36 protein-coding genes, 5 tRNA genes, 4 pseudogenes and 3 riboswitches (2 of these 48 only partly in view) are annotated in these 57,671 nt (G+C 58.8%); of the genes and pseudogenes, 31 read left to right on the top strand and 14 right to left on the bottom strand.

Features of this window, described 5'->3' with window-relative positions; genetic code table 11:
• Positions 1-116, bottom strand: a pseudogene (locus tag ACTG2O_RS20710) (DMT family transporter); it reaches 768 nt to the left of the window's first position.
• 407 nt (positions 117-523) lie between these two features.
• On the opposite strand from ACTG2O_RS20710, the gene hcp1 reads away from it, so the two are divergent.
• The 5 genes and pseudogenes from hcp1 to ACTG2O_RS20685 all read left to right on the top strand — a co-directional run bounded on the left by hcp1 (position 524) and on the right by ACTG2O_RS20685 (position 8,531).
• Positions 524-1,042 (top strand): type VI secretion system effector Hcp1, encoded by a 519-nt coding sequence (gene hcp1, locus ACTG2O_RS20705; protein ID WP_005332563.1) that lies wholly within the window; start codon positions 524-526, stop codon positions 1,040-1,042.
• 363 nt (positions 1,043-1,405) lie between these two features.
• Positions 1,406-3,486 (top strand): annotated as a pseudogene (tssI, locus tag ACTG2O_RS20700) (type VI secretion system tip protein TssI/VgrG).
• A gap of 216 nt (positions 3,487-3,702) precedes the next feature.
• Positions 3,703-6,174: a glycoside hydrolase family 19 protein gene (locus tag ACTG2O_RS20695; RefSeq protein WP_439976576.1), complete on the top strand. Its 2,472-nt coding sequence runs from the start codon at positions 3,703-3,705 to the stop codon at positions 6,172-6,174.
• Positions 6,174-6,890, top strand: a complete 717-nt coding sequence (locus tag ACTG2O_RS20690) for a hypothetical protein (RefSeq protein WP_019446328.1) — start codon at positions 6,174-6,176, stop codon at positions 6,888-6,890. Before ACTG2O_RS20695 ends, ACTG2O_RS20690 begins: the two co-directional genes overlap by 1 nt.
• 486 nt (positions 6,891-7,376) lie before the next feature.
• Positions 7,377-8,531: a 3-phenylpropionate MFS transporter gene (locus ACTG2O_RS20685; protein ID WP_439976575.1), complete on the top strand. Its 1,155-nt coding sequence runs from the start codon at positions 7,377-7,379 to the stop codon at positions 8,529-8,531.
• Between the two features lie 77 nt (positions 8,532-8,608).
• On the opposite strand, the gene ACTG2O_RS20680 is transcribed toward ACTG2O_RS20685, so the two are convergent.
• The 3 genes from ACTG2O_RS20680 to ACTG2O_RS20670 are packed head-to-tail and all read right to left on the bottom strand — an operon-like array spanning position 8,609 to position 10,599.
• Positions 8,609-9,826, bottom strand: a complete 1,218-nt coding sequence (locus tag ACTG2O_RS20680) for a hypothetical protein (RefSeq protein WP_439976574.1) — start codon at positions 9,824-9,826, stop codon at positions 8,609-8,611.
• A gap of 7 nt (positions 9,827-9,833) precedes the next feature.
• Entirely contained in the window at positions 9,834-10,043 is a 210-nt protein-coding gene (locus ACTG2O_RS20675; protein WP_005335250.1) for a helix-turn-helix domain-containing protein, read from the bottom strand.
• A gap of 7 nt (positions 10,044-10,050) precedes the next feature.
• Positions 10,051-10,599 (bottom strand): DUF2975 domain-containing protein, encoded by a 549-nt coding sequence (locus ACTG2O_RS20670; RefSeq protein WP_042056429.1) that lies wholly within the window; start codon positions 10,597-10,599, stop codon positions 10,051-10,053.
• A gap of 215 nt (positions 10,600-10,814) precedes the next feature.
• Between ACTG2O_RS20670 and ACTG2O_RS20665 the strand changes: the two genes are divergently transcribed.
• Positions 10,815-14,270, top strand: coding sequence for a hybrid sensor histidine kinase/response regulator (locus tag ACTG2O_RS20665; RefSeq protein WP_439976573.1), 3,456 nt, complete (start codon positions 10,815-10,817; stop codon positions 14,268-14,270).
• Between the two features lie 234 nt (positions 14,271-14,504).
• Positions 14,505-14,592, top strand: a riboswitch (cyclic di-GMP riboswitch).
• A gap of 102 nt (positions 14,593-14,694) precedes the next feature.
• Positions 14,695-17,289, top strand: coding sequence for a glycosyl hydrolase family 18 protein (locus ACTG2O_RS20660; protein WP_439976572.1), 2,595 nt, complete (start codon positions 14,695-14,697; stop codon positions 17,287-17,289).
• Between the two features lie 130 nt (positions 17,290-17,419).
• Here the strand turns inward: ACTG2O_RS20660 and ACTG2O_RS20655 are convergent, their stop codons facing one another.
• Entirely contained in the window at positions 17,420-18,655 is a 1,236-nt protein-coding gene (locus tag ACTG2O_RS20655; RefSeq protein ID WP_019446324.1) for a sensor domain-containing diguanylate cyclase, read from the bottom strand.
• A 315-nt stretch (positions 18,656-18,970) separates the two neighbouring features.
• Positions 18,971-19,058, top strand: a riboswitch (cyclic di-GMP riboswitch).
• Between the two features lie 99 nt (positions 19,059-19,157).
• On the opposite strand from ACTG2O_RS20655, the gene ACTG2O_RS20650 reads away from it, so the two are divergent.
• The 8 genes and pseudogenes from ACTG2O_RS20650 to ACTG2O_RS20615 all read left to right on the top strand — a co-directional run bounded on the left by ACTG2O_RS20650 (position 19,158) and on the right by ACTG2O_RS20615 (position 28,162).
• The gene (locus tag ACTG2O_RS20650) at positions 19,158-21,770 is read left to right on the top strand and encodes a glycosyl hydrolase family 18 protein (RefSeq protein WP_236285491.1); all 2,613 of its coding nucleotides are present in this window, start codon (positions 19,158-19,160) and stop codon (positions 21,768-21,770) included.
• 73 nt (positions 21,771-21,843) lie between these two features.
• Positions 21,844-24,825: a M66 family metalloprotease gene (locus ACTG2O_RS20645; protein WP_439976571.1), complete on the top strand. Its 2,982-nt coding sequence runs from the start codon at positions 21,844-21,846 to the stop codon at positions 24,823-24,825.
• A 79-nt stretch (positions 24,826-24,904) separates the two neighbouring features.
• Positions 24,905-26,819, top strand: a pseudogene (locus tag ACTG2O_RS20640) (glycoside hydrolase family 19 protein).
• Between the two features lie 788 nt (positions 26,820-27,607).
• A tRNA-Ala gene (locus ACTG2O_RS20635) sits at positions 27,608-27,683 on the top strand.
• Positions 27,684-27,711: 28 nt separating this feature from the next.
• Positions 27,712-27,787 (top strand) — tRNA-Ala (locus ACTG2O_RS20630).
• A 65-nt stretch (positions 27,788-27,852) separates the two neighbouring features.
• Positions 27,853-27,928 (top strand) — tRNA-Ala (locus ACTG2O_RS20625).
• Positions 27,929-27,976: 48 nt separating this feature from the next.
• Positions 27,977-28,052, top strand: a tRNA-Ala gene (locus ACTG2O_RS20620).
• A gap of 34 nt (positions 28,053-28,086) precedes the next feature.
• Positions 28,087-28,162, top strand: a tRNA-Ala gene (locus tag ACTG2O_RS20615).
• 169 nt (positions 28,163-28,331) lie between these two features.
• Here the strand turns inward: ACTG2O_RS20615 and ACTG2O_RS20610 are convergent.
• Positions 28,332-30,518 (bottom strand): ExeM/NucH family extracellular endonuclease, encoded by a 2,187-nt coding sequence (locus ACTG2O_RS20610; RefSeq protein ID WP_439976570.1) that lies wholly within the window; start codon positions 30,516-30,518, stop codon positions 28,332-28,334.
• A 293-nt stretch (positions 30,519-30,811) separates the two neighbouring features.
• Positions 30,812-30,894: riboswitch (cyclic di-GMP riboswitch) on the top strand.
• A gap of 116 nt (positions 30,895-31,010) precedes the next feature.
• Here ACTG2O_RS20610 and ACTG2O_RS20605 point away from each other — a divergent pair.
• Together ACTG2O_RS20605 and ACTG2O_RS20600 are read left to right on the top strand one after the other, a co-directional pair.
• Entirely contained in the window at positions 31,011-34,040 is a 3,030-nt protein-coding gene (locus ACTG2O_RS20605; RefSeq protein WP_439976569.1) for a glycosyl hydrolase family 18 protein, read from the top strand.
• A gap of 139 nt (positions 34,041-34,179) precedes the next feature.
• Positions 34,180-35,124: a chemotaxis protein CheV gene (locus ACTG2O_RS20600; protein ID WP_005362471.1), complete on the top strand. Its 945-nt coding sequence runs from the start codon at positions 34,180-34,182 to the stop codon at positions 35,122-35,124.
• Between the two features lie 182 nt (positions 35,125-35,306).
• Here ACTG2O_RS20600 and ACTG2O_RS20595 read toward each other — a convergent pair whose 3' ends face one another.
• The gene (locus ACTG2O_RS20595) at positions 35,307-35,918 is read right to left on the bottom strand and encodes an arylesterase (protein ID WP_439976568.1); all 612 of its coding nucleotides are present in this window, start codon (positions 35,916-35,918) and stop codon (positions 35,307-35,309) included.
• Between the two features lie 56 nt (positions 35,919-35,974).
• Between ACTG2O_RS20595 and ACTG2O_RS20590 the strand changes: the two genes are divergently transcribed.
• Entirely contained in the window at positions 35,975-36,670 is a 696-nt protein-coding gene (locus ACTG2O_RS20590) for an ABC transporter ATP-binding protein (protein ID WP_439976567.1), read from the top strand.
• 36 nt (positions 36,671-36,706) lie between these two features.
• Entirely contained in the window at positions 36,707-39,154 is a 2,448-nt protein-coding gene (locus ACTG2O_RS20585) for an ABC transporter permease (protein ID WP_019446440.1), read from the top strand.
• 127 nt (positions 39,155-39,281) lie between these two features.
• Here the strand turns inward: ACTG2O_RS20585 and ACTG2O_RS20580 are convergent, their stop codons facing one another.
• Positions 39,282-40,187, bottom strand: coding sequence for a TIGR01777 family oxidoreductase (locus tag ACTG2O_RS20580; protein WP_439976566.1), 906 nt, complete (start codon positions 40,185-40,187; stop codon positions 39,282-39,284).
• A 253-nt stretch (positions 40,188-40,440) separates the two neighbouring features.
• On the opposite strand from ACTG2O_RS20580, the gene ACTG2O_RS20575 reads away from it, so the two are divergent.
• Positions 40,441-41,970: an EAL domain-containing protein gene (locus ACTG2O_RS20575; RefSeq protein ID WP_376899816.1), complete on the top strand. Its 1,530-nt coding sequence runs from the start codon at positions 40,441-40,443 to the stop codon at positions 41,968-41,970.
• A 74-nt stretch (positions 41,971-42,044) separates the two neighbouring features.
• Here ACTG2O_RS20575 and ACTG2O_RS20570 read toward each other — a convergent pair.
• A pseudogene (locus tag ACTG2O_RS20570) lies at positions 42,045-43,225 on the bottom strand (PLP-dependent aminotransferase family protein).
• Between the two features lie 349 nt (positions 43,226-43,574).
• Here ACTG2O_RS20570 and trmB point away from each other — a divergent pair.
• The 6 genes from trmB (at position 43,575) to ACTG2O_RS20540 (ending at position 48,019) form a co-directional block, all read left to right on the top strand.
• Positions 43,575-44,288 carry a tRNA (guanosine(46)-N7)-methyltransferase TrmB gene (gene trmB / locus ACTG2O_RS20565; RefSeq protein ID WP_439976565.1) on the top strand — a complete coding sequence of 238 codons (714 nt, stop codon included), beginning with the start codon at positions 43,575-43,577 and terminating at the stop codon, positions 44,286-44,288.
• 48 nt (positions 44,289-44,336) lie between these two features.
• A complete protein-coding gene (locus ACTG2O_RS20560; RefSeq protein ID WP_005348158.1) occupies positions 44,337-44,669 on the top strand; it encodes a YggL family protein in 333 nt (110 codons plus the stop codon).
• Between the two features lie 122 nt (positions 44,670-44,791).
• The gene (gene glsB / locus ACTG2O_RS20555; RefSeq protein ID WP_005348151.1) at positions 44,792-45,712 is read left to right on the top strand and encodes a glutaminase B; all 921 of its coding nucleotides are present in this window, start codon (positions 44,792-44,794) and stop codon (positions 45,710-45,712) included.
• Positions 45,713-45,741: 29 nt separating this feature from the next.
• Entirely contained in the window at positions 45,742-47,037 is a 1,296-nt protein-coding gene (locus ACTG2O_RS20550) for a sulfurtransferase (RefSeq protein WP_064335634.1), read from the top strand.
• A 203-nt stretch (positions 47,038-47,240) separates the two neighbouring features.
• Complete coding sequence (locus tag ACTG2O_RS20545; protein ID WP_005335219.1) at positions 47,241-47,450, top strand: YgdI/YgdR family lipoprotein; 210 nt, start codon at positions 47,241-47,243, stop codon at positions 47,448-47,450.
• A 167-nt stretch (positions 47,451-47,617) separates the two neighbouring features.
• Entirely contained in the window at positions 47,618-48,019 is a 402-nt protein-coding gene (locus ACTG2O_RS20540) for a DUF2541 family protein (protein ID WP_005335217.1), read from the top strand.
• Positions 48,020-48,102: 83 nt separating this feature from the next.
• On the opposite strand, the gene mog is transcribed toward ACTG2O_RS20540, so the two are convergent.
• The gene (gene mog, locus ACTG2O_RS20535) at positions 48,103-48,633 is read right to left on the bottom strand and encodes a molybdopterin adenylyltransferase (RefSeq protein WP_201992037.1); all 531 of its coding nucleotides are present in this window, start codon (positions 48,631-48,633) and stop codon (positions 48,103-48,105) included.
• Between the two features lie 393 nt (positions 48,634-49,026).
• Here mog and ACTG2O_RS20530 point away from each other — a divergent pair, with 393 nt between their 5' ends.
• The 4 genes from ACTG2O_RS20530 to folA all read left to right on the top strand — a co-directional run bounded on the left by ACTG2O_RS20530 (position 49,027) and on the right by folA (position 51,369).
• Positions 49,027-49,362, top strand: a complete 336-nt coding sequence (locus ACTG2O_RS20530; RefSeq protein ID WP_110302626.1) for a DUF3135 domain-containing protein — start codon at positions 49,027-49,029, stop codon at positions 49,360-49,362.
• Between the two features lie 235 nt (positions 49,363-49,597).
• The gene (locus ACTG2O_RS20525) at positions 49,598-50,395 is read left to right on the top strand and encodes a threonine/serine exporter family protein (protein WP_005348133.1); all 798 of its coding nucleotides are present in this window, start codon (positions 49,598-49,600) and stop codon (positions 50,393-50,395) included.
• Positions 50,392-50,859 carry a threonine/serine exporter family protein gene (locus tag ACTG2O_RS20520; RefSeq protein WP_026035076.1) on the top strand — a complete coding sequence of 156 codons (468 nt, stop codon included), beginning with the start codon at positions 50,392-50,394 and terminating at the stop codon, positions 50,857-50,859. The genes ACTG2O_RS20525 and ACTG2O_RS20520 overlap by 4 nt, the downstream gene beginning before the upstream one ends.
• 18 nt (positions 50,860-50,877) lie before the next feature.
• A complete protein-coding gene (folA, locus tag ACTG2O_RS20515) occupies positions 50,878-51,369 on the top strand; it encodes a type 3 dihydrofolate reductase (RefSeq protein ID WP_139463552.1) in 492 nt (163 codons plus the stop codon).
• Between the two features lie 79 nt (positions 51,370-51,448).
• Here folA and ACTG2O_RS20510 read toward each other — a convergent pair whose 3' ends face one another.
• From ACTG2O_RS20510 to ACTG2O_RS20500, 3 genes are read right to left on the bottom strand one after another with little or no spacing between them, the layout of a single operon-like run.
• Positions 51,449-52,243 (bottom strand): phosphoadenylyl-sulfate reductase, encoded by a 795-nt coding sequence (locus tag ACTG2O_RS20510; protein ID WP_439976564.1) that lies wholly within the window; start codon positions 52,241-52,243, stop codon positions 51,449-51,451.
• The gene (cysI, locus tag ACTG2O_RS20505; RefSeq protein WP_439976563.1) at positions 52,233-53,957 is read right to left on the bottom strand and encodes an assimilatory sulfite reductase (NADPH) hemoprotein subunit; all 1,725 of its coding nucleotides are present in this window, start codon (positions 53,955-53,957) and stop codon (positions 52,233-52,235) included. Before cysI ends, ACTG2O_RS20510 begins: the two co-directional genes overlap by 11 nt.
• Positions 53,957-55,747: an assimilatory sulfite reductase (NADPH) flavoprotein subunit gene (locus ACTG2O_RS20500; protein WP_439976680.1), complete on the bottom strand. Its 1,791-nt coding sequence runs from the start codon at positions 55,745-55,747 to the stop codon at positions 53,957-53,959. The genes cysI and ACTG2O_RS20500 overlap by 1 nt, the downstream gene beginning before the upstream one ends.
• 189 nt (positions 55,748-55,936) lie before the next feature.
• Here ACTG2O_RS20500 and ACTG2O_RS20495 point away from each other — a divergent pair, with 189 nt between their 5' ends.
• Positions 55,937-56,743 carry a PhzF family phenazine biosynthesis protein gene (locus ACTG2O_RS20495; RefSeq protein WP_043822173.1) on the top strand — a complete coding sequence of 269 codons (807 nt, stop codon included), beginning with the start codon at positions 55,937-55,939 and terminating at the stop codon, positions 56,741-56,743.
• A gap of 120 nt (positions 56,744-56,863) precedes the next feature.
• On the opposite strand, the gene lysS is transcribed toward ACTG2O_RS20495, so the two are convergent.
• Positions 56,864-57,671 carry the 3' portion of a lysine--tRNA ligase gene (gene lysS / locus ACTG2O_RS20490; RefSeq protein WP_005335201.1) on the bottom strand. The gene runs 728 nt beyond the window's last position, so 808 of the gene's 1,536 nt are visible here — the last part of the coding sequence; its start codon lies off the right edge, out of view; its stop codon occupies positions 56,864-56,866.

The following is a 57,671-nucleotide window of genomic DNA, read 5'->3' as shown; positions in this document are numbered from 1 at the left end:
CAGCACCAGTGGTGACACGCTGGTGACCCGTGACGTCAGCGCCGCCAGCGAGGCCCACAGCACAATGGTCAGCAGTGCAAAACCGGTGGATCTATCCACCAAGTACATCCGGACATCCAACACTCCTTTGCAAGATGAATGAGCAACAGAAAATTGTGCAGTCTAACAGAGTGACAACCGACAAACAGTTTCGAGGCGAGCGATGACTTGCAAGTTAGTTGTTCTGTCCGAGAATGCTTAGCCAGTGGAAAATTAGCACCGGCAAGGAATTGAAAGCTTGCCCTGCAAAGAGGAAATGATTATTTGGAGCAACTTCTTGCTCGTTGACTGGTTATTTATACTGATTGGGCAAGCAATCACGATTAAATGCACTGCTCTAGGCAATTTATTGCGTGCTTGTGCATTGAATAAGAACTGGTGAAAGGTAATTGTTTGATAAATAAGGAATAAAAAAATGGCATGGACGCTGCTAAAGGTTGGTCGAGTGCTATCTCGTTTAACCAACCTATTTAGGAGCATACACATGCCAACTCCATGTTATATCAGCATCGAAGGTAAAACCCAGGGCAATATCACCGCCGGTGCCTTCACCTCCGATTCCGTCGGCAACATCTTCGTACAAGGTCACGAAGACGAGATGCTGGTACAAGAGTTCCAGCACGTTGTCACCGTCCCGACCGACCCGCAATCCGGTCAGCCTGCCGGTCAGCGTGTCCACAAGCCGTTCAAGTTCACCGTTGCGCTGAACAAAGCCGTGCCGCTGATGTACAACTCTCTGGCTTCCGGCGAGATGCTGCCGAAAGTGACCCTGAAGTGGTACCGCACCTCCGTTGAGGGCAAGCAGGAGCACTTCTTCTCTACCGTGCTGACCGATGCCACCATCGTTGACATCGACTGCCAGATGCCGCACTGCCAGGACCCGGCGAAGTCTGACTTCACCCAGCTTATCCAGGTCTCCATGGCTTACCGCAAGATTGACTGGGAGCACACCGTTGCCGGTACTTCCGGTGCGGACGACTGGCGCGCGCCCATCGAGGCGTAAGCCTTGCTTCGGTACTTTGGTATTCCTTGTAAGTAGTAATGTGTCTTTGAGCCGGTTGTTCAACCGGCTTCTTGTACTGTGCATTTTCTCCAGCCTGGCCAACGGGTTGGCTGGAGCTTTTCTGTTTTGCCATCCCCCTGCCGGGGTTTGATGCCCTGCCGGTGAGTGCGGAGGGATGGCAAAGCACTAAAGGGTGTCCTGTGATGCAGACCCGAACCGCTCGTAACCTGTTAACCCCTTTATCTTTGGTGGCCCTTGCGGCACCGGAGAGGGCGGTAGCGTGGCTGCGCGGTGAGGGATTGTATGGGCGCGAGAGTTGGCAATGGCTCAGGCACTGCTTGGCCGTGACAAGAGGGGAAAGCCATGGCTAATCAAACCGGATTGCAATTTACCGTCAAGGTGGGGGCGTTGCCCGAGAGCACCTTCGTGGTGGCCAGTTTCCAGCTGGATGAGGGGCTGAATCGGCCGTTCAACCTGCAGCTGGAGGTGGCAAGTAGCCAGCCTGATGTTGACTTTGGCGCCGTGCTGGACCAGCCATGCGAGCTGATAGTGTGGTACAACGGTGAGCTGCAACGCCGCGTCTGCGGGGTAGTGAGCGAGTTTGCGCAAGGGGATAGCGGTTTTCGTCGTACCCGCTATCAGTTGCAAGTCAAACCTGCCCTGTGGCGGTTGGGTCTTCGCCAGAACTCCCGCATCTTTCAGGCGCAAAAGCCCGACGAAATCCTCAGTATCCTGCTGCAAGAGCACGGCATCACCGATTACGCCTTTGCGCTCAAGAATGAGCACGCCCAGCGGGAATATTGCGTTCAGTATCGCGAGACCGACCTCGATTTCGTGAATCGCCTCGCTGCCGAAGAGGGCTTGTTCTACTTCCACGAGTTTGAAGCAGGCAAGCACCGCATCGTCTTTGCTGACGATGCGGCAGCCCTGACCGCGGGCCCCGAGCTATTTTTCAACCTCGGCAACCGCTCGCTGGAACAAGGTCCCTACGTGCGCCAGTTCCACTACCGCGAGGCGGTGCGCCCCTCGGATGTAGAGCTGAAAGATTACAGCTTCAAGACGCCAGCTTATGGCCTCTCCCACAAAAAGCAGGGTGCAGAGCTCGAGCACCAACGGGATACCTACCAGCACTTCGACTATCCGGGTCGCTACAAGCAGGACCCGAGCGGCAAGGCGTTTGTCCAGCATCGGCTCGATGCCCTGCGCAATGACGCGGTGGCGGGCAGTGGCAAGTCCAGCAGTGCCGCCTTGTTGCCGGGCCAGCACTTTTCATTGACCGAACATCCCAATGGTAGCCTCAACACTGACTGGCAAATCGTTCATATCCGCCACACCGGTGAGCAGCCACAAGCCTTGGAAGAAGAAGGCGGCAGCGGCCCGACCGTCTACCACAACGAATTTGGCGTAGTGAAGGCGAGTACCACCTGGCGCGCCCGTATCGGCAGCCCCGAAGCACCTCACAAGCCGATGGTGGACGGCCCGCAAATCGCGATAGTGGTCGGCCCCGAGGGGGAGGAGATTTACTGCGACGAACATGGCAGGGTGAAGCTGCATTCCCGTGGAACAGATATGGCAGCTCCAACGACCAGAGCTCCTGCTGGGTGCGGGTGAGTCAGGGCTGGGCCGGTGGCCAGTACGGCATGATGGCGATTCCGCGCATTGGCCATGAGGTTATCGTCTCATTCCTCGAAGGTGACCCCGACCAGCCCATCGTCACCGGTCGCACCTACCACGCCACCAACCGGCCGCCGTATGAGCTGCCAGCCAACAAGACTCGCACCGTGCTGCGCACCGAAACTCACCAGGGCGAGGGTTTCAACGAGCTGCGTTTTGAAGACCAGGCGGGGCAGGAAGAGATTTATATCCACGGTCAGAAAGACCTGAATGTGCTGATTGAAAACGATGCAGCGTGGCATATCAAGCACGACCAGCACACCGATATCGACAATGAGCGGGTCACTCGCATCAGAAAGGTGCCGGGCAAGGATGGCGCTCCGCCCAGCCTCGGTAATGACCACCTGACAGTTGAGGGTGAAAAACGCGACCACATCAAGGCGGACTATTCGCTGACAGTTGATACCTCCCTGCATCAGAAGCTAGGCCAATCTCTCTTGGTGGAAGCGGGTGAAGAGGTGCATATCAAGGTGGGTGACAAGCTGGTGCTGGAGGCGGGCTCCGAGATCACTCTCAAGGGCGGCGGTAGTTTTGTGAAAGTTGACCCGAGTGGCATCAAGCTGGTCGGCCCCGCCATCAAGCTCAATGCCGGCGGCAGCCCGGGATCAGGCTCTGGCTGGGCTGGTCAGGCTCCCGTTACTCCCAAAGGGGTTGAGGTGGTCAAAGCCCCAGAACTGGTTGAACTGGTCAAGGCGATTGCCACCGAGAAGGCGATGGAGGCGTTGCTCAAGGTGCTGGAGCCCGATAGCGATTATCAGCCCTCCGCTTGATGTTCGACGAACAACTTAGGATTGAATGACAAAGATGAAAATCGTCTATCCCATGCAACTGGCGGGTGAGAACGGCTCCAGCGAGATTGCATCTCTCGATGAGTTTATAAGAAGATCAACGGCCTCAAGAGCGGTACCTTCCCGATAGGCCGCAACCGTATCTGGCACGGTGGTATCCACTTCAGTAAAAGCGGAGGCTGGCACCCGAGCGGCGCAGTGCGCGCGATTGCTGACGGGGAGATTGTGGCCTACCGACTGGCGACTAAACCAGCCAAGGCGACCCGTAGCTCCGAAAAGGGCAAACCAGAGGGAAAGATTGACTTGTATACCTCCCCTTCGTTTTGTCTGGTACGTCATCGCTACGAAGCCGGTGAGCAGAGCAAGAATCAGCTGACCTTCTACAGCCTCTACATGCACATCGCCTGTGAGAACAGCTACAACAGTCCCGAGGCTGCGCGAGTAACGGTCAAGGGGACAGGTGTGTCCACCTATAAACCTGTGGTAGAGGGAACACCTCCCAAGCTGATACGTCGGCTGTCTGGCGATAAACCTGTCTATGCGAAAAGGGGGGCTGAAGTGAAGTTGGTCGACCAGGAAGTGAAGAGCCTGCTTAACCACAAAGATGAGTACCACGATTACTATCTGGTGCACTACGTTGATGACCCTGACAGCCTGTTCCATATTGCGGCAAGCCAATTGCATCAGGAATTTCCACAAAAGCCGACGTGGATGACGCCACCGGAAGGCAAGCCAGCTCGCTGTAAGATCCCTGGTAATACATGGCTACGTAAAAGCGCTGACACCACAGCTGAGTGCTTGGGGTTGCCTGCAGGTAGTGAGGTCGTGATATCTGGTGAGCCGGCACAAATGATAAGCATCAATGGCGGCACGACTGAGTTTCGTAAAGTACAGGTTTTCAAGGTGGGCAGCGGCACTGTCAAAGACAGTGCCAATCAGGTGATGACCAATGCTGGCAAAGGTGCCGTTGGTTGGCTGGCAAAAGGCAAGATGGGTGCCAGACTGGCCGCCGAACCGACTATCCCCGTCGAATTCAAAGACGATGCGCCGGTTGTTAACCGCAGTGCAAATCCGATACCGGTGCAGGCCGGAGAGATCATCGGTCATTGGGGTGAGCATGAGCTAGCCACTGCCGGTGCCAGCGGTTTCGAGAAAGACGCAGACAGCAAAGCCGTGCACTTTGAGGTGTTTGTGGCAGAGAGCGACAAACAGGTGCTTGAAGATTGCATCAATAACAAGGCGCGAGTAACCGGTGGCCAAGGCTACCTGCTGGTAAAGAAAAAGGTCACTACCTATCGTCTCACCAGCGATAGCAAGCATGGTTTTCACGAGGTTGCCAATTTTGGGCCGCTGGTCTTACCGTTGGCGGTGAAAGAGTCTGATATTGTCACTCACGGTGCCAACAACTTTGTGAAGGTACGTGAGCGGACTGCTGCGGACGGGGAGTTGGCTGGCGAGTTCGTATTGCAGGGTGGTGATGTCGAAGTCATCAGTCAGCACGACTGGCACAAGCTGGGCGTCAAGCTGGTCGATGGCAGCAGCGATGACGATGGATTTTTGGACAAGGCTGATACCGAGAGTGAAGAGCCGCAGCAGAAAGAGGCGAGCAAATTTTTTAGTACCCTCTATGACAAGCTGGTGATAGACGGAGACAACGATGGCACCCTGAGCGGCAATGACATCAAGGCCGCGTTGGCCGATGAGGAGTTGGCGGGCAAGTTGCGGATGTTGTTTATCAAGCACAAAAGTGAATGGGTAAAGCCAGGCAAGGAGTGGCCCCGCTTAAAACAGGAGTTGGCTGAGCAGCCGAAGCTCTATGAATATGCGATGCAGGTACACAACAATATGGCGTGGATGGAAGATGCCAGCGCGATATTGGTTGATACCCAACCTTGGTTTATTCATCCTGCGGGGATGATAGGGTTATTAGCACCTGCGACTTTAACAGCCATAAAATGCCATAAATGCCAAAAAGATATATCACTGTCTTTTGAATTTATGCGAACTTTCACGCCATCATCAGTTTCTGATTCTCGCCTTCATGATTTTATTGCTAGATGGAATGAGCACGCAATTGACTATGGCATTAGTTCTTGTGAACAAGCCATTAATCTACTGGGGCAGGGGAAACATGAAACAAAAAGATTTACTGCGTTCAGGGAATCTTTAGTTTATAGAAGTTACACAGCAGAGTCTTTATACTCTATGGCCCCAACTGCCATCAATAATGGCTTCGCACGAAAAGGGTTGAATTTATCCAGAGAGGAAAAGATGGATTATATAAAACGCCATCTTTTGAATAATGATGCTGGATATGGCGAGCATGCTTTTGGGAGTAATGAATTTCCAGGAAAAGATTATCGAGGACGTGGCCTGTTGCATTTAACTCATGCGGAAAACTATAGACTATGTGCTCTAGCGACGGGGTTGAATATATACTCTAACCCAGAACTGGTTGAAAGTGACATGCCATCCATAGTATTGTCTGGGTTTTGGTTCTGGAAATCGAACAGATTAGGTACTATAGCGGATAGTAGTGTAAGTAACTTAGATAAAGTAAAAAAGATTACAAAGATCATAAACCCTGGTCTAAAGGGCCTTGAGGAACGGGTTGAATTTACAGCAGAGGCAAGAGAGCTTCATGTTAGATTGTTTGGGGAGTGTAATTAATGCCAGCTTTATTTTTTCTATTTTTGTTGTCGTTTTCTTGTGCTGCACAATCAGAGGCAGAGGCTTCCATTCAGGGTCATGAGGGGAAACTATTTTTCGTAGACAGGATTGATGATACCATCGGCGACGATGTTATTGCGGCATTTTTTGATGACAATAATGGGGGGAGGTATTTTGTTGATTACCTTCCTTATTTGTCTTCTAAGGGTAAAATACAGGATTCCTTCTACTTAAACACTGATAACTTAACGAGTAAATATTTTGTTGTTCAGGAGTCACAAATAGACTCAGACACAGGAATGAATTGGTCTAATTATTTTAATGTCATTGTTTTTTCTTATCTCAATGGTAAGTTGATTAAAGATGAAAAGTTAACGTCATATTTTGGCTCTGGTGGAGACATTGTAAACCCTAATGGCGCTAATAGCATAACCTATTCCTTTCCATATTATAAAAAGGAAAGGATTTTACAAGCAGTGTCTAAGCCTGAATTTGATGCATGGATGAAAGGGCAAGATGTAAAATTAAAAATAAAAGGGAAGAGTTATTTTTTTCCTGAACCACTGCCAATTAACAGAGCTAAGTCTTATCTTGTCGAAGGTGATGTTGTCCTGAGGAAAAAACATGAGTCAGGTTGGGATTATGTTGTCTATAAATCAACTAAAGGACGAGAATATTCTGGCTGGATGCCTTGTTCTTTAACTGGAAGCTGTTAGATGATATGAGAAGTAAGTTTGATTAATTGCAACTAATTAGGCTTGTGTATAACTTTCCAAGTGGAAATTATTTTTGACAAGGGAAGATAGGGGCATTTATTTTTTGGAATGTACAGGCATAGTTATCACCTGACGCCGGCTTAACGCCGGTGTTTTTTATCGCTACAAATAGTTTTGGTGCAGGATAGCTCGAAGATTTGTTGTATCCAGATGATTTTTCGTTGTGAGGATGGATTTAAATTTGAATCCGAGATGCAGATCCAGGTGATGAGAAAAAGTGATTAGGGGACAAAAAAGAAACCCGCCGTGGGCGGGTGGAAGGATTGCAACACTAACCAGGAGGAGGTGTTACCAGGTAGACCCCACCTCTTCGGTAATAGTTCAATTTTATTGAAGTTTTTTCATTTTCTGCGCAGGGTTTCCATCGGGATCTGCGGTGGCGGATGGGTTATCATTCTGCTCCCGTCATCCGGTTGCAGAGGATCTATGCCCGCGTTTTCCTGGTTAGCGCTCTTTTTCGGCGCCTTCTATTTTGTCTACGGTGCTTACTTGCCGTTCTGGTCGCTCTGGCTGGAGGGGGTGGGCGTCAGCGCCGAGATGATTGGTCTGTTGCTGGGGGCGGGGATGGCGATCCGCTTTGCCGGCAACCTGATGGTGATGGGGCAGATCAAGGGGGCGGGCCATCTGTTGCCGGTTACCCGGTTGCTCTCCCTGCTCAGTTTGCTGGCGTTTCTCGGTTTCTATCTCAGTCATAACCTCTGGTGGCTGGTGGGCTTGACCCTGCTGGCGAACTTTATTTATCCGACCCTGATGCCGGTGGGGGAGGCGCTGGCGACCCGCATGGTGGTGCAGGCGCACCTCGATTACGGCAAGGTGCGACTGTGCGGCTCCTTTGCCTTTATCGTTGCCTCTACCCTGGTGGGGGCGTTGGTGGGGAATTTTGGTAGCGACTGGATTTTGCACACCATGGTAGCGGGGTTGGCGCTGATGCTGCTGCTCAGCTGGCTGCCGCTCTATCCGGCGCCACAGGATAGTCAGGGCGAGCGGGCCAAAGCATCCTTGCTGGCAACTCTGCGCAGCGCACCGGTGCGCCGTTTCCTGCTGCTGACAGCTCTGCTGCAGGGGAGCCACGCCGCCTATTACGGTTTCAGCGCCATCTACTGGAAGGCGCAAGGATATAGCGGCACCATCATCGGCTATCTCTGGGCGCTCGGGGTGGTGGCGGAGATCTGTATGTTTGCCGCCGACAAGCGTTTCTTGCAGCGCTTTGGCGCCCAGAGTCTCTTTATCGCCGGTGCCATCGGTTGTGTGGTGCGCTGGGTATTGCTGGGTGCCTCGAGCGAGTTGTGGGTGCTGGTGCTGGGGCAATTGCTCCACTCGGTGACGTTCGGCATGAGTCATCTCGGGGCTGTGCGTTTTATGACTCGCCAGCTGCCCGCCGAGCAGTTGATCCCGACCCAGGCGCTCTATGCGGCCCTTGGCCTCGGCATGACGGTGGCGGCTCTGATGGCACTCTGCGGCGTGCTGTTCGAGCCTCTCGGCGGCGGCATCTTCTTCCTGATGGTGCTGGTGGTCTTGCCGGTGTTCTTCCTGCGGCTGCGCCCCTTTGCGCCGTCTGCGCAGGAGAGGGCTCCAGCCTGATATTTGTCTATTTGAATCATCACCTAACAAAAGGGAGAGCCACGGCTCTCCCTTTTTCGTTGCTGCGGTTTGCGGCGTTACTGCTGCTCGCCCAGATAGAGGCGGCTGAGGCGGCGCCAGGTGTCCGAGCCGATGGTGCCGGCAAGCAGCTCATTGGAGGCGGCATCAAAGCGGCCATCCGGCTGCCAGCCCAGTTGGGGCAGCAGTTGCGCCAGCGTCACGTCATTGTGCTGCAGCTCCCGCTCCAGCGCTTCCCAGAAGGCGCTCCCCTTGACGTAAAAGAGCGGGTAGTAGGAGTGATCGCCCGCCAGCACCTCGCGAGCTGCCCGATAGAGGCCGCTCTCGCTATGAGGTAGCAGTTTGCCCCGCTCGGCCAGCTCGTTGACCGCCGTGACCTGATGCAGCCGAAAGCGGCGCAGCGCCTTGATGGCGAGGTACTCGGCGAGGCTTTCGTTGACCCAGGTGGGCTGTGGAGCTGCGCGGTGAGCGCTGAGGATATGCACCGCCTCGTGGGCCGAGGTGCGCAGCAGGCGCAAGGGGGCCTGTGGCGTCGGTTTGCCAGCCTGGGTGGGGTAGTTGGCGACAAACACCTGATCTCCGGCGGCACCGCCGAGGGAGCGGGTTGCCACATCCCGCCCCAGCCACACCAGTTGCCATGGATGAGTGGGCGGATCCACATCAAGCTGGAAGGCCAGATAGTCGATGATCTCATTCAGTTGCTGCTGCAAGGTCGGCAGATCGAGCTGATTGGCGGTCTCGTCATGGCTCAGCACCAGCCGCGGATCCGGCTTGGTGACGGGCACTGTGTCCAGACCAAACGACAGGATCAACGGCGGCTGGTTGACATCCGGCAGTGGTTGGCAGCTGCCATCCGGCAGACAGACCTCCCCTCGGTGGTTCCCCATCTGGCGCACAAAGTTACCCCATTCGGTCAATAGCCACTGGTTGGGAGCGAACAGAAGCGACTGTTGGGCCGAGGCATCAGCACCCACTGTCGGAGCCGGTGTGAGCGTGATCTGCCAGCCGATCTCTTTGCAAGAGAAGGGCTGGTTGAGGGCAACCGGCTGGTTGTCTGCAAGGCAGATCAGCGCGGGGGAAACCGGCGCGACACTGCCCGGCAACTGGCGGGCGGGGAGCAGGATAAAAGGGGGCTTGCCCTGCATGGTGAGGCGCACTTGCAGCACATTAGCGCTGGCGCCCTGCTCGATAAGGTAGCGGGGGCCGTTCGCGTCATTGCCAGCGCAGGCCCACAGCGGCAGCAGCCACAGGGCAAACAGGGTGATATGACGACTCATAAGGGGGTTAGCGCTCCTGCTCGTAGCCCAGCAGATCGCCGGGCTGGCATTTGAGTTCACGGCAGATGGCCTCCAGGGTGGAGAAGCGCACCGCCTTGGCGTGGCCATTCTTGAGGATCGAGAGGTTGGCCTCGGTGATGTCGATGCGCTGGGCCAGCTCGCGGGCGGTCATTTTGCGCTCTGCCAGCAGGGCATCGAGGCGGATGATAATGGGCATACGTTCCTCACACCGTCAGTTGCTGTTCATCAGCCAGCAGTTTTGCCTCGCGCATGACCAGTGCCAGCGCCAGTACGATCAGTCCCGCCAGCAGTACCCGGAAATCGGAGGTACTCAGCGCTATGGTACCGAGTACTTCCGGGCCTCTCATGGTGAGCACCGTATCCAGCAAGGGGGTCAGGATCAACTCGACCAGGAAGGTTGCACAGAGGAGCAGTCCGATCTGGCGGTAGCGGCGGATCTGCTCGAAGGTGAAGAGCAGACCGGCGCGGTAGCCGCGAAACAGCTGACGCAGTTGCCAGAGCATCATCATAAAGACCAGATCCGGCAACAGCTGTACCAGGGTGCCTAGCAGCCGGGTGGAGAAGTGAAGGGGATAGTCGGCAGGATTGATGCCGGGGCGGCTCAAGATGGTGTTGAGTTTATCCTGCAGAAAATCGGCGCCACCGAAGGGAGTCCACACCTCCAGCAAAGTGATCAAAGGGGTAGCCAGCAGTGCCAACAGTAGCAGCCATTCGATCAGCATGCTCGAGCGTTCGAGTTTGTTGGAGATCATCTCATTCCTCACTGTGATGGTTTTATCTGAAAGGTAAAGTTTATCGTTTATCAATATTTACATCGGCAATGTTTATTGTTTTACGATATACAGTCAAGATAAAACTTATTGAAAAACGATAATTTCAATCTGTCCGAAGGGGATGACTTTTGGCTGCAGCCTCTCTAGACTGGCGAGGTTGTATACAAAAACTCAACATGGACAAGGAGTTATCGATGCACCAGGGATGGCTGCTGATCGGATTGTCGCTCACCTATCTGGGGCTGCTGTTTCTGATCGCCTTCGTGGCAGACAAGCACAAACGGCACCGTCTCAAGGGGCAACCGCTGCTCTACAGCCTGTCGCTGGCGGTCTACTGCACCTCCTGGACCTTCTTCGGCACCGTGGGGCAGGCGAGTGAATCCCCCTGGTCACCAGTACCCATCTACCTTGGCCCCATGCTGGTCTTTCTGTTTGGCTGGCGGCTGCTGGCCCGCCTTATTCTGGTGGCCAAGCGCGAGCACATCACCTCCATCGCAGACTTTATCGCCGCCCGTTACGGCAAATCCCAGCGGCTCGCCATGGTGATCGCCCTCATCGCCATCATGGGGATCCTCCCCTATCTGGTGTTGCAGCTTAAAGCCATCGTCACCGGGCTGGATCTGCTGATGGTCAACAGCGGCGGCATCAGCCCGACCAGCAATACCAGCGAGTTGGCGCTCGGGGTTACTCTGCTGCTGGCGCTGTTCAGCATCCTGTTCGGTACCCGCCATCTCGATGCCACCGAGCACCACAGGGGGATGGTGGTGGCCATCGCTTTCGAGTCGGTGGTCAAATTGCTGGCCTTTATCGCGGTGGGGGGCTTTGCCCTCTGGCTGATCCTGAGCAAACCGGGCGAGGCTCACGAACAGGTGACCCGTGACTTTTTTGCGCAGGTGGTGGCGGTGAGCCCCGGCAACCTGCTGGAGCTTGCCATCTATACGGTGCTGGCGATGTGCGCCGTCATCTGCCTGCCGCGCCAGTTTCATGTGACTGTGGTGGAGAACAATCAGGGGCAGGACCTGCACTGGGCGCGCTGGATCTTCCCGCTCTACCTGTTCGTGATGGGGCTCTTTATCTGGCCGCTGGCGCTGGCGGGCAAGCAGTGGGTGGGGGCCGACATGGCCTCCGACACCTATGTGATCAGTTTGCCGATGGCCCTCGGGTTCGATGGCATGGCGATGCTGGCGTTTCTCGGCGGCACCTCGGCGGCCACCGGCATGGTGATCGTCTGCACCATCGCACTGGCGATAATGGTGAGCAACGATCTGGTGCTGCCGGTGCTGCTGCGCCGCTTCTGGCGGCAGGGGCGTGACGAGCGGCTGGTACGGCTGCTGTTGCAGGTGCGCCGTGGCGCCATCCTGCTGATCTTGCTGGCGGCCTGGGGGCTCTACCTTTGGCTCGGCGATCTCACCAGCTTGTCGCGCATCGGTTACCTCTCCTTTGGCGCGGTGGCCCAGTTTGCGCCGGCCCTGCTGCTCGGTCTCTACTGGCGTCACGGCAATCGCAAGGGGGTCTATCTCGGTCTCTTCCTTGGGGTGAGTCTCTGGTTCGTCACCCTGCTGGTGGAGAGCGGGCTGTTGGCCGGTTCACCGCTGGCTGAGCTGCTGGCGCCGCCGGACTGGCCTGCGTTTCGCGAGCTGAGTCTCGGGGCCTGGTGCATCTTCCTGAGCCTGCTCTTCAACCTGCTCGGCTATGTGGCCGGTTCCTTGTTGTCGCGCCCTGCGGTGAGCGAGCGGCTGCAGGCGGCCAACTTCGTCGGCAAGCCGAGCCGCGATACCGCCGCCCTCTATCAGGCGCGGGTCTCGGTCAAGGAGCTGGAGATGCTGGCGGCCCGCTTTGTCGGTTCAAGCCGGGTCAAACGCGCCTTTGGTCGTTTCGCCGGTGAGCGGGGCGGCACCCTGGCGCCCCAGATGCAGGCCTCGGCCGAACTGATTGCCCACACCGAGCGGCTGCTGGCGGGGGTGTTTGGCACCTCGTCGGCGCGGTTGGTGCTTGCCTCTGCCCTGCAGGGGCGCAACATGCAGCTCGAGGAGATCGCCACCATAGTCGATGAGGCCTCCGACGTGTTTCGCTTCAACCGCGGCCTGCTGCAGGGGGCGATCGAGCATATCGGGCAGGGGATTTCGGTGGTGGACAGGGAGCTTAGGCTGGTGGCCTGGAACCGCCGCTACATCGAGCTGTTCCACTATCCGCCGGGGCTTATTCAGGCAGGGCGTCCCATCGAGGAGATCATCCGCTACAACGCCCAGCAGGGGCTCTGTGGCACCGGCGATATCGAGGATCATGTGGCGCGGCGGGTCGCCTTTATGAAGCGGGGCAGCGCCCATATCTCGGCGCGGGAGCGCCCGGACGGGCGGGTGATCGAGATGCAGGGCAACCCCATGCCCGCCGGCGGTTTCGTTATGACCTTTACCGACATCACGCCGTTTCGCGATGCGGAGCGGGTGCTGCGCGAAGCGAACGAACATCTGGAGGCACGGGTGGCCGAGCGTACCCGTGAGCTCTCCGAACTCAACCGCCAACTGCTGCTGGTGAACCAGCAGGTGGAGCGGGCCAATCAATCCAAGAGCCGTTTTCTGGCGGCGGTTAGCCACGATCTGACCCAACCCCTTAATGCCGCCAAGCTGTTTACCTCCTCACTGCTGGAGATGTTGCCCGATGCTGGCGAGCAGGCCCGCATCGCCCGCCATATCGATGATGCGCTGGGGGCGACCGAGGATCTCATCACCGATTTGCTCGATATCTCGCGGCTCGAAGCGGGCAAGTTCAAGGCCAAGAAGCTCGACTTTGCCCTGCGCGATCTGCTCGACAACCTCAAGGCGGAGTTTGGCGTGCTGGCCCAGGCGGGGGGGATCCACTTCTCGGTGGTGGAGAGCAAGCACGCGGTGCACAGCGATGTGCGGCTGCTGCGCCGGGTGCTGCAGAACTTCCTCACCAATGCGTTTCGCTACAACCCGGGGGGCCGGGTGCTGCTTGGTTGCCGCCGGATGGGTGAGAAGGTCCGCATCGAGGTATGGGACAACGGCCCCGGCATCCCGCAAGACAAGCAGGAGGCGATTTTCGACGAGTTCTCCCGTCTCGATCACTCCCGTACCGCCAAGGAGCAGGGGCTGGGTCTGGGGCTTGCCATCGCCCGCGGCATCTCGCTGGTGCTCGGTCATCAGCTCACATTGCAGAGCTGGCCGGGCAAGGGGTCGGTCTTTGCGGTGACCCTCAATCTGGCGACCCGGCCGGTCACGGCCCATCAGTGGGCGGCGCCAGTGGCGCGCGACAGCCAGCTGGAAGGTGTAGCAGTGCTCTGCATCGACAACGAGCGGGACATTCTGACCGCCATGAACACCCTGCTCGGCCGTTGGGGCTGCGAGGTGCGCTGCGCCGTCGATCTGGCCGAAGCCGAGGAGCTGGTGGCACAAGGGTTTGTGCCGAGACTGGTGCTCTCTGACTACCACCTCGACGACGGCAAGACCGGGTTGGAGGCGCTCGCTGCCCTGCAACGAGTGTGTGGCGACGAGCTGGGAGGCATCATCATCAGTGCCGATCGCAAGAGCGAGTTGCAGGCGCAGATCCGCGAGCGGGGGTATGGCTACATCAGCAAACCGGTCAAACCACTCAAACTGCGGGCCCTGATGAACAGTCTGCTGCTGCGCTAGCCGCAGCCGGGGCTGCTAGCCGTGAACCTGCTCACAAAACCGTGCAATGATCCCGTGGACCCTGGTCATGGATAAATGCTGAAAACAGAGATTTATTGGCGAAGATCTCTTCATCTTCCTGCGTAATGGCTGCCAGTTACTCTTTTGGCTTGCCACTGTCGGTGAACGCCGACAGTGGCAGACCGGATTGGCTCACTCTATAGTCGGGATGCGATTTTTTGCATCGCAAATGAAGTAACCGAAGGGCAAACCGATCGCAAGATCGGGACGCAAAGCTTCCGGTCCAGGGATGAGCCGTACTTGAGATAGCGGGGCCACCACAGGTTGTTGTGCACCTTTGCCAAGAGGCCGCACTGCCGTCTGCGTTACCTGTCAGGGCGTAGCCCTTTTCGTTGCCAACATAACGAAATAGGGAAATATAAAAATGCTAAGTCCAAAGCCTACCATGCTGGCCCTCGCGGTCGGTCTGTGCTGCGCCTCGTCCGCTTATGCTGCGGCGCCCGGCAAGCCGACCATCGGATGGGGCCCCACCAAGTTTTCCATCGTTGAAGTCGATCAGGCGGCCACTGCCTACAACAATCTGGTCAAGGTAAAGGATGCCGCCGATGTGGAGGTGAACTGGAACCTCTGGAGCGGCGATCTGGGACAGAGTGCCAAGGTGCTGCTCAATGGTCAGGAGGTGTGGTCCGGCCCCTCGGCCGCGGCGGGCAGCGCCAAATTCAAGGTGAAGAAAGGGGGGCGCTACCAGATGCAGGTGGCGCTGTGCAACGCCGATGGCTGTACCCTCTCTGATGCCAAGGAGATCGTGGTCGCCGATACCGATGGCAGCCATCTGGCGCCACTCAAGGCGCCGCTGCAGGAGAACAACAAGCCCTACGCCAACAAGTCCGGCAAGGTGGTGGGGACTTACTATGTGGAGTGGGGGGTCTATGGCCGCAAGTTTACGGTGGAGAAGATCCCGGCCCAGAACCTGACCCATATCCTCTATGGTTTCACCCCCATCTGCGGCGGGGATGGCCTCAACGACAGCCTCAAGGAGATCGAAGGGAGCTTCCAGGCGCTGCAACGGGCGTGTGCCGGTCGCGCCGACTTCAAGGTGGCGATGCACGATCCCTGGGCCGCCATCCAGATGCCGCAAGGCAACCTCACTGCCCATGATGAGCCCTACAAGGGCAACTTTGGCGCCCTGATGGCGCTCAAGCAGGCCTATCCGAACCTCAAGATCCTCCCCTCGGTCGGCGGCTGGACCCTCTCCGACCCCTTCTACTTCCTCGGTGACAAAACCAAGCGCGATGTGTTTGTCGGCTCGGTGAAAGAGTTCCTGCAGACCTGGAAGTTCTTCGACGGTGTGGATATCGACTGGGAGTACCCGGGCGGACAGGGGGCCAACCCGAAACTGGGCAGCCCGAGCGATGGTGCCACCTATGTGGCCCTGATGAAGGAGCTGCGGGCCATGCTCGACGAGCTGGAGGCCGAGACCGGTCGCCAGTATGAGCTCACCTCGGCCATCGGGGCGGGGGGCGACAAGATCCAGGATGTGGACTACAAGGCGGCCCAGCCCTACATGGACCACATCTTCATGATGACCTACGACTACAACGGTGCATGGAGCAACACCGAGCTGGGCCACCAGACCAACCTCTATGCAGCGAGCTGGGACCCCGCAACCAAGTACACCACCGACAAGGCGGTCAATCAGCTGCTGGCGCAGGGGGTTGAACCGGGCAAGCTGGTGGTCGGGGCCGCCATGTATGGCCGTGGCTGGACTGGCGTGAGCGGTTATCAGGGCAACAACCCCTTCACCGGCAAGGCGACCGGCAAGGTGAAAGGCACCTGGGAGGACGGGGTGGTGGATTACCGCGACATCGTCAACAACCGGATGGGGGCTGGCTGGGAGAAGGGCTACGACGAGGTGGCCGAGGCGCCCTATCTGTTCAAGGCTTCGACCGGCGATCTCATCACCTATGACAACGAGCGCTCGGTCAAGGCCAAGGGGCAGTATGTGCTGGCCAACAAGCTGGGGGGCCTCTTCTCATGGGAGATCGACGCCGACAATGGCGACATCCTCAATGCCATGCATGAAGGGCTGGGCCACGGCGAGGGGACGACTCCACCAGCCAACAAGCCGCCATTGGCCAACGCGGGCAGTGACCTCAAGGTGACCGGTCCGACCGAGGTGACGCTGGATGGTTCGGCCTCCCACGATCCGGAAAATAGCGCGCTCAGCTACAGCTGGAAGCAGATCTCCGGGCCGCAGGCTGGCTTGCTCGATGCCACTCAGGCCAAGGCCCGTGTTGTACTCGATGCCGTGTCCGCCGACATCAATCTGGTGTTCGAGCTGACAGTGACCGATGACCAGCAGTTGAGTGCCAAGGATCAGGTGGTGGTGACCAACAAGGCGCCGCAGGCCAATCTGGCGCCGGTGGTGAGTCTACCTGCCACGGCCTCTGTGGAGGCGGGCAAGCAGGTGACCATCAAGGCGACCGCCTCCGATCCGAACGGTGATCCGTTGACCTATCAGTGGAGCGTGCCGGCAGGCATCACCGCGACGGGTCAGAACAGCGCCACTCTGGTGGTCACCGGCCCGAACGTCACCAGCGACACCGGCTATGACCTGAGCGTCACCGTCTCCGACGGCGGGCTGGATGCCAGTGCGGCAACCCGTCTGACGGTCAAACCGGCCAGCAGCGGCGGTGGTTGCACGGCGACCGATCCGGATGCGGCCAACTGGCCAGTCTGGAAAGCGGCCAGCACCTATAACAGCGGCGACAAGGTGAGCCATAACCAGCTGGTATGGCAGGCCAAGTACTGGACCCAGGGCAACGAGCCGAGCCGCACCGCAGATCAGTGGCTGTTGGTGAGCAAGGTGCAACTGGGTTGGGATGCCAATGTGGCCTACAACGGTGGCGAGATCACCACCCATAACGGCCGTCAGTGGAAGGCGCAGTACTGGACCAAGGGTAATGAGCCCGGCAAACACGACGTCTGGCAGGATGTGGGAGCCGCCAGCTGTAAATAAGCATTGAATGGTGGCGGGGCATGCCGGTCATGCCCCGTTTTTTCTCCCCGCTTCGCCACATTCTTGCGGGTCTGCCAATCGGTTTCCCCACCCAGCTTCTCTTTTGTGCCTGCAAAGCAGCCCTTCCGGGCTAGTGATTAATGCTCTCCCCGATAGCTGGCATCTGTGCCGCACGCTGCTCTTTGTGGTGCCGCTTGTGTTGATACATGTCGGCATCGGCTCTGGCAAACGCGGCGGCAAAGTCGCCGCGATAGGGGGCCATCCCCATGCTGCACGAGATAGTGGGGGAGGCGCTGGCCAGCATGGTGGTCAGCCTGGCCATCGCCTGTTGCAGATCGGTCGGTGTCAGAGTGGTGAGCAGCACAAACTCATCCCCGCCGAAGCGGGCGGCAATCACCCCCTGACCGAAGTGCTGGCGTATGCCATCTGCGATAAGGCGCAGGGCCTGATCACCCGCCAAATGACCACTGCTGTCATTGAGCTGCTTGAGATTATCCATGTCGATCAGCAGCAGTGTGCCTTCCGGCTGTGCTTGCAGAGCGAGTTCGAATTGCTGGCGATTGGCGAGCCCGGTCAGCTGGTCGGTATTGGCCAGCTGATAGATGCGGCGGGATTGCTGATAGATGGTGATGGCGTGGCGAATATCTCGCGCCAGGATCGCCATCAGGTGGCTGTCGTAGCGGGTAAAGGCATGACGTTTGCTGCTGTCCATATTGATCATGCCGTAGAGCTGACCATCGATATGGATCGGGGTCGCCAGCGTGGCCTGGATGGGTAGGTCGGTGCAGTTGACCAGCAGCTCTCTGTCCTGTTCGGACAGGGGCATGGTGGCATTTATCTTCGACAGGTCGTTGATCAGCAAGGTTTTGTTGCAACGCCCCTGAGTCAGCTTGTACTGAAAGGTGTGCTCCAGCGGCAGATTGATCCGCCGCAGTTTCACCAGATCCATGCCGATGGCTGCTTCATACCTCAACATGCCTGTGCCCGGCAGCAGCTTGATCAGGCAGCCCATTTCGGCCCCCGGGATCAACATTACGGCTCGTCTGAGCAGATCTTCCAGAAAGGCCTCTTCGGTCTGGTATTGCGCCGAGTTGCGGGCCAGTTCGGCGGTGGTTTCGTTGATCTTGAGCGCCTCACTCAGATGCTGCCACTGGCGGTGCAGATGGTAGCGGTAGTGGCGATAGAGCCAGAAGGTGCAGATAAGGTAGCTCTGGACTAGCAAGGTGCTGGCAAGCGGCGCCCTTTGCCAGCCATTGAGGCTGTTGATAAGCCAGATCATCCCGGCCAGTGGCAAGGCATAAATCGTCAAACGAACAAATTTGTCGTATCTGGATAACCGGGTGCGTGAGGGCAGTTCGCTGGGCATGAAGACACCTGCTGGCCATGCAAAACGGCGATTATAAATTCATTAGTTGCGATACAGATGGGTCTTTTGTCGCATATTGTTCTTACTCATTGATTTTTCTCAATTTGGTGTGATGCAGATCAAAAAAATGGTGTGAGGTATCTGGTTGGAGGTGATGAGATTAGGTCTGCATATCCGGCTGTTTTTTAAACATTAATTTCTTGAAAGTGGGTAATTGTCGGGGTTGGTAACTGGTGGGCTGGCAATGGTCCGATTTGCTTACTTATCAGAATTACCCTACAGTCAATCGGCGATTATTTATCGCCAGAAATAACGTTGTGACAAGGGCAAACCGATTGAAAAGTCGGGACGCAAAGCTTCCGGTCTAAGGGTCAAGACGACCTAGGATAGCGGGGCCACCACAGTAGAATGCAGGCTGCCCTTGCCAAGGGGTGGCCGTTTTTGTGTCACCTGTCGTGTTGCGTTGCCCTTTCGTTTTTCCCATAACGAAAAGGAAAGCAATATGCTAAGTCCAAAACCTGCACTGCTGGCCATGATGGTCGGCACCCTGCTCGCCTCCTCCGCCGCTTATGCGGCAGCTCCCGGCAAACCCGCCATCGGTTGGGGCCCCACCAAGTTTGCCATCGTCGAAGTCAACCAGTCCGCGACCGCTTATAACGAGCTGGTCAAGGTGAAGGATGGCGCCGATGTGACCGTCACCTGGAATCTCTGGAACGGCGATATCGGCCAGAGTGCCAAGGTGCTGCTGGATGGCAAGGAGGTGTGGTCAGGTCCCTCTTCCGCCGCGGGTACCGCCACCTTCAAGGTGCACAAGGGGGGCCGCTATCAGATGCAGGTCGCGCTGTGCAACGGCGATGGCTGTACCCTGTCTGATGCCAAGGAGATCGTGGTCGCCGATACCGACGGCAGCCACCTCGCACCGCTCAAGCCTGCCCTGCAGGAGCACAACAAGCCTTACGTCAACAAGTCCGGCAAGGTGGTCGGCACCTACTATGTGGAGTGGGGGGTCTATGATCGCAACTTCACCGTGGACAAGCTGCCGGCCCAGAACCTGACCCATATCCTCTATGGCTTCACCCCGATCTGTGGCGGTGATGGCCTCAACGACAGCCTCAAAGAGATTGCCGGCAGCTTCCAGGCGTTGCAACGAGCCTGCGCCGGGCGCAAGGATTTCCAGGTCGCCATTCACGATCCCTGGGCCGCGCTGCAAAAAGGGCAGGGGTCACTGGTCGCCTGGGATGAGCCCTACAAGGGCAACTTCGGTAATCTGATGGCCCTCAAGCAGGCCTATCCGGACCTGAAGATCCTCCCCTCCGTCGGTGGCTGGACCCTCTCCGACCCCTTCTTCTTCATGCATGACAAGGCCAAGCGTGACGTGTTCGTCGCCTCGGTCAAAGAGTTCCTGCAGACCTGGAAGTTCTTCGACGGTGTCGATATCGACTATGAGTTCCCGGGCGGCGACGGTGCCAACCCCAATCTGGGGGACAAGACCAAAGATGGGGAAACCTATGTGCTGATCATGAAGGATCTGCGCGCCATGCTCGACGAGCTGGAGGCCGAGACCGGTCGCACCTATCAGCTCACCTCCGCCATCGGTGCCGGTTACGACAAGATTGAGGATGTGGATTACAAGGCTGCCCAGCAGTACATGGACCACCTCTTCGTGATGAGTTACGACTACAACGGTGCCTGGAGCAATACCTCCCTGGGTCATCAGGCCAACCTCTATCAGGCTACCAACGGCTCGGCCAACAAGCGCTACAACACTGATGCAGCGGTGCAGCAACTGCTGGCGCAGGGGGTCGACTCCGAGAAGCTGGTGATCGGTGCCGCCGCCTACGGTCGCGGCTGGAAAGGGGTGAGCGGCTATCAGGGCAACGATCCCTTCACCGGCACCGCCACCGGCAAGATCAAGGGCACCTGGGAAGATGGCGTGCTGGATTATCGCCACATCGTCAACAGCCATATGGGCGCAGGCTGGGAGTACAACTACGACGAGACTGCCGAAGCGGCCACCCTGTTCAAGCCCTCCACCGGCGAGCTGATCACCTATGACGACGAGCGCTCGGTCAAGGCGAAAGGCCAATACGTGCTGGCCAACAAGCTGGGCGGGCTCTTCTCCTGGGAGATCGATGCCGACAACGGCGACATCCTCAACGCCATGCATGAAGGTCTCGGTCACGGTGAAGGGGTCACTCCGCCAGCCAACAAGCCGCCAGTAGCCAACGCGGGCAGCGATGTGGCGGTGACCGGCCCGGCTACCCTGACGCTGGATGGCTCAGCCTCCCATGATCCGGAAAAAGGCTCCCTGACCTACAGCTGGAAGCAGGTCTCCGGCCCGCAGGCTGCTCTGCTTGATGCCACTCAGGCCAAGGCCCAGGTTGTACTCGATGCCGTGTCCGCCGACATCAATCTGGTGTTCGAGCTGACGGTGACCGATGACCATCAACTGACCGCCAGGGATCAGGTGGTGGTGACCAACAAGGCGCCGCAGCCCAACCTGCCTCCGGTGGTGACTTTGCCTGCCAGCGTCAAGGTGGAAGAGGGCAAGCAGGTGACCATCACTGCCAAGGCATCCGACCCCAACGACGACGAGCTGATCTATCAATGGCAAGTGCCTGCCGGTATCACGGCGACCGGCCAGAACAGCGCCACCCTGGTGGTCACCGGCCCGGCGGTGGATGTCGAAACCGGTTATGACCTCTCTGTGACCGTCTCCGATGGCGCACTCGATGCCAACGCGGCAACCCGCCTCACCGTCACGCCAATCAACGAAGGCGGTGAGGGTGGCTCCTGCAACACCACAGATCCGGAAGCGGCCAACGTTCCCGCATGGCAGGCCAGCAAGGTCTACAACGGCGGTGACAAGGTGAGCCACAACCAGCTGGTATGGCAGGCCAAGTACTGGACTCAGGGTAATGAGCCGAGCCGCGCCGCCGATCAGTGGTCGCTGGTGAGTCAGGTTGATCTGGGCTGGAACGCAGCCGTTGCCTACAACGGCGGGGATCTCACCAACCACAACGGCCATCAGTGGAAGGCCAAGTGGTGGACTCAAGGCAATGAGCCGGGCAAGCACGATGTCTGGCTGGATATCGGGGCAGCAAGCTGTAACTGAGGCCTCCTCACCGATGACGGGGCATGGCGACATGCTCCTCATTCCCGGTAGCAATATGAACGAGAACCCGACAATGACCACAAATGTGACCCGAATCGCTGCCCTCATCATGGCAACCCTGGCGGCTGGCCCCCTGTCTGCCACCACCTCGCCCCTGATATTCAATGACACGACCCCGCAAAGCGATCTGGCGGGTAGCCTGGCTGCCAGCGTGCAGTTTGCCCAGAGCCAGATCCTGCCTTCCCATCCCAAAGAGGGGGATCGCCAACCCATCCTGACCAGCCTGCGCAAGAGCCTGCTGCTGGTTAAACCGCTCCAGGCCGACGGGGTGACCCCCATGACGGTGGAGGCCCGTGACGGCAGCGGCGAGCTGCTGGGCACCCTGACCTTGTCGCCGCCATCGGCGCTGCCAGAGACTGCCTACCACCTCGCGGGGGCTCCAGAAGGGGGTGTGAGTTTCATCCCGGAGAGCGGCACCACTGCCATCATCAGCAGCAGTGCTGATTTGGCCAAACTGAACGACAAGAGCGGCGCCTTCCTCAAGGAACGGCTGACTGGTCGCGCGCTGGTGGAGATCCAGACCGCCGATGGCCGCTGGGTTCGGGATATCTACCTGCCCGTGAGCCCGGAGCTGGAGGGCAAGATGGTGCGGATCCGCTCCAGCGCCGGTTATAACTCGACGGCCTTCTATGGCGAGCGACAGGTGACCGTCTCCCGTGGCCAGACCCTGCAGTTCAAGTTTGCCAATGGGCAGTGGTTCCGTGAGGGGGAGCTGGAGAACAACCGCATCACCTATGCAGCGGATACCTGGAGCGGCGAGCTGCCTGCCGAGTGGATCCAGCCCGGACTGACCCTCTCCGTTCGTCAGGGCAATCTCAGTGGTGAACTGCGTGATATCAAGGTCGGCGCCCCCGGCGAGCTGCTGCTGCACACCATCGACATCGGCATGCTCACCACGCCACGGGATCGCTTTGCCTTTGCCAATGACAAGGAGGCCCATCGCGAATACTTCCAGACCATCCCGGCCAGCCGGATGATTGTCAGTCAGTATGCACCGCTCTCCCTGCCTGAGGTGATGTTGCCCAACGGCACCCTGCTGACCGACTTTGACCCGAGCGAAGGGGGCTGGCATGGCGGCACCATGCGTCAGCGCATCGGCAAGGAGCTTATCTCCCACGGCATCGACAATGCCAACTACGGCATCAACAGCAGTGCCGGTGAAGGGGAGGGAAGCCATCCCTTTGTTGCGGCCCAGCTGACGGCGCACAACAGTCGCGGCAAGTATGCCAATGGAGTTCAGGTGCACGGAGGTTCCGGTGGCGGTGGCATCGTCACGCTGGATGATTCGTTGGGCAACGAGTTCAGCCACGAGGTGGGCCACAACTTCGGCCTTGGCCACTATGTGGATGGTTTCCGCGGCTCGGTTCATCGCAGTGCCGATCAGCTCAACTCCAGCTGGGGCTGGGACAGTGACAAACACCGTTTCATCCCCAACTTCTCGCCGACCCGCACCAATGAGGATGCCTGTCTGGATGGCCAGTGCCAGCCACCGTTCGATGGCCGCAAGTTTGGCCACGATGCGATGGCGGGCGGTCGCCCTCTCTCCGGCGCCAACCGTTTCACCCTCTATACCCCCAATTCGGCCGCCATCATCCAGCGTTTTCTGGAGAGCAAGGCGGTGTTCGATGCCAACTCGGCCACCGGCTTTAGCAAGTGGAACAGTGCTACGGCCAGGATGGAACCCTATCAGCACACAATCGAGGGGATCGAGAAGGTCGATGCCCCCATGGATGCCCTGAGCGAGGCCGGACTGAGTGCCCTGCTGGCGGATTACGGCTTGGTCAGGGTCGCCATGTGGGATGGTCGCTGGACCCGTGATATCCGGGTGCCGGTTGCCTCTGCGGACAACCGTGGGCGCAGTCTGACCATCGATCACGGGGCCGGTTACAACAGTCGCCTCTTTATCAACGGCAAGGAGATGCTGGTGAACCGGGGCTTCAAGAAGAGCTTCACCTCGGATGGCCAGAGCTGGGTGGAGGTCTCCCCCATCGATACCAAGGTTGCGCGCAAGCCCGAGCAGTTCGGCGTGCCGGTGACCACTCTGGTGGGCTATTACGACCCGCAGGGGAGCCTGCCCAGCTACATCTATCCGGCGCTGCACGGCGCCTACGGCTTCACCTATCCGGATGACAGTAACACCCTGTCAGTCAATGACTGCCAGTTGCAGGTGGAGACCCGCGATGGTCTGCAGCGCTTCAGGCTGGCCAATCACCGGGCGGCCAGCAGCGTCATGAACAAGTTCCACATCAACCTGCCCACCGCCAGCGAGCCCGGCCGCGCCACCATCCAGTGCCGTGGCCAGACACTGGTACAGCAGAGCTTGTTGCCACCGCAGCAGACCCTCTCCTTTACCGTCAACGGGCGGCCGCTGGAGCAGGGCGTGGTTGAGAACCAGCCTCCGGTGGTGACCGTGCCGGCGCAGCTCGGCGGCCTCGGCGGTGAGTGGCTGACCGTCACCGCCGAGGCGAGCGATCCCGAGGGCGATGCGCTCAGCTACCGCTGGCACTTCCCGGCGGGCTGGCAGGCGGAGGGCGAGACCAGCGCCAACCTGCGTCTGCTGCCGCCGGCAGTCACCACCAGCGAGCAGCATGAGCTGAGTGTGAGCGTCTCGGACGGGGTACATCAGAGCGAAGGGCGCGTCGTGCTGACGCTGGCGCCCGTGGTCGACGGCTCTTGCAACATCACAGATCCGGAAGCGGCGAATGTTCCCGCATGGCAGGTCAGCAAGGTCTACAACGGTGGCGACAAGGTGAGCCACAACCAGCTGGTATGGCGTGCCAAGTACTGGACTCAGGGCAATGAACCGAGCCGCGCCGCCGATCAGTGGGCACTGGCGAGTCAGGTTGATCTGGGCTGGAGCGCCGCTGTTGCCTACAACGGCGGGGAGCTGACCAACCACAACGGCCGTCAGTGGAAGGCCAAGTGGTGGACTCAAGGCAACGAGCCGGGCAAGCACGGCGTCTGGCTGGATGTCGGGGCGGCAAGCTGCCCCTAGGTTGAGTCCATGATGAAGATGGCGGAGCCTGTTCAGGCGGGCTCCGCCTTTTGCCACAAAACCATAGAGAGCAACAATAATGAAAAAAAACCGCATCACCCTTCTGCTTGCCAGCATGATGCTGAGCGGCCACCTGTGGGCGGCCGAGGCATATGACATCAACAAATCCTATCCGGGCGGCAGCCAGGTCAATTACAACGGCCAGGTTTTTGAGGCCAAGTGGTGGGTCAACCCGGGTCAGACTCCCGGCATGGCGGCCGCCAACGAGTGGGATACCCCGTGGAAGCTTGTCGGCGAAGGGGAAGTGACCCCGCCGGACACCGGTGGCGATGACAAGCCCAATCCGCCGACGCCTACCCCGCCGGATGGCAGCACCACCCCCGTCTATATGAGTCAGGCCGAGCTGGATGCCAAAGAGAAGGCGCTGACCGACTTCCCGGCGATGGAAGCGGTCAAGGCCTCCATCGCTACCCGGGACAATCTGGTGGTCGAGGCGGTGCAGCCGGGCCGTGCCGACAACCCGGGCAACGTCAAGCGGGTCGAAAGCCTGCTGAGCGAAAGCCAGTTCAACTACCTGTTCCCGCTACGCGCCCCCGAGTACACCTATCGTGGCCTGTTGCAGGCGGCGGCCAAGTTCCCGGCCCTGTGCAGCGACTACAGCGACGGCCGCGATGCTGACGCCATCTGCCGCAAGACGCTGGCAACTATGTTCGCCCACTTCGCCCAGGAGACCGGTGGCCATGAAAACTGGCGCCCGGAGGCCGAGGCGTCAGGCGCTGGTCTACGTGCGCGAGATGGGATGGAATGAGACCATGCGCGGCGGTTACAACGCCGAGTGCCGTCCCGATGTGTGGCAGGGTCAGCAGTGGCCGTGCGGTACGTTCGACAATGGCGAGTTCAAGAGCTACTTTGGCCGCGGTGCCAAGCAGCTCTCCTACAACTACAACTATGGCCCCTTCTCCGAGGCGATGTTCGGCACGGTGCGCACCCTGCTCGACCGCCCCGATCTGGTGGCCGACACCTGGCTGAACCTCGCCAGTGCGGTGTTCTTCTATACCTATCCGCAGCCGCCCAAGCCTTCCATGCTCCATGTCATCGATGGCACCTGGCAGCCGAATGACCATGACAAGCAGAACGGTCTGGTGCCGGGCTTCGGGGTCACTACCCAGATCATCAACGGCGGGGTGGAGTGCGGCGGTCCGGTCGAGCACGCCCAGTCCCAGAATCGCATCAACTACTACCGCGAGTTTGCCAACTACCTCGGAGTGGCGGTGCCATCCGACGAGGTGCTGGGTTGCAAGAATATGAAGGTGTTTGATGACAATGGCGCCGGTGCCTTGCCCATCTATTGGGAGCAGGACTGGAGCTATGTGGCAGAGAACCCCAACGGTGGCAAGAGCTATGCGTGCAAGCTGGTGGGCTACCAGACCCGTTTCAGCGCCTTCAAGGCAGGGGATTACAGCCGCTGCGTTCAGCACTTCTATCCGGAGGTGGTGATCGAGGATAACGGCGGTGGCACCAACCTGCCGCCGGTGGCCAATATCACTGGCCCGGCGCAGGCCGAAGGTGGCAGCAAGGTGACTCTCTCTGGCCAGCACTCTAGCGATCCGGAAGGCAAGCCGCTCTCCTATGCCTGGACTATCCCGGCTGGAGCCTCTGCCCCGGCACTGGATCAGGTCACTCTGGAGTTGACTCTGACCAAGCCGGCCAGCGATACCAAGCTGGATATCAAACTGACGGTCACAGATGAAGGCAATCTGAGCCGCAGCACCACCCATAGCCTGCTGGTGAAAGGAGAGGAGGGGGGCGTAACGCCGCCTGACTATCCGGCCTATAAAGAGGGGACTCCCTACAAGGCGGGCGAGCGGGTCAGCAATGGCGGTGTCAGCTACGAGTGCAAACCGCATCCCTACACCGGCTGGTGTGCCGGTGCCGCCTGGGCCTATGAGCCGGGCAAGGGTACGGCCTGGGCCGATGCCTGGATCAAGCTCTGAGCCGTTTCAGGGTTACAAGGCTTACCGATTAGCCAGCGCACTATCTGGTGTAATCACAGTCTGGTGCAATAAAAGATGGGGCCTGCGGGCCCCATTCTTGTTTGGTGGAGTTCAGGTTTGGCCGTGGAACATCTGGCCCGGACAGGACAGCGCCTCGAAAGGGCTGTGTAATGATGTGTGTTGTTTTTTTATTACATTTTCCGTGAAAGGCTTTCAGCAATTACTTGCCGTAGCGGAAGTAGTATTCACGGGTGGAGGGGGCATAGGCATCTTTCTCTACAACGCCGTTCTTGGTAGTTGCACCGCGCAGGTGGAACAGGACTGCCAGATTCTCAAACATGGTTTACCTCATCGCTCTGTCATTTATGGTTATGGTGTGTGACCTGGGTCACGGTTTGATCCTATGGTCATTTGTGAGCTAGATCAACTTTCTGTGTTGTAAATTTACAAAAATCATGGAAAGGGTTTTCAAATGCAATGCCCTTTATGGAAAGGCTTTCCCGAGGTGACGGGGGAGAAGCTGATGATCAGCTAGCAAAAGGGGCCTGAGAGCGGGGGCGTTGCACGGGGAAAGAGGCTTGCTGCACGGCCTCTCCTTTATAGGTGCTTGAGCCGATTTGTGACATAAAACAGAGAGATAGCACGCGTCTTGCTGGTAAAAACAGCGAACTGCTGCAATTTTGACTAAACGAATCAGTCGCGGTTATTTTAGGGTTGACAGCAAAGCGGGTGATGCCTATCATGCGCCTCCGTTGCCGGAGATAACTTCGGTGGCGCCGAGGTGAGTTGGGGTTATAGCTCAGCTGGGAGAGCGCTTGCATGGCATGCAAGAGGTCCGCGGTTCGATCCCGCGTAGCTCCACCAAATTCTCCTCGAACAATCTGGAATCAAAGGGGTTATAGCTCAGCTGGGAGAGCGCTTGCATGGCATGCAAGAGGTCCGCGGTTCGATCCCGCGTAGCTCCACCAGATTCTTGATTGTTGTATTGAATACCCAGGGCAGTGTGGTGTGTATCACCCAAGCCGACCTTTGTGGGGTTATAGCTCAGCTGGGAGAGCGCTTGCATGGCATGCAAGAGGTCCGCGGTTCGATCCCGCGTAGCTCCACCATTATTTAGGATGAATGGCCGCCAGAACCATTCATTTAGTACCGAATTTGGGGTTATAGCTCAGCTGGGAGAGCGCTTGCATGGCATGCAAGAGGTCCGCGGTTCGATCCCGCGTAGCTCCACCAAATTCAGAGTGACTGCCTGTCATTCACAAAAATCGGGGTTATAGCTCAGCTGGGAGAGCGCTTGCATGGCATGCAAGAGGTCCGCGGTTCGATCCCGCGTAGCTCCACCAAATTCTTGTTACAAGAAGCAAAAGGCCACCGCATCGCGGTGGCCTTTTGTTTTCTCCATCATTTATTTTCTCCATACGTCCGCGCCTTTCATTTGTAAATCCAATGACCTGAATGAAAAAGCCCGCGAGAGTCGCGGGCTTTGCTTGCACTATTCAAATGCGCCTGTGGTTAACGGCGACGTCGCCAGGCCAGCGGTAACAGGGCCAGCAGGCCGAGTCCCAGTGCACCGCTGCCTGAGGAGGTGTCCGGTTTGGTGGCATCGCTCTCCAGTCTCAGGTCGACGATGATGGGGTCATGGTCGGAGGCACTGAAGGGGTTGTCAGACTTGAGCAATGTGCCGGTGTACTGGCTGCCGTACTCGAACAGGGAGCTTTCGAAGGAGTTGATGTGCCAGTCGGCGACACCTGCTACCTTGCTGGCCAGCGCCGGGTTGGCGAGGGCGTAGTCCAGGGTGCCCAGCTCCCCGTCGTAGCTGTAGGAGATGGCTTTCTCCTTGTTGAATTTGACGTTGAGATCGATCAGGCCGTAGCTGCGAGTCACTTCGCGACCGAGCTGTTCATAGGGCTGCTCACCGATAAAGGTGTGGGAGGCCGATACGATCTTCCGCTCGCTGGTGGCCGGGTTGTAGTCGGTCAGCACCCGGATCGGATCTTCCTTGGCGTAGGAGTTGAAGTCGCCCACCAGCAGCACCTGGCCCGGCAGTTTGCTGACCGCCTCACCCAGCACCTTGGCGGCAGAGACCCGGAACTCGGTGCACTTGCCCTGCAGGTCGGCCGGTTCTGTCTTGCCATCGCCATTTTCGTAGCAGCCTGACCCCTTGGATTTGAGGTGGTTGACCACCAGCGTCAGCGGCTCCTTGCTCTTGGCGAGGGTGAAGGTCTGAACCAGAGAATCGCGCTGACCAGCTGTCTTGGCTACACCACCAGTGGTGTAGCGCTGCTCCGGCAGTTTGATGACGCTGGCATCTCCGCTGGGGGTGAGCAGGGCAGGACGGTAGAGCATCGCCACCATGATGGCGTCGCCGCCGAAGAACTTGCCATCGGTAAGGGCAGTGACCGGCAGGCGCACGTAGGCGTAGTGTTTGCTCGCATCCTTCTGCTGTTCGTTGAGGCGGGTCACCAGATTGTGGAGGGCCGAGTTATCCTCGAAGCCGTTGTTCTCCATCTCCATCAGGCCGAGCAGATCGGCATCCATTGCGGTAATGGCATTGACGATCTTGGTGCGCTGTTTCTCGAACTCGGGCTGGCTCTTGGCACCCCGGTTGCAACCTTTGGCGTTGTCGGCATCCGCCTGATCCTTGCACAGGATATTGAGTGCACCGCCGATGCTGGAGTGACTGGTGAAGTAGTTGAGCACGTTGAAGCTGCCGATCCGCAGATCGCTGCCAGAGAGGCGAGCCGGCGCGTCTTGACGATCCTCTTCAGGGCTGCGCAGCAGGGCGCCGGCAGTCAGGGTGACATCGCTCGGTACCACCAGACGGAAGGCATCCTTGTTGTATACGATCACTCCCTCCAGCCCGGTCAGTTGATCACCGATGCGCAGATATCCCTGATCGGCATCCCAGCTCGGGAACCAGGGCAGTACGCCATCCGGTACTTTGTTGTTATCGGACTCTACCACCAGACGGTTGCTGCTATTTTGGGTGGCCAAGGCGACAGCGTCCGCACTGTTGGCAACATGAAGTTGGGTCGGTTTGATCAGCGGGGTTTTGTGGGCCAACTCTACGTTGTTGCGATAGACCTTGTAGTCGAAGCCGTAGTTGCGGGTCAGGTGCAGGTCACTGCTGCTGTCGAGACGTACCCGCATCCCTTCGTGGCGATTGAGCGCCTGCGCCAGCGTCTCCCCTTCATTGACCAGCAGTACGCTGGTCGGCACATTCAGCCCTTGTGCGGTGACTTGCAGGCGGGCTTTGCTGGATTCGAAGGTGGGCTTGAGCTGGGTGCCGCCGTAGTACTCCTCGACCTTGGCTTCGAGGCAGAGTTCAGCCCCCGGTTTGATGTCTTTATATTTGGTCGCGAAGTCCTTGTCGTTCAGATAGACAAAGATGCCATCAGAGGTGGCCGGATTGCCATCGCCCACCGGGTCGGTCAGATAGAACCCCTTGGTCAGGCTTTGGCCCAGCGTCGTCACGATACCGCGAACGTTGAAGGTGCCCGTGCTGATTTTACCGGTCACATTGCCGTTCTTGTCGGTCACGGTCTGGGTGGCCAGCGCGCTGGCGGAGCCTGTGCCCTGAATGGTCGGGATGGGAGTGAGTTGAGCCGGATCGGACGGGCAGACAAATGCCGCATGGGCGCCTGAGGATGCAAGTGCCAGCCCCACGGCCAGCGACAGCAGGGTACGAGTACCTTTCATAGGTGTTCCTTTTTTATTTTTGCCAGTGATTCCATAGCCTTGGCTCGTTGACCAAGGGCGCGCATTGTCACATTTCTGGCATGTCATACCAGTGAGCCAACGCACATTAAATGAATCTGGGAAGGTGCGGGAAAGCGTTTTTATGATCCCAGTAACGATATGATTTTTTTGATAATTCAATCAATTTTAACCCTGAGATCATGACGCTTTCGTGGCAGGGGATAATTCTCTTTGAGAATAAAGATTGAGGGGATCTTGTCGCCTTCCTATACTGGGTTCGTTCCTCACGGAACCCAGGTAAAGGGCAAACCTGCAGTGATGTCGGGGCGCAATGCTTCCGGTCTCGATCGTGGATCCAGATAGCGGGGTTTCCCTGGGTGAGGGGTGGTTTTTGTGGCAGGTCCATTGCCAGTTGTCTGCGCCCATCATGCAGGTTGCGATTGTTCTTTGCCTTGGTGACCAATGCCAAGACAAAACAAGGAAGATAACAATATGCAACAGCTCTTCAGACCCAGCAGGCTTGCCATGCTGGTCGCCCTTGCGGCTGCGCCCGCCTGGGCTCAGGCCGCTTATCCCGCCTATAAATCCGGTACTGCCTACAAGGCTGGCGATATTGTCAGCAACGTCGGCGCCCTCTACGAGTGCAAAGAATTCCCCTATTCAGGCTGGTGCGGGGCATCCCCCTATCACTATGAGCCGGGGGTAGGTGTGGTCTGGGCTGATGCCTGGAAGCCCTATGGTGGCGAGGTGCCTCCTCCTGCACTCGGTGTGGCAGTCAGCTCGCCGGCTGCCGGTGCCAGCTTCAACGAAGGTACCAGCGTGGCGCTGGCGGTGAGCCTGATCGGCCCGGTAACGGCCTTGGTCAAGGTGGAATATCTTGTCGACGGCAAGCTGGTCGCCACGGCGAGCTCCTCCCCCTGGAGTGCCAGCTGGAGCGCTGCCGGAGTGGGGGCCCATACCCTCAAAGCTCGTGCGCTGGATAAAGATGGCAAGGTGCTGAGCGAAGCGGATTCGAGCTTCAACGTCGCCGCCGTGGTCGCGCCAGAGGCGCCCAAGGCGAGCATCAGCAGCCCGGCCAGCGGCGCCAAGGTGACGCTGGGTCGCAGTGTGGCGGTGAGCGGCAACGTCACCGATGCCAACAACGATGTGGCCAAAGTCGAGCTCTATGTCGACGGCAAGAAGGTGGGCGAAGATACCACTGCCCCCTGGCAGGTGAACTGGACACCGGATGCCAAAGGCAGTGCCGCCCTCAAGCTGGTGGCCACTGACAAGAGCAATCTGAGCGGCGAGTCGGCGGCGGTGACCGTCAATGTCGAGGAGGCCGCGCTGCCGCCCACCGGTGGCAACCTCTCTTGTGACATTCGCCAGGTCTATCGTCCGGATGGTTACGAGTGCATGGGGGATGACCATGCCCGTCGGGTTATCGGCTACTTCACCTCCTGGCGCACTGGCAAGAACGGCCTGCCCGCCTATCTGGTGAGCGATATTCCATGGAACAAGATAACCCACATCAACTATGCCTTCGCGGCGGTGGATGAGCAGAGCCACACCATCAAGGTGGACGATGCAGCCACCAAGATGACCTGGGATGGCGTACCGGGTGCCGAGATGGATCCTGAATTCGCCTACAAGGGCCACTTCAACCTGCTGTCGAAGTACAAGAAGCAGTATCCGGACGTGAAGACCCTCATCTCGGTCGGCGGCTGGGCCGATACCCGCGGTTTCTACACTGCCACTACCAAGGGTGACTGCTCGGTCAATACTGCCGGTATCAACACCCTGGCTGACTCGGCGGTGAATTTTATCCGCCAGTACGGTTTTGACGGGGTCGATATCGACTACGAATACCCCACCTCGATGAAGGATGCGGGCAACCCCAACGATTTCCCACTCTCCAACCAGTGCCGGGCCAAGCTGTTTGCCAATTACGAGGTGCTGATGAAGACCTTGCGGGCGCGGCTCGACAACGCAGGTAACGAAGATGGCCGCAAGTATATGCTGACCATCGCCTCACCGGCTTCTGCCTATCTGCTGCGCGGGATGGAGAACTTCCAGGTCACCCAGTACCTCGATTACGTCAACCTGATGACCTATGACTTCCACGGTGCCTGGAACCACTTTGTCGGTCACAACGCGGCCCTGTTCGACAACAATGCCGACCCCGAGCTCTCCCATTGGGGCGTCTATACCCAGACCCAGTTTGGCGGTATCGGTTACCTCAACGCGGCCTGGTCTGCCCACTACTTCCGCGGTGCGCTGGCGGCTGGCAAGATCAACGTTGGCGTGCCCTATTACACCCGCGGTTGGCAGGGGGTGAGCGGTGGCAGTCACGGGCTGGGTGGCAAGGCAGCCCTGCCGAGCCAGAACGAGTGCCAGCCGGGCACAGGTGGCAGCACCATTCCGTGCGGCAACGGGGCGGTCGGCATCGACAACATCTGGCATGATCTCGACAAGAACGGCAAAGAGATCGGCGGTGGCGCCGTGCCCATGTGGCATGCCAAGAACCTGGAGCATGCAGCCAGCCTCGGCATCACCACGCTGCCGAGTTATGGCACTGCCTGGGGTCTGGATCCCAACAATCCGGCTCACGTGATGCAGGGCAAGTATGTGCGTTACTACGATGAGAAGGCCCACGCGCCCTGGCTGTGGAACGAAGAGAAGAAGGTGTTCCTCTCAACCGAAGATGAAGAGTCCATGGGCCACAAGCTGGACTACATCATCAAGCGCGGTCTGGGTGGCGTGATGTTCTGGGAGATGGCGGGTGACTACGCCTTCGATCCGGCCAAGAACGAGTACGGCATGGGCAGCACCCTGACTACTCTGGCTTACGAGAAGTTTGCCAAGGCAACCCCGTACAACAACAAGCAGAATGATCTGGCCGCGCCGAGCGCCCAGCTCGACATCCAGGTCAGCCTCTCCGGCTTCAAGGAAGGGGACTCCAACTACCCGATCAACCCGAAACTCAAGCTGATCAACAAGTCGACCCAGACCATTCCGGGCGGCGCGCGCATCGAGTTTCTGGTGCCCACCTCTACCTCTGACACCATCACGGATCAGAGTGGCATGGGCCTGAAAGTGGTGGAGAGCGGTGGCAACGACAACTCGGAAGGTATTGCCAATGAGAAGGATTTCCACAAGGTCGCCATGAACCTGCCGGGTTGGCAGACTCTGGCGCCGGGGGCCGAGATTGAAGTCGCCATGACTTACTACTTGCCCGCCGCTGGCGTGCCGAGCGGTATGCGTATCATCAGCGGCAGCCAGACCATTGGTCTCAAGGCCGAGTTCCCGACCCTGCCGGAGGCCGTGCTGGGCTCGGGTGGTGGCGAGAATCCGGGTACCAGCTGCAGCAGCCAGAACGTCAATCCGGCGGCCTACAAGGCCTATCCGAGCTGGCCGCAGGGGGATCATGCCAATGGCGGCGATCGCATCACCCATAACAAGGTAGTGTGGCAGGCGAACTGGTGGACCAGCAGCGAGCCCAAGGCAACCGATGGCAGCTGGAAGTCTGTCTGTAGCTATTGATTTTAAAATCAATGAGATAAGTGAGGCTTCGGCCTCACTTTTTTTGTCTGGTTGGTCGCTCTGGTTGAAAATGCGCCTGCCTTTCCTGGCGGGCAGCCTCTATAATAGAGTCGATTAATAATCAGATGGATATCAGCGTATGGCGAGTATATTGGATTCCGTTGATCAACGAACTCAACTGGTGGGTGAAAACCGCCTCGAGTTGTTGATGTTTCGTCTCGGCACCCGTCAGATGTTCGCCATCAACGTCTTCAAGGTACGGGAAGTGGTCAAATTGCCCCATCTGAGCAAGATGCCGGGCTCCCATCACAATATCAGCGGGGTAGCCAATATCCGCGGTACCTCGATCCCGGTGATCAACCTGCGCAGCGCCATCGGTATGCGCCCCATGCCCATCGACAGTGAATCCAACCTCATCATCACCGAGTACAACCGCACCATTCAGGGCTTCCTGGTGGGGCAGGTGGCCAATATCGTCAACATGACCTGGAAGGATATCCTGCCGCCGCCGCGCTCCGCCGGGCGCGCCAACTACCTCACTGCCATCACCCGCATTCCCGAAGATGGAGTGGAGCAGATCGTCGAGATCATCGATGTGGAGAAGGTGCTGGCGGAGATCATCACCTATGACATCCGCATCTCCGAAGAGGTACTGGATCGGGAGATCCTGCCCGAGATGCATGGCCGCAAAGTGCTGATCGTCGATGACTCCAGCACCGCCCGCAATCTGGTGCGGGAGACCCTGGGCCAGCTTGGGCTTGAGGTGATCGAGTGTCAGGATGGTTTGCAGGCGCTGACCCTGCTCAAGGGGTGGTGCGATGCTGGCAAGAAGGTGACTGACGAGATCCTGCTGATGATCACCGATGCCGAAATGCCTGAGATGGACGGCTACCGCCTGACCCACGAGGTACGCAGCGATCCGCGTATGTCCGACCTCTTTATCACCCTCAACACCTCCCTGAGCGGCAACTTCAACGAAGCCATGGTCAAGAAGGTGGGGTGTGACCGCTTTATCTCCAAATTTCAGCCCGACTTGCTGGTCGGCGTGGCCCAGGAGCGGTTGCGTCAGGTGCTGGAAAGCTGAGAAGTTGCCTGCCGGTTATGCTAAATCAATAACAACACATCCCGCTTCGGCGGGATGTGTTGTTATTGGGTATTGGCGATGGATTGGTTGAATCAAGGTGCCACGCAGAGATCGTCGACCATTCAAAACATCCGATTTTGGCGGGATATTTTGTTATGGGATATTGGTGATAGACGGCGGGCTTATTGGCTGAGCAGCGGCTCCATAAAGCGGGCGACTTTATCGCGGATTTGTGGCTGGGCCGCCGGGGTGGGATGAATACCATCGTTCATCATAAGTTCAGGGCTCAGCGCAATATCATCCATAAAGAAGGGGAGCAGCGGCAGATCGTTAGCCTGGGCCAACTCGGGAAAGATCTGTTCGAACTGGCGCAGATAGCGGGCACCGTAGTTGCGGGGCAGCTGGATTTGGGTCAACACCACACGGGTCTGCTGCTCCTTGGCGAGCGCGATCATGCTGGCCAGATTCTGGCGGGTAATGGTCGGTGCGAAGCCACGCAGGCCATCGTTGCCCCCCAGTTCGATCAGCAGCCAATCCGGCTTGTGCTCCTTCAGCAGAGCGGGCAGACGGGCCAGCGCCCCCTGGGTCGTTTCACCGCTGATGCTGGCATTGAGCAGAGTGTGTTTGCCCCCCTCCTCCTGCCATTTCTGGTTGAGCAGGGCGGGCCAGCTCTGCTCAACCTGCATTTGATAGCCGGCGCTCAGGCTGTCTCCCAGCACCAGCAGGGTCTGGGCCTGAGCCGACGAGAGCAGGCTGCCGAGGCCAACCAACAAGGCAAACAGAATACGCACCATCAATTCAACTCCCGCTATGGATTGTCATCAAGGAATTGGAACAAAGGATACAGAGCATGAGTTCAACCCCCATTATTGTCGTCAAGGGCCTCGGCAAATCGGTTCGCCTCGGCCAGGAAAGCCTCACCATCCTTGAAGGGATCGATCTGCAAGTCAATAGCGGCGAGACGGTGGCGCTGGTTGGTGCCTCCGGCTCCGGCAAGTCCACCTTGCTGGGGCTGCTGGCCGGGCTCGATCTGCCGAGTCGGGGGGAGATCGAGATCCTTGGCAAATCCCTTGGCGAGCTGGATGAGGAGGGGCGGGCCCGATTGCGTGCCGAGCAGATCGGCTTTGTGTTCCAGTCATTCCTGCTGCTCCCGACCATGACGGCGCTGGAGAATGTGATGCTGCCCGCCGAGCTGCGCGGCGAGCGCGATTGCGAACCAAGAGCTCGCGAGCTGCTGGCGGCGGTCGGGCTTGGCGAGCGGTTGCACCATCTGCCGCCACGGCTCTCCGGCGGTGAGCAGCAGCGGGTGGCCATCGCCCGTGCCTTTATGACCCGCCCCAGTCTGCTGCTGGCGGACGAGCCGACCGGCAACCTCGACAGCAAGACCGGCGAGAAGGTTATCGAGCTGCTGTTTGAACTCAATCGCAAGCACGGCACCACGCTAGTGGTGGTAACCCATGACCATCAGCTGGCCGAACGCTGCCAGCGGCAACTGGTCATGACGGCGGGCAGACTGGATCGCGAGGTGGCCCATGATGTGGTGTAACGGGGTGAGCTGCGGGTCAGGCGGGAGATGCAAGGGATGATGCAGTGGCGATTGGGATGGCGACTGCTGCGCCGGGAAGGTTTCAGCGGCGAGCTGCGCTGGTTTGTGCTGGCGCTGGCGCTTAGCGTGGCGTGTGTCTTGAGTGTGGCATTGGTGGCGGATCGGCTCGATGCCGGACTCAAGGCGTCGGGCCGCGACTTTATCGGGGCGGATCGGGTGCTGCGTACTGCCGCTGCTCTGCCGGATGGTTGGCTGGAACGAGCGAAACAGGATGGCTTGGCGGTGCAGACCACCGTCAGCTTCAACAGCATGCTGTTTCACGGTGATGCGTTGCAGCTTGCCTCCATTCGGGCGGTGCCCGATGGTTTTCCCTTCTATGGCAAACTCACTCTGGAACCTGCCCGTGCCCCGGCTCCCGGCGAGATCTGGCTCTCCGCCCGGGTGATGCAGCTGCTCAAGGCCAAAACGGGGGATGAGCTGGAGGTAGGCAATACGGTGCTCAAGGTGGCAGGCCTGCTTGGCGAGGAGCCGGACCAGGGCTTCAGCCCCTTCCTGCTGGCGCCGCGGGCGCTGATCCACAGTGCCGATATCGAGGCGACCGGCGCCCTGCTTCCCGGCAGCCGCCAGCAGTGGCGCTATCTGTTCAAGGGGCCGCGAGAGTCGCTGGCCCGTTACGAGCAATGGTTGTTGCCGCAATTGCAGGCCGGACAGAAGTGGATCAAACCGGATGACAGCGAATCCCAAGTGGGCCGATCGCTGGCCAATGCCGAGCGTTTCTTCCGGCTTGCCTCGCTAAGCGGGGTGTTGCTGGGGGCGTTGGCGATGGGGATTGCGGTGCGCCACTTTGCCGAGCGCCAGACCAATATGGTGGCGCTGCTCAAGACGCTGGGGGCATCACGTCGCTCGCTCTGGCAACTGATGGGAACCCTGCTGCTGTCGCTGACGCTGATCGGTGCGCTGCTGGGTCTGGTAGCGGGCACCGTCATGCAGTGGATCACCTTGCAACTGCTGGGGGACCTGCTGCCGCCGGATCTGCCGCTCCCCTCCTGGCGCCCCTTTGCGCTGGGGGTGGCGGTGGCGCTCTTTATCACCCTGCTGCTCGCTTTTGTGCCCTTCTTGCGGTTGCTGAAGGTGCCGCCGCTGCGGGTATTGCGCCGGGAGCTGGAGGCGGGGATTCCCCCCTGGCTGGCCCTGCCTGTCGGTCTGCTCGGGCTGTTTGCGCTGGTCTGGGGCTTTACCGCCGATGTACGGCTGGCGCTGGGTCTGGTGGGTGGCATGGGCTTGCTGATGGCCCTGCTGGCCCTGCTGGCGGCGCTGATGTTGCGGTTGGGGGCAAGAGTGAGCGGACCTCATGCCTTGCGGCTGGCGCTGGCCCACCTGTCGCGCGAGCGCAGTAGCGGCCTATTTCAGCTGGCGGGCTTTGCGCTGGCGCTGATGCTGTTTGGCTTGCTCTGGGCGGCCCGGGTCGATCTGCTGGATGAGTTTTCGGCACGTCTCCCCGTCGATGCGCCCAACCGTTTTCTGGTCAATGTGGCCGAGAACGAGCGGGAGGGGATCCTGAGCGAGCTGGCGGCAGCCGGGGCCACCACTTCCGATTTCTATCCCATGGTGCGCGGCCGGCTGACTCATATCGCCGGTGAGGCGGTGGGCGAGGGAGCGAGTAGTGGTCGTGAAGGGGTCGATCGGGAGCTTAACTTCACTACCACGGCGACCCTGCCAATCGACAACAAGCTGGTGGCCGGGAAATGGCTTGCCGGGCCCGGCGAGGTGTCGGTGGATAGCGAGCTGGCCAAGCGACTCGATATCAAGCTGGGGGACATGCTCGCCTTTACCATCGAGGGGCGCAGCTTCGGCGCCAGGGTCACCAGTTTGCGCAGCATCAAGTGGGACAACATGCGCCCCAACTTCTACATGATCTTCTCCGAGGATCTGCTGGCACCCTTCTCCCGAACCTGGCTTGGCAGCTACCGGCTGCCCGAGGCGGGACGCACTGCCGAGGTGGAGTTGATCCGCCGCCACCCCACGGTGAGTCTTATCGATGTGGATGACCTGATTGCGCGGCTTACGCAGGTCTCGGAGCAGGTGAGCCGGGCGCTGGCGCTGATGCTGGGGTTGGTGACGGTGGCGGCGCTGCTGGTGCTGCTGACCCAGACCCAGGCCAGCATGGCCCAGCGTCGGCGCGAGCTGCTGTTGATGCGCACTCTGGGTGCCAGCAGCGAACTACTGAAAAAGATGCTGCGCTGGGAGCTGGTGGCCAGTGGTGCGCTGGCGGGGTTCTGTGCCGCCATGGTGGTGGAGCTATGCTCTTTTGGCCTGCAGTGGTGGTGGTTCGAGGGGCAGTGGCAGTTCCACTGGGCTATCTGGCTCGGCCTGCCGACGCTGGGAGCCTTGTTGGTGACTTTGGCGGGGCAGGGGATGCAGCGCCAGCTGCTGGCTGGCACCCTGAGCGATCGGCTGCGGGGTCTGGGTCAGGGGTTGTTGTAATCCTGCCAGCGCGAGCCGATGCATACAAGGTGCAATAGCGCAGCCACAATAAACAAGCAGCCCGGCCATTGGCCGGGCTGCTTGTTATGCGAGGTGCTGACGAGCGGAGGCAGCGAGCTGGTGTGAGTTAGCGGGGCTCGCGCAGCAGATTGGCGAGGGCGCTCGGCAGCTCGGGATAGCTGAAGTGAAAACCGGCCTGTTGCAGCCGTGCTGGTATCACCTTTTGTCCGGTCAGCAGCAGATCTGCCGCCTCCCCCATCACCAGTTGCAACAGCGGCGCGGGCACGAAAAAGAGGTGCGGGCGGTGCAGCGTGGTAGCCAAGGTCTGGCTGAACTCCCGGTTGCTGACCGGATGGGGGGCGGTTCCGTTGAAGGTGCCGCTGCACTCCTCGTGTTCCAGCAGGAACAGCATGGCGCGTATCAGATCCTGCACATGGATCCAGCTCATCATCTGGCTGCCTGACCCCATAGGGCCGCCGAGCCCGAGTCGGTAGGGAGGGAGCATTTTGGGCAGGGCGCCGCCATCCATGCCAAGCACCAGCCCGATCCGCACGATACAGACCCGGGTCTGGCGGCTCTGGGCCTCCTGCGCCAGGGTCTCCCACTGCTGGCAGAGCTGGTGGGTGAATTCGTCGTTGGGAGAGCGGCACTGCTCGTCGAGGGTTTCGGTGCCCTGTCTGCCATACCAGCCGATGGCGGAGGCGTTGATCAGCACCTTGGGCGGTGTGCTGGATAGCTTGATGAGATCGACTAGCTGCTCGGTCAGTAGCCAGCGGCTATCGCAGAGCAGCTGTTTGCGCGACTCGCTCCAGCGTCCGGCGGCGATAGGTTCACCGGCCAGATTGATCACCGCATCCACGTCATTGAGGTCATCAAGCCGGTCGAGGTTATCCAATACCTTGATATCGTGGCCCAACAGGGAGTAAGCGCGGCTCCCCTGCCTGCTCAATACCACGACCTCGTGATTGACCTTGAGATGGGCAACCAGCTTGCGGCCGATAAAGCCGGTCCCTCCGGTAATAAGAATCTTCATCGCTGCACGCTCCTGCTGCCGTTTGCTCTACTCTAATGACGTCGTCCTCCTGCAACAAGTGGACGAGCTTGGCATGTGTTGTTCACTAGACTGGTTTTAACTCTATCTTTTTCTTACCAGATATTGTTCAACAATAGTTTGAATTGATTGATTTTTGTTGGGTGGAGATTTGTTGATCAATCGCTATTATGGCGACCCTTTTCGCCTGTCCAACGAGGCTGTCACCCATCATCCGAGCATCAAAGAGGCCGCCATGCCATTTCGTCGTTTGAAACTTCGCCAGCTTTACTCGAGGATTCTGGTAGCGCTGCTGATGGGGGGCGGGATCCTGCTGCTGGGGGTTATTGCCGTTATCTGGCAGACGGTGACGGAGATAGAGCGTGATGCCGATTCACGGTTGCAGCATGCCCGTATGATGTTTGATCGTTCCATCGGCCATGCCCGGCAGGCGGCCATCAATGTGGAGGGGATGCTAGGTCACTCGTGCAAGGAGGCGGCACAACTGCTGCGCGAACAGGTGGCCACGGTGCCTGATGTCCGTTCCGCCAATCTGGCTGTCGGCAGCCACATCTACTGCACCTCGCTCTATGGTGACTACGATGGCCCCTTCAATCCTGACAGTTATGTGGATGGCAGGCTGCAACTGCTGCCTGGCAATGAGGTCACACCGGATCGCCCCTTGATCGTGCTGCGTCATGAAACGGACAAGGGGAGTGTGCTGATCGGTGTAGATGGCTACTACCTGCGCAATACCCTGGAGATCTCCAGCAAGAACTCCCCGATGGCTCTGGTGGTGGGGCAGAGAGCTCTGTTTGGCTCAGGTCAGGTCGGGGCGGCGCCCTCTCCGACAGAAGAGGGTTATATTGCCCTCGCTTCGGCTGATTTCCCCTATCAGGTTGTCACCCGGGTCACGGTGCATGACTACTGGAGCCACGCATGGCGATACTCCAGATATACCTTGTTCCTCTCCCCGTTGCTGGCGCTGCTGATTGGATTCGGCACCTTCAGGCTGATGGGGCGTAGCAGTTCGCCAGCGGAGGAGCTCAAGCGGGCGTTGATCGAAGAGGAGTTTATCCCCTACCTGCAGCCGGTGGTCTCCGGTGAGGATGAGCAGTGGCGTGGCTGCGAGGTGCTGATGCGCTGGCAGCATCCCAAGCAGGGGATGATCTCGCCGGATCGCTTTATTCCGCTGGCGGAAGATAGCGGGCTGATCGTGCCCATGACCAGCCTGTTGATGGCCCAGGTGCGCGACCACTTCTCCCCTTATGCCCGCAAGCTGCCGGCCAAGTTCCATTTTTGCTTCAATATCAGCGCCAAGCACTTTCAGGACCTTGACCTGTTGGCTGACTGCAAGGCGTTTCTTGACGCATTTAAAGACAATCCCGTTGATTTGGGGCTGGAGCTGACCGAGCGTGAACTGCTGGTGGCTGATGAGACAACCGCTCAGATGTTTGCCGAACTGCGCAAACTGGGCGTCTTGATCTCTATCGATGACTTTGGCACCGGTCACTCCAGTCTCACCTATCTGCAACAGTTTCAGGTCGATGCACTCAAGATTGACCGGAGCTTTGTGGAGATGATCGGCACGGATGCACTCTCCAGCCATATCGTTGAAAACGTGATTGATCTGGCGAAGCGACTTGAATTGATCCTGATCGCGGAGGGGGTCGAGAAGCAGTCGCAGGCGGACTACCTGCGGGCGCGCCACGTTGACTATCTGCAAGGGTATCGTTACAGCCGCCCCATCCCGATGAAGCAGTTTTGCAAGACCTTGTTTGGCTGAACGGTTGAATGGGGAGCATAAAAAAACCAGCGATCGCTCGCTGGTTTTTTGTTGGTACGGTTTGGCTTGGGCGTTCAGAGCATGCGCTGGAGGGCGCGGGCCAAGCGTTTGACCCCCTCTTCAATGGTCGCTTCATCGACGCAGGAGAAGCTCAGGCGCAGGGTGTTCTTGATCTCGGGGCGCACGTAGAAGGGGGCACCGGGTACGAAGGCCACCTTCTCCTTGATCGCCTCGTCAAACAGCGCCATGGCACTGATGTGGGCTGGCAGAGTCAGCCAGAGGAACATGCCCCCTTCCGGTCGGGTGTAGCTGACGCTGGGCGGGCAGTGACGGGCCAAAGCGGCCTCCATGGCAGCGCGCTGGCGGCCATAGACCTCCTTGATCTTCTCCAAGTGAGCGTCGAGGGAGTTGTCGGTCAGGAAGCGGTGCAGCACCTGCTGGCTGAAGGCGTTGCTGTGCAGATCGGTCGCCTGCTTGGCGATGGTCACCTTCTTGCGCAGCCACTCCGGCATCACCATCCAGCCCAGACGGAAGGCGGGCACCACGGTTTTCGAGAAAGAGCCGAGCAGCACGGTATTGTTTGGCGCCAGCTTGGCAATCGGGGGGAGATGCTCCCCTTCGAAACGCAGCTCGCCGTAGGGATCATCTTCCACCATCAACAGCTCGTGGCGCATCAGTCGCTCGGCCAGTGCCTCGCGGTTGGCACGGCTATAGGAGACACCGCTCGGGTTCTGGAAGTTGGGCACGCCGTAGAGCAGTTTGGCATTGGACCCGTTTGCCAGCAGCGCATCCAGCGCCACCAGATCCAGCCCCTCTTCTTCAAGGGTGATCGGCTTGAAGGTGGGCTGGTAGACAGAAAAAGCCTGAATGGCGCCAAGGTAACCCGGCTCTTCGATGATGAGATCCTGACCCTCGTCGATCAGCACCTTGCCCAGCAGATCCAGCGCCTGCTGGGAGCCGCTGGTGATGAGGATGTTGTCCGGATTGACCTGCATGCCGTGGCGGGCCAGATAGCGGTCGGCAATATACTGGCGCAGCGGGGCGAAGCCCTCGGTCGCCGCATATTGCAGGGCAGCAGCCCCCTGTTCGCGCAGTACATCCTGACAGGCCTGATCGATCGCTTGACCGGAAACAGGTGGGGATTGGGCAGGCCACCGGCGAAGGAGATGATCTCCGGATTGGCGGCAACTTTGAGGATTTCACGGATAAAGGAAGGTTCAACCTTCTCGAAGCGCTGGGCAAAAAACGGCTGCATAGACAATTCTCTCGGCATGTGGGCGGTCGCTCCATTCGACCGCCAGGTTATCCGTTTGTATCAGATTTCAGAAATGAGGCAATGATTGTCACAAAAATCGCCAAAAAAGGGCTGGAACGACTCTACTGCGGATTATATTGGACGGTTAGTCGGTATGGTGATGCCAGTGAGGTAGCTGGGGAGCGGCTGGCCGGAATATTTGTTGCGCGAAACACTTGCGCCTTGGGCCTATCTTGGGATAATTCGCTCCCCTGTTTTCGCGGGGCGATGAAATGCCGAGCCGCGAGCGGTCCCGATCGGGACCGAACACAAGATGTATTACCCGGATTGATGAAATAACGAGACCATTATGCTTGTGACCCAAGATGTATTTAACGAAGACGGCAAGTTCATGCGCAAGATCCGCAGCTTTGTCCGTCGCGAAGGCCGCCTGACCAAAGGGCAGGAGAAGGCCCTGGAAGAGCTCTGGCCGGTCATGGGCATCGATTTCGAGCCAAAGCAGCTCGATCTGGTCGCACTGTTTGGCCGCGAGGCACCCGTGGTGCTGGAGATCGGCTTTGGCATGGGCGCCTCTCTGGTGGAGATGGCCAAGAATGCCCCCGAGAAGAACTTCATTGGTATCGAAGTGCACTCCCCGGGCGTGGGTGCCTGTCTGGGTACCGCTCAGGAAGCGGGCGTCACCAATCTGAAGGTGATCTGCCACGATGCGGTCGAGGTGCTGGAGCACATGATCCCGAACGGTTCACTCTCCTGCCTGCAGCTCTTCTTCCCGGATCCCTGGCACAAGAGCCGTCACCACAAGCGCCGCATCGTACAGCCTGCGTTTGCCCAGGATATTCGCCAGAAGCTGGCCATCGGTGGCGTGTTCCACATGGCGACCGACTGGGAAAACTATGCCGAGCACATGCTGGAAGTGATGAGCGCCGCCGAGGGTTACGAGAACACCTCTGCCACCGGTAACTGGGTGCCGCGTCCGGACTGGCGTCCGCTGACCAAATTTGAACAACGTGGCCACCGTCTCGGCCACGGGGTTTGGGATCTGATTTTCAAGCGTGTCAGCTAAGCTGGCACGTCAACACACCTAGCGTATCAACTAACTTGAGGAGCTATCATGGCCAATCGTAGCCGCCGCCTGCGCAAGAAACTGCGCGTCGATGAATTCCAGGAAATGGGTTTCGACATCAGTTTCAACTTCCCGGTCGGCACTGCCGAAGAGACCATCGATGCGGTAGTCGATGCGATGATCGATGAGGTTGTTGAACCCCGTAAACTGGCTTTTGCCGGCTCCGGTCACCTGGCCTGGGAAGGGATGATCTGCACCCAGCAACTGGGCAAGTGTACCGAAGAAGACCGCGCTGCCGTCAAATCCTGGCTGGAAGGCAAGGGGATGGAAGCCGTGGTCGTTACCGAGTTGTTCGACCTCTGGTACGGTGAACCGGCCTGATACAAGGCTGCCGCATCTGGCGCCTTGTTGTGGGTAACTGAAAAATCCCGCCGCTGGCGGGATTTTTGTCAGTGGGGATGGGATCTCCACCGCTGTTTTAGTCATGGAATCGCTTATTGCTTATGGTGTTGTCATCCGAATTACTGGCCAGCATCCTTGAAGAGGTGCGCCCGTTGCTGGGACAAGGCAAGGTGGCCGACTACATTCCGGCACTGGCTCAGGTACCGGCTGATCGGCTGGGTATCGCAGTCTGTACCGTCGAGGGGGAGCTGTTCACCGCCGGTGACGCTTTTGAACCCTTCTCCATCCAGAGTATCTCCAAGGCCCTGAGCCTGACCCTGGCACTCACCCTCTATCAGGAGGAGGAGATCTGGGCCCGGGTGGGCAAGGAGCCCTCCGGCCAGCCCTTCAACTCGCTGGTTCAGCTCGAGTTCGAGCAGGGGATCCCCCGCAACCCCTTTATCAATGCCGGGGCGCTGGTGGTGAGTGATCTGCTGGAGACCCGCCTCACTGCGCCGCGTCAACGTACCCTTGAGCTGGTGCGCCGCCTTTCCGGCAATCCGGCCATCATGGCGGATCAGGTCGTCGCCCGCTCCGAATATCAGCACTCTGCCCGCAACGCCGCCATCGCCTATCTGATGAAGGCCTATGGCAACTTCGAAAACGAAGTGGACAAGGTGCTGCAAAGCTACTTCAATGCCTGTGCCATTCGCATGAGCTGCGTCGATCTGGCGCGGGCATTCATCTATCTGGCCAACCGTGGTGTGCCACTGGGCGAGAGCGTGCCGCTGCTGCCTGCCCGCACCACCAAGCAGGTCAACGCCCTGCTCGCCACCTGCGGCCTCTATGACGAGGCGGGCGATTTTGCCTATCGGGTCGGCATGCCGGGCAAATCGGGTGTCGGCGGCGGTATCATTGCCCTGATCCCGGGCGAGCTCTGCGTCTGTGTCTGGTCGCCCGAGCTCAACAAAGCCGGCAACTCGCTGGCGGGCACGGCGGCGCTGGAGCTGCTGGCCGAGCGGCTGGGTCGCTCCATTTTTTAACCTTGTTCACTATGAATCGAGAAATCACCATGAAACGACATCTTCGCTTCCTGCAGGCCGCGCTGGCGACCTTACTGCTCTGGTGTGCCCTGCCCGCCGTGGCAGGGGAGTTGCCACCGCTCTCGCTGGCCGATGCCAAGGCCAAACAGGCTGTCATCCTGGATACCCGCGCCAGCTACTTCTATCAGGGGTGGCCGATGGAAGGGGAGAAGCAGGGCGGCCATGTGGCGGGCGCCGAGAACCTCTCTGCCGAGTGGAAATACAGCGATGAAGAGTGGCCAAAGGCCCTCGAGATCAAGGGGCTGAAGGCCGATCGTCCGGTTGCCCTCTACGGTGCGTCCCGCGAAGTGGCCGAGGTGGCCCGTCTGCTGCGCAAGCAGGGGATCAAGCAGCTGTTCGAGCTGCAAGGGTGGCAAGCCGCACCGCGCGAGTCGCTGGCACGCTGGCAGCAGCTGGTCTATCCGCGCTGGTTGGCGGATCTGCAAGAGGGCAAGCCGGTTGCCGCGGCGCCCAAGGGGGACTGGAAGCTGTTTGAAGTGGATTGGGGTTCACCCAAGGCATACCTCATCAGCCACATCCCGGGGGCCGGTTATATCGATACCAACAGCCTCGAAGAGGAGCCGCTGTGGAACAAGGTCTCTGACGAAGCGCTCAAGAAGCTGCTGCTGGATAACGGCATCCGTCACGACACCACCGTCATCCTCTATGGTCGCAACACCATGGCGGCCGCCCGTGCTGCGCACCTGATGATGTATGCGGGGGTGGAAGATGTGCGCCTGCTGGACGGTGGTCTGGATGCCTGGTTTATCCAGCACCTGCGCACCGAAACCGGCCTGCCCAACAAATATGAGCCAGTGAAGGAGTTTGGCGTGGCCATTCCTGCTCACCCCGAGTACTACACCACGCTAAGTCAGGCGAAAGAGCTGCTCAAGAAGCCCGATAGCGCCCTGGTCAGCGTGCGTACCTGGGACGAGTTTGTCGGCAACACCTCAGGTTACAGCTACATCAAGCCGAAGGGCGATATCCCGGGGGCCAAGTGGGGTCATGGTGGCGTCGATGCCAACAGCATGAGCGACTTCCACAACCCGGACGGCACCATGAAGCCGGCCCGCGAGATCCTAGCCATGTGGGACCAGTGGAATATCGAGCCAACCCAGCAGGCGGCGTTCTACTGCGGTACCGGCTGGCGCGCCTCCGAGGCTTTCTTCTACGCCTGGCTGATGGACTGGAAACAGATCAGCGTCTACGACGGCGGTTGGTACGAGTGGAGTTCCGATCCCAAGAACCCGACCGTGACCGGTGAGCGCCAGCCTGCCAAGTCATGATTGCGTACTTGCTCTGAACAGAAGAGGCCGGACAGAGATGTCCGGCCTTTTTCATTGCGCTCGCCACCCGGCCAGATAACTAGGCTAAGTCGCTGATTATTGACGGCGATCCCGCTTTGCTCATCGCGCCATCCCGTGCCGTGCGATTGAACTAGGCTTCAAGAAACATCCTCGTGGTGAGGATGATCGCAGAAGAGGCCGCAATGAAAAAACTGATGATGATCCTGGTGTGTGCCCTGGGGCTGGTGGCATGCAGCTCCCAATACATCATGAGCACCAAGGATGGCAAGATGATCACCACAGAGAGCAAACCCAAGCTGGATGAGAGCACCGGCATGTATCGCTATTACGATCATGAAGGGCGCGAGGTGATGATCAAGAAAGATGACGTGACCCAAATCATGGAGCGCTAAGCGCTCTCTTGCCGCGAGGGCCGCTATCTGCGGCTCTTCTCTTTTTGCTGAAAAGTCGCGCTGTTTTCTCTGTTGATCCCCGCATATTCGCAGCAAATTCAGCCGTGATACAGCTTCCGTTATGGTTTAACCCTTATCATCACACTCCATTTTTTATTGGAGGTGTTATGTCCTTGATGTCTATCTGGAATTCCCGTTTTTCTGCACGCAGCTTGCTGGGGGGTGCCTTGCTGGTGGTGGCGTCAGCCAGCCATGCCGGTGACGATCAGTTCACGCTGGGGCGGACTATTTTGCTGGGAGCCGGTGATCATGGTGCGACAATTCCTTTGGTGGTTTGCCGTCAGACCAAATATATCAAGGTGAAGGCGGAGCGTGATTTGACCCTGGATCGGGTGGTGGTGACCTATGGTGGTGATCGTACCAAGACCATTCGTTTCGATCGGGAAATGAGCAGTGATAAAGAGACCGAGTGGAAATCACTGGGCTCGCGCCGCTGTGTGAAAAAAATCGAAGTGTACGGTAATTCAGAGCGCAGCAAAGCGGGCGTAAAAGTATTCGGCCGCAAATAATTGATGCGGTTTTTCTGCGCAGACAGATGAGTTAAAAATAATGGCGAGCCGTGGCTCGCCATTATTTTTTATGGTCGGGTTCGCTATTTTTTCGGCCGAAACGGCTTGATGACAGTTTCATCGCACTCGAGATACGGCCCTTCCATCAAATCGATACAGTAGGGGATGGCGGGGAAGACTGCATCCAGACATTCGCGGATTGATTTGGGCTTGCCCGGCAGATTGACGATCAGGGTATCGTCGCGCAGCCCGGCAGTCTGGCGCGATAAAATGGCTGTCGGCACAAATTTGAGGGATTCGGCCCGCATCAGCTCGCCAAAGCCCGGCATCATGCGATCACACACCGCCTCGGTCGCTTCCGGCGTGACATCCCGCTTGGCCGGGCCGGTGCCGCCTGTGGTGACGATGAGGCAACACTGCTCCTCATCCGCCAGCCGGATCAGGGTCGCTTCAATCTGATCCTGCTCATCGGGGATCACCTGATAGACAGGTTCCCACTCCGAGGTCAGATAGACGTTCAGGGTATCGATGATGGCCTTGCCGGAGAGGTCTTCATAGATGCCCGCGCTGGCGCGATCGCTGACGGTGACGATACCGATTTTTGCCTTGCTCATGGTCTGCTCTTGAATGTCCGATAAAAGTGGCAATTAAAATAACATAATCAGTGAGATATGTTAAACCGTCAGGAGATGACGCGGGTCGGTGAGGGAAGAATAAAGTGTCGAATGAAGCAAAATAAGGCCACCCGGATTTTTATTTGCAATAAAAAACAGAAAATCACAACCTAAAATGTATAAGTGTTTTATCTCGCCTGAATTGAAAACAATCGCTTGTTTCCAAACACAATTAAAATAGATAGACACCCTCGTAGTGACCATTGTCCGGTTTAGTCGCCAGTGGATGGATTGAACCCTTTTTCGCCGCATCGTATATACAGATTTATATGGCTGGGACGTGATGGTGTGGTACCGCAGTGTGTTGCCAGCAATAGTCGCCAAGGAGGGCATATGGAGTTGCCTGATTTTGACACCCTGAAGGAGTTGGCTGCGAGTGAGCCCTCCCGGCTGGATGCGATTCTGGAGCAGCAGATCGACCAGTTGATGGCCCGTGCGAGCCCCGATCAGCAGCGCCGTCTGCGCGGGTTGCAGTTCAAGATTGATGGTCAGCGCCGTCTGGCGAAAAACAATCTTGATAGCTGTATCCGGATTACCAACATGATGCGGGAATCTTTTTATTTGATGCGCAGCGAAATGAGCCAGTTCAGAGAAGAGGGGGACCCTCCGCCTGAAAGCGATGGCAGTGGTAAAATAATCCATCTGGCGGACTATCAACGTCGCAAATAATCTGCAATAACCCCCTTGGTTGATATTTCAGCCAAATCAGTGAGGCCATAATAAAGGGAATTGCTGGCGACCTGATTGTTATGGTTTTTAATGTTAGTCGTAATGTATTTGTGATGTAACCTCTTTTCTCCTTCTTGTAATAACTAATTAGTCAGGTTGTGATAGGGGTGGATGAATAACAATAAAAGTTAGGCTAATATGGCCGAAATTTTTATTGCTACGACTCGAAGGGATTATGAGAAGTATCACACCAAGACGGGTGTTGTCGCGGGAGCAACAGACAGAGATCACCCGCATTATCGTCAAGGTGGGTCAGATGTTGGCCCAGTTCGGGGCGGAGAGCAGGATCATCGAGCAGACCACGGTGCGGCTGGGAATGGCGCTGGGGCTGGAGAGTGTCGAGATGGCCATCTCTTCCAGTGCCATCGTGCTCACCAGCCTCTATCAGGGGGGCTGTGTTACTACTACCCGGCGGGTGCGTGAACATGGCATCAACATGCAGGTGGTGTGCGAGATCCAGCGGATCTGCATCATGGCGGAAAAAGAGCTGATCGGTGCCCGTGAAGTGCGCCAGCGCCTCGAGGCCATCGTCCCCTTTCACTATCACCCCTGGCTGGTGGTCCCCATGGTGGGGCTCTCATGTGGTGCCTTTAGCCTGCTGTTTGGCGGTGACTGGCCCATCTTCCTGGTGACCTGTTTCTCGTCTGCCGTGGCGATGCGGGTGCGCCAGCTGATGGCCCGCCATCACCATAGCCCGCTCATCAACTTTGCCGCCACCGGCTTTATTGCCACCCTGCTCTCCTCCAGCGCCACCTTCTTCAACTGGGGTGACCAGCCCTATCTCGCCATGGCGGCCAGCGTGCTGCTGCTGGTGCCGGGCTTTCCGCTGATCAATGCGGTCTCCGACATGGTGAAGGGCTACTTCAACATGGGGCTGGCCCGCTGGGGAACCGCGACCCTGCTGACCATCAGCGCCGCCATAGGTATCATTTTGGCCATGTCGGTCACCGGTATCTGGGGGTGGAAAGTATGATGGATTTGCTCTGGCTACTGGCCAAGGATGCCTTCTGGTCCTCCATCCCGGCGGTGGGGTTTGCCATGCTGTTCAACGTGCCGCCACGGATGCTGAAGTATTGCGCCATGGGCGGCGCATTGGCCCACAGTCTGCGGACCCTGCTGATCCACTATGGTATGCCCATCGAGTGGGCGACGCTGGCTGCGGCGACCACGGTCGGCTTTGTCTGCGTCTACTGGTCTCGCCGTCTGCTGGCGCCGCGTCCGGTGTTCAGCGTTGCCTCGATTATTCCGATGATCCCGGGCAGCTATGCCTTCAAGACCATGATTGCGGTGGTAGAGCTAAACATCAATGGCGTGACCATGGAGTTAATCCAGAGTGCGGTGGAGAACGGCCTCAAGGCGCTGTTTATCGTCGGTGCCCTCAGTTTCGGTTTGGCTATTCCGTCTCTGGTCGTGTACCGTAACCGCCCCATAATCTGACAGACGGTGAGAGGCCCCATGAAGATTTCCATGATTGCCGCCATGGCCCACGACAGGGTGATCGGCAAGGACAACCAGATGCCCTGGCATCTGCCTGCCGATCTGGCTCACTTCAAGCGTGTCACCCTCGGTAAACCGGTATTGATGGGGCGCAAGACCTTTGAATCCATCGGACGACCGCTGCCCGGACGGCGCAATCTGGTGATCAGCCGCAATCCCGGTTATCAGGCCGAGGGCATTGAGGTGGTGGGCTCCGTCGAGGCGGCGCTGGCTCTGTTGGCAGGCAGCTCGGTGGAGGAGTTGATGGTGATCGGTGGTGGTCATCTCTATGCCGAGATGTTGCCGAGCGCGGATTGCCTCTACCTGACCCGCATCGATCTGGCGGTGGAGGGGGATACCCGTTTCCCTGCTTTTGACGATGGCCAGTGGCAACGGATTGAGTGCGAGAGCCACCCTGCCGATGAGAAGAACCCGCACCCCTATAGCTTCGAGACCTGGCAGCGCCGCTGACGGACGAATGCTAATGGGCAAATAACAACAAGGGCATCTTCGGATGCCCTTGTTGTTCTGTTGGGTTTTCAAGACGGGATTAGATGCCTGAACCGTCGTTCTCGCCATTTTCCTCGTGCAAACCGCACTCGCGCTTGAGGCCGAAGAAGCGGGTCTGCTCCTCGCTCATGCCGGGCTCCCACTTGGTGGTGGTGTGGACATCGCCCACCGAGAGGTAGCCCTGCTCCCACAGCGGATGGTAGGGGAGGTCGAACTCCTTGAAGTAGTAGAAGACATCCTTGTTGCTCCAGTCGATCACCGGCAGGAACTTGAAGCGGCCGCGCTGGATGCCCAGCACAGGCAGCTTGCCACGGCTGCCGGACTGCTCCCGGCGCAGGCCGGAGAACCAGGTCTGGGCCCCCAGCTCACGCAGGGCACGGTCCATCGGCTCCACCTTGTTGAGCTGGTTGTAGCGGGTGAGCCCCTCTACCCCCTGCTCCCACAGGAGGCCAAATCGCGCCTCCTGCCAGGCCGGTGACAACTCGGCCCGATAGATCTTCAGGTTGAGTGCGAGGCGCTCGGTCAGCTCGTCGATGAAACGGTAGGTCTCCGGGAAGAGATAACCGGTATCGGTCAGCACTACCGGTACGTCGGCCCGCTCGCGGCTTACCAGATGGAGCATCAGCGCCGCCTGAATGCCGAAGCTGGATGAGAGCACATGCTCCCCCGGCAGATTTGCCAGGGCCCAGCGCACTCGCTCAGGGGCACTCATGGTATCCAGCTCCCGGTTGAGGGGCACCAGCGCCTCGACTTGCTCCTCACGGCCGAGGGCTAGCAGCGCTTGCAGGTCAAGGCGGCCATCTTCAGTGACATTAAGCGGCAGATTAAGCGGCATAGAAGTCCCTCGCAGAATCGATAACGGGGGCAATCACCCCAACCCGGATCACGAAGTCGCCGAAGCACTCACCCTGATTTCGTTCGGTGGCCCAGCGGCCGATCAACGCGTCCAGTTCGGCCAAAATCTGCTGCTCGGTGATGTTCTCCTGATAGAGGCGCGGAATGCGGGTGCCCTCCAGGTTGCCACCCAGATGGAGGTTGTAGCGGCCGGGCGCCTTGCCCACCAGACCCACTTCCGCCAGCATGGCGCGGCCGCAGCCGTTGGGGCAACCGGTGACCCGGAAAATGATGGCGTCATCCGCCAGCCCATGTTTGGTGAGCAAGCCCTCGATGTCGGTGACAAACGCCGGCAGCATACGCTCCGCTTCGGCCATCGCCAGCGGGCAGGTGGGCAGGGCGACACAGGCCATGGATTGCTTGCGCTGCTCGCTCACGCCGTCATCCAGCAGGCCGTACTGGCGCGCCAGGGCTTCGATGCGGGCCTTCTCGCCGGCAGGCACGCCCGCGATGATGAGGTTCTGGTTGGCAGTCAGGCGAAAATCCCCCTGATGCACCTTGGCGATCTCCAGCATGCCGGTTTTGAGCGGCTTGCCAGGGAAGTCCAGCAGGCGGCCATTCTCGATAAACAGGGTGAGGTGATGCTTGCCGTCGATCCCCTCGACCCAACCGAAGCGATCGCCACGGCTGGTGAACTCATAGGGGCGAACCGGCCCGAACTGGATGCCGGCGCGGCTCTCCACCTCGGCCTTGAAGGCTTCGACGCCAACGCGCTCCAGGGTGTACTTGGTCTTGGCGTTCTTGCGGTTGACCCGGTTACCCCAGTCGCGCTGGGTGCTGACCACGGCGGCCGCCACCTCCAGCACGTGGGAGAGCGGAATAAAGCCAAAATCGCTCGCCTTGCGCGGGTAGGTGCTGGTGTCGCCGTGGGTCATGGCCAGCCCGCCGCCCACCAGCACGTTGAAGCCCACCAGCTTGCCATGCTCGGCAATGGCCACGAAGTTGAGATCGTTGGCGTGGATATCCACGTCGTTGTGAGGCGGGATCACCACAGTGGTCTTGAATTTGCGCGGCAGGTAGTTGGAGCCCAGGATCGGCTCCTCGTCCTGCCCCAGTTTTTCACCGTCCAGCCAGATCTCCACGTAGGCGCGGGTCTTGGGTAGCAGGTGTTCGGATATCTTCTTGGCCCACTCGTAGGCCTCCTGATGCAGCTCGGACTCCACCGGGTTGCTGGTGCAGAGCACGTTGCGGTTCACATCGCCGGCGGTGGCTATGCTGTCGATGCCGGTGCTGTTGAGGGTCTGGTGCATCAGCTTGATGTCGCGCTTCAATACCCCGTGGAACTGGAAGGTCTGACGGGTGGTCAGGCGGATGCTGCCGTAGAGGCTGTGCTCTTCGGCGAACTTGTCGATGATCTGCCACTGGGCCGGGGTGATGATCCCACCCGGCAGGCGGGCACGCAGCATGACGTTGTGCAGCGGCTCCAGCTTCTGGGCGGCGCGCTCCGGGCGGATGTCGCGGTCATCCTGCTGGTACATGCCGTGAAAGCGGATCAGCTGGAAGTTGTCGCCGTTGAAGCCACCGGTGAGTGGATCCTGCAGATCCTGCTCAATGGTGCCGCGCAGGAAGTTGCTCTCGCGCTTGAGGCGCTCGTTGTCGGCCAGCGGCCCTTCGACCGGTCCCGCTTTTGGGTGAGAAAGAGGTTGTTTGCTCATCAATAGACATCCCTTTGATAACGTTTGGCACGACGCAATTCGCTCAAATACTCTTCTGCTTCCTCACGGCTCTTGTGACCGTGTTCGGCAATTACATCCAGCAGGGCCTCCTGTACATCCTTGGCCATCTTGTTGGCGTCGCCACACACATAGAAGTGAGCGCCTGCTTCCAGCCACTGGTAGAGCTCCTGGCCCGCTTCACGCAAACGGTCCTGCACATAAATCTTGTTGGCCTGATCCCGGCTGAAGGCCAGGGAGATCTTCGACAGCAGCCCCGATTTCATATAACGCTGCCACTCCACCTGATAGAGGAAATCCTGGGTAAAGTGGGGGTTGCCGAAGAAGAGCCAGTTCTTGCCCTCGGCACCTTGGGCTTCCCGCTCCTGCATAAAGGCGCGGAACGGGGCGATGCCGGTGCCCGGGCCCACCATGATGACGGGGGTGTCGGGGTTTTGCGGCAGGCGGAAGTTGTCGTTGTGCTCCACAAACACCCGCACCTCGCCATCCTCAATGAGCCGATCCGCCAGATAGGAGGAGGCGGCGCCGCTGCGCACTGTGCCATCTTCCTGCTGGTAGCGCACCACGCCGACGGTCAGGTGCACCTCCTCTTCGACTTCGCTCTGGGCGGAGGCGATGGAGTAGAGGCGTGGGGTGAGGGGGCGCAGCAGGCCAACCAGCTGCTCGGCCGTGAGGGCGGTCGGGAAGCGTTTCAGCACATCCACCACCTGAGCGGAGGCCACTAGTGCATTGACCTGGGCCTTGTCACCGGCCAAGTCTTTCAGCGCCGCGTTGTCCGATATATCAGCGAGTCCTGTGATAAAGCCGCCGTGCAGACGAGTCAGTTCGAAGTGACCGGTCAGTGCGGTGCGCAAGGTGCCGTGGGCCGTGGCTTCATCGCCAGAGAGGCCGGTCAGGGCCAGCACTTCGTCCACCAGTTCGGCGTCATTGTCGAACCAGACACCGAGGGCATCCCCCGGCTGATAGGTGAGGCCGGAGTCGGCCAGATTGATTTCGATGTGGCGAATATCCTTGGTGGAATCCCGGCCGGTGATCTTCTGATTGACTGACAGGCGGGCAGGGAAGGGGTTCTCCTTGCTGTATTGGCTGTGGCCAACCGCCTGCTGCACCGCGTTGGCTACGCTGCTGCTGGCCGCACCGGTAGAGAGGGTCGTGGCAATGGCGTTGAGCACCTGTTCGCCCCAACTCTTGGCCGCATCCTGATAATCCACATCGAGGCTCGCGAGCTCATAAATCCGCTCGGCCCCTGCTTTGGCGAGGAAGTCGTCAAAATCTTTGCCGGTCTGGCAGAAAAATTCGTAGGAGCTGTCACCCAGCCCCAGCACGGCGAACTTGAGCCCGTCCAGCTTGCCAATCTTGCCTTTTTTAAGCTGCTCGAACAGATCGACGGCGCTCTCCGGCGGTTCACCCTCCCCGTAAGTGCTCACTACCACCAGCAGGTGACTCTCTTTCTTGAGCTGCTTGGGTTTGTAGTCGGCCATCGACGAAAGGGTGACGGGGAGGCCGCGGGCCTCGGCCTGCGCCTTGATGGCAGTGGCGACCCCTTTGGCGTTGCCAGTCTGGGAGCCGTAGAGAATGGTCAGGCTGCCGCTGGGCACAGCCACGGCGGCGCTGGCAGCAACGTTCTGGTGACCGCTCTGGGAGAGGCCGTAGAGATATCCGCTCACCCAGGCCAGTTGCTGGGTATTGAGGGTCGAGAGTACCTGACCCAGCTGACGTTGCTGCTCGTCAGAGAGGGGGGAGAGGTTGAATGGGGAATCCTTCAATTGCATCACACGCGTCTTCCATGGTCTGATTTTTGGCCAGATTAAAGGGCGTGTTGGATAACAACAAAGAATAAAAATGTCTTCTTTATTCTATTAATGCATTAAAGGGGCAGAGGTACGCCTGTTCCCGCAGCAAAAGAGGGGCGTGGTATAAAGGGCGTTAAATGAGAGCCACTTGATAACACAGGAAGTGCCATGTCCAATATCAGATTGTTTCATGTCAATGCGTTCAGTCGGCAGCCCCTTGGTGGCAACCCCGCAGTGGTTGTATTGGGACCCGCCCTGCCGGATGCCAGCCAGCTGGCGATGGCGGCCGAGTTCAACCTCTCCGAGACAGCCTTTCTGGTACAACTTGGCAGAGCCCATTATCAGTTGCGCTGGTTCACGCCGAAAGTCGAGGTTGATCTCTGCGGTCATGGCACCTTGGCGGCTGCTCATGTGTTGTGGCAGACTGGGGCGGTAGCTGCACACGAGACTATCCGCTTCGAGACCCGTAGTGGTGAGCTGCTGGCCCAGCGCGAAGATGAGTGGATTTGGCTCGATTTTCCACGTATCGCATTGGCTCCACTGACTCTGGACCTAGCCTATGCTGCCGCGCTCGGCTGCCAACCAAGACAAACCCTAGCGGCCGGAGCCAAGTTCTTGCTGGAACTGGCAAGTGAAGAGGAGATCCGTACGCTTTCGCCTGATTTTCATGCTCTGCGTGCTTTGCCGGGACGGGGGGTGATAGTGACGGCGCCCTCAAACGACCAGAACCATGACTTTGTCTCCCGCTATTTCGCCCCTTGGGTGGGCGTCGATGAGGATCCGGTTACTGGTTCCAACCACTGCGCTCTGGTGCCCTTCTGGGCCGAACGGCTTGGTAAACGGCAACTGCGGGCCCGTCAGATTTCGGCCCGTGGTGGTGAGTTGCGGCTTGAACTGCAGGAGGCGCGGGTACTGATGGCCGGTCAGGCCGTCACCTTGTGGCAGGGAGAGTGGCTGCTACCGCCAGCCTCATAAGCGGTAAGCATTCGTCAATTGTTGTGAGCATTATAAAAAAACGCCCCGCAGTCGCGGGGCGTTTTTATGGGCTATCACGCTCGGGATTGACCCAAGGGATTTAGCTGGCTTCTGTGGGCCTTACTTCTGCGGACGCAGGGCAGGGAACAGAATGACGTCACGGATGGTGTGGCTGTTGGTGAACAGCATCACCAGACGGTCGATACCGATACCCTGACCGGCAGTCGGCGGCAGGCCGTGCTCCAGCGCGGTGACGAAGTCGGCGTCGTAGAACATGGCTTCGTCGTCGCCAGCTTCTTTCTGATCAACCTGATCCTGGAAGCGCTTGGCCTGGTCTTCTGCATCGTTCAGCTCGGAGAAGCCGTTGGCCAGCTCGCGGCCACCGATGAAGAATTCGAAGCGGTCGGTTACGTCCGGGTTCACGTCGTTGCGGCGGGCCAGCGGAGAAACGGCAGCCGGGTACTCGGTGATGAAGGTCGGTTGCAGCAGCATGTGCTCCACGGTCTCTTCGAAGATCGCGGTGATCACGTGGCCCAGCTCCCAGCCCTTCATCAGCTCGATGTGCAGACGCTTGGCAACGGCCTTGGCGCTCTCGAGGGTAGCCAGATCGTCCAGAGTTACATCCGGGTTGAACTTCAGGATGGACTCGACCATGGTGAGGCGCTGGAACGGCTGACCGAAATCGATGGTCAGGCCCTCTTCGCCCTCTTTGGCGTAACGGATCTTGGTGTCGCCCAGGATGTCCTGCGCCAGGGTGCGCAGCAGCTCTTCGGTCAGGTCCATCAGATCGATGTAGTCGGCGTAGGCCATGTAGAACTCGATCATGGTGAACTCGGGGTTGTGACGAACCGAGATACCTTCGTTACGGAAGTTGCGGTTGATCTCGTAGACACGCTCGAAACCACCAACCACCAGACGCTTCAGGTAG

The organism is Aeromonas sp. 61P (genome assembly GCF_051919545.1).
Classification (GTDB): domain Bacteria; phylum Pseudomonadota; class Gammaproteobacteria; order Enterobacterales; family Aeromonadaceae; genus Aeromonas; species Aeromonas veronii.
The sequence above is the reverse complement of the archived record's forward strand: the minus strand, read 5'-3'. Positions and strand labels throughout refer to the sequence as shown.

What these genes read in the sequence shown, in the direction of transcription:
- ACTG2O_RS20655 (WP_019446324.1), bottom strand. Translation starts at nt 18,655, where the DNA reads ATGCCCAGCGAACTGCCCTCACGCACCCGGTTATCCAGATACGACAAA.
- ACTG2O_RS20590 (WP_439976567.1), top strand. Translation starts at nt 35,975, where the DNA reads ATGAGTTCAACCCCCATTATTGTCGTCAAGGGCCTCGGCAAATCGGTT.
- ACTG2O_RS20560 (WP_005348158.1), top strand. Translation starts at nt 44,337, where the DNA reads ATGGCCAATCGTAGCCGCCGCCTGCGCAAGAAACTGCGCGTCGATGAA.
- ACTG2O_RS20605 (WP_439976569.1), top strand. Translation starts at nt 31,011, where the DNA reads ATGCAACAGCTCTTCAGACCCAGCAGGCTTGCCATGCTGGTCGCCCTT.
- ACTG2O_RS20580 (WP_439976566.1), bottom strand. Translation starts at nt 40,187, where the DNA reads ATGAAGATTCTTATTACCGGAGGGACCGGCTTTATCGGCCGCAAGCTG.
- ACTG2O_RS20680 (WP_439976574.1), bottom strand. Translation starts at nt 9,826, where the DNA reads ATGAGTCGTCATATCACCCTGTTTGCCCTGTGGCTGCTGCCGCTGTGG.
- hcp1 (WP_005332563.1), top strand. Translation starts at nt 524, where the DNA reads ATGCCAACTCCATGTTATATCAGCATCGAAGGTAAAACCCAGGGCAAT.
- ACTG2O_RS20610 (WP_439976570.1), bottom strand. Translation starts at nt 30,518, where the DNA reads ATGAAAGGTACTCGTACCCTGCTGTCGCTGGCCGTGGGGCTGGCACTT.
- folA (WP_139463552.1), top strand. Translation starts at nt 50,878, where the DNA reads ATGAAGATTTCCATGATTGCCGCCATGGCCCACGACAGGGTGATCGGC.
- ACTG2O_RS20510 (WP_439976564.1), bottom strand. Translation starts at nt 52,243, where the DNA reads ATGCCGCTTAATCTGCCGCTTAATGTCACTGAAGATGGCCGCCTTGAC.
- ACTG2O_RS20550 (WP_064335634.1), top strand. Translation starts at nt 45,742, where the DNA reads ATGAAACGACATCTTCGCTTCCTGCAGGCCGCGCTGGCGACCTTACTG.
- mog (WP_201992037.1), bottom strand. Translation starts at nt 48,633, where the DNA reads ATGAGCAAGGCAAAAATCGGTATCGTCACCGTCAGCGATCGCGCCAGC.
- ACTG2O_RS20595 (WP_439976568.1), bottom strand. Translation starts at nt 35,918, where the DNA reads ATGGTGCGTATTCTGTTTGCCTTGTTGGTTGGCCTCGGCAGCCTGCTC.
- ACTG2O_RS20585 (WP_019446440.1), top strand. Translation starts at nt 36,707, where the DNA reads ATGATGCAGTGGCGATTGGGATGGCGACTGCTGCGCCGGGAAGGTTTC.
- ACTG2O_RS20500 (WP_439976680.1), bottom strand. Translation starts at nt 55,747, where the DNA reads ATGCAATTGAAGGATTCCCCATTCAACCTCTCCCCCCTCTCTGACGAG.
- ACTG2O_RS20660 (WP_439976572.1), top strand. Translation starts at nt 14,695, where the DNA reads ATGCTAAGTCCAAAGCCTACCATGCTGGCCCTCGCGGTCGGTCTGTGC.
- ACTG2O_RS20670 (WP_042056429.1), bottom strand. Translation starts at nt 10,599, where the DNA reads ATGATCTCCAACAAACTCGAACGCTCGAGCATGCTGATCGAATGGCTG.
- cysI (WP_439976563.1), bottom strand. Translation starts at nt 53,957, where the DNA reads ATGAGCAAACAACCTCTTTCTCACCCAAAAGCGGGACCGGTCGAAGGG.
- ACTG2O_RS20545 (WP_005335219.1), top strand. Translation starts at nt 47,241, where the DNA reads ATGAAAAAACTGATGATGATCCTGGTGTGTGCCCTGGGGCTGGTGGCA.
- trmB (WP_439976565.1), top strand. Translation starts at nt 43,575, where the DNA reads ATGCTTGTGACCCAAGATGTATTTAACGAAGACGGCAAGTTCATGCGC.
- ACTG2O_RS20600 (WP_005362471.1), top strand. Translation starts at nt 34,180, where the DNA reads ATGGCGAGTATATTGGATTCCGTTGATCAACGAACTCAACTGGTGGGT.
- ACTG2O_RS20675 (WP_005335250.1), bottom strand. Translation starts at nt 10,043, where the DNA reads ATGCCCATTATCATCCGCCTCGATGCCCTGCTGGCAGAGCGCAAAATG.
- ACTG2O_RS20665 (WP_439976573.1), top strand. Translation starts at nt 10,815, where the DNA reads ATGCACCAGGGATGGCTGCTGATCGGATTGTCGCTCACCTATCTGGGG.
- ACTG2O_RS20645 (WP_439976571.1), top strand. Translation starts at nt 21,844, where the DNA reads ATGACCACAAATGTGACCCGAATCGCTGCCCTCATCATGGCAACCCTG.
- ACTG2O_RS20540 (WP_005335217.1), top strand. Translation starts at nt 47,618, where the DNA reads ATGTCCTTGATGTCTATCTGGAATTCCCGTTTTTCTGCACGCAGCTTG.
- ACTG2O_RS20575 (WP_376899816.1), top strand. Translation starts at nt 40,441, where the DNA reads ATGCCATTTCGTCGTTTGAAACTTCGCCAGCTTTACTCGAGGATTCTG.
- ACTG2O_RS20495 (WP_043822173.1), top strand. Translation starts at nt 55,937, where the DNA reads ATGTCCAATATCAGATTGTTTCATGTCAATGCGTTCAGTCGGCAGCCC.
- ACTG2O_RS20520 (WP_026035076.1), top strand. Translation starts at nt 50,392, where the DNA reads ATGATGGATTTGCTCTGGCTACTGGCCAAGGATGCCTTCTGGTCCTCC.
- ACTG2O_RS20685 (WP_439976575.1), top strand. Translation starts at nt 7,377, where the DNA reads ATGCCCGCGTTTTCCTGGTTAGCGCTCTTTTTCGGCGCCTTCTATTTT.
- ACTG2O_RS20530 (WP_110302626.1), top strand. Translation starts at nt 49,027, where the DNA reads ATGGAGTTGCCTGATTTTGACACCCTGAAGGAGTTGGCTGCGAGTGAG.
- ACTG2O_RS20690 (WP_019446328.1), top strand. Translation starts at nt 6,174, where the DNA reads ATGCCAGCTTTATTTTTTCTATTTTTGTTGTCGTTTTCTTGTGCTGCA.
- ACTG2O_RS20525 (WP_005348133.1), top strand. Translation starts at nt 49,598, where the DNA reads ATGAGAAGTATCACACCAAGACGGGTGTTGTCGCGGGAGCAACAGACA.
- ACTG2O_RS20650 (WP_236285491.1), top strand. Translation starts at nt 19,158, where the DNA reads ATGCTAAGTCCAAAACCTGCACTGCTGGCCATGATGGTCGGCACCCTG.
- glsB (WP_005348151.1), top strand. Translation starts at nt 44,792, where the DNA reads ATGGTGTTGTCATCCGAATTACTGGCCAGCATCCTTGAAGAGGTGCGC.